This window comes from Agromyces sp. NPDC058110 (assembly GCF_042884735.1).
GTDB lineage: Bacteria > Actinomycetota > Actinomycetes > Actinomycetales > Microbacteriaceae > Agromyces.
In genome coordinates this window covers 288,358-344,697 of record NZ_JBHVTI010000004.1, presented here as the reverse complement: position 1 = coordinate 344,697, position 56,340 = coordinate 288,358, and the positions used below count along the sequence as shown (strand labels likewise).

The window sequence follows — 56,340 nt, the reverse complement described above, 5'->3', positions numbered from 1 at the left end:
CGGCCACGAGCTGCGGGTTCGGCCGCCCGCTCCACACCTGCTCCTCGCCCGAGTAGCGCTCGTCCCAGGCGTCGGGCTCGAACATCTCGGCGTGCCCCGACGGTTGGGCAGGTGCGTGCGCGGCCCCGTCTGCAGAGGTTCCGGATGCCGCGTGCTCGTGAGCGCTCATGGGTGGTGCGTCCTCTCGTCGACACGAGCGTACGGAACGGGGTGCCGCGAACGCACGCCGCGTTGCCGGAACGGCAAGCCCGCGGCATCCGATCGCGCGATCGTCGATGCCGCGGACGTCGGCGCCGCCACGGGCGCTGCTGCTACGAGACGGCGACGGTCGCCGCGAGCGCCTCGGCCGCGGCACGGTCGGGCTGCGCACCCACGCCGCCCGCCCCGCGGGTCGACGCGGTGCCGCACGCGACTGCGAGGGCCAGGGCGTCGGCGATGCCGGCATCCGCGAGCCGTGCGGCGAGGAAGCCCGCCGCGAGCGTGTCGCCCGCGCCGACGGTGTCGACGAGGTCGCCCTCGATCGTCGGCGTGGCGGCGCGCGTGCGGAGGGTCTCGCCGTCGGCGCGGCGTGCGGCGACCGCACCCTCGGCGCCGAGCTTGCAGACGACGATCGCGCCCTCGGGCATGACATCGAGCAGCGCCTCGACCGCCGCGGCGAGGTCGTCGACGCGCGTGATGCCGCAGATCTCCTGCTCGTTGCCGAAGAAGACGTCGACCGAGGCGAGCACGTCGAGCACGCCGCGGTCCCACTGCTCGGTCGGGTCGAAATTGCCGTCGAGCGAGGTCGTCAGCCCGGCAGCCCGGGCGCGGGCGAAGAGGTCGGCGGCATCCGCCCAGAGGTCCTCCTGCAGGAAGTAGCTGCCCACGTGCAGGTGGCCGAAGCGGTCGAGCACGACATCCGGAGCCTCGGATGCCGCGACGCGGCCGATCGAGCCCATCGAGGTGAGGATCGCGCGATCGCCGCTGGGCCTCGTCAGGTGGGTGGACGCCCCGGTCGGCAGCGAGGCGTCGATGCGCACGAGGTCGGTGCCCACGCCGCGGCGGGAGAGCTCGGCGTCGAGGAAGCTGCCGAACGTGTCGTCGCCGCGCACGCTGAGCAGGCTCGTCGGCACGCCGAGGGCGGCCGCGCCGCACGCGGTGATCGCCGACGAGCTGCCCATCGTGAGCGTGGTCGACGGCACGAGCTGCTCGTGCTGCTCGAAGCGCAGGTCGCCCTCGAGCTCGATGATGAGGTCGACGCAGAGCTCGCCGATGACGAGCAGCTCCCGCGAGGCGGGCAGCGCGCCAGACGTGGGGGTCAGCGAGGGGGACGAGGCGTGAGCCATTCGGTCCAGACTCCTTCGAGTTCGATGGCGTTGCGGTGAGCCCAGTCTCGTACAGCCTGCTCGGCCGCGGCACAGGCGGCGTCGACCGCCACGGGGCCGCGGTCGCCGCCGTGGAGCGAGACGATCGGCCAGGCGCCGGCCGGCGCGGCATCCGGGGCCGATCCCTCCGGCGCCCGTCGTTCCGGCGACGCCCCGCTGGCGACGACGGCGGATGCCGCGACCCACGTCGCGAGCACGTCGCCGTCGCCGAGGGCGAGCGCCTGCGCCACGGCATCCGCCACCGCGCTCAGCAGGCGGTACTGCGCGGGGTGCGTCGGGGCCGTGACGGTGACGAGCGGCATCAGCTGGTGGCCAGCACCGACCGGTTCAGGAACGGCGGGGTGTCGGGGTTGCGGCCGGCCTCGAGTGCGAGCGCGAGCGCCAGGCGGTGCACGAGCACGAGGTTCGCCTGCGGGTCGAGGTCGTTCGAGTAGACGGCGGCGCCGGTCGCGCGCACGTCGGCGACGACCGACTCGGGCACGTCGTCGAGGAACCAGACGAGCGAGTGCTCGCCGGCGCACGAGATCGGGCCGTGCTGGTATTCCCAGACCGGGTACGACTCGGTCCAGAACCCGGCGGACTCGCGCACCTTGAGGGCGGCCTCGTAGGCGATGCCGACGCCCCAGCGGTGGCCGAGGAACACGACGTGCTGCAGCGTGGCCGCGTCGGCGGGGAGGTCGAGCTCGAGGGCGGCGCGGCCGTCGGCGACGAGCGTCTCGGGGGCGGCGCCGATCGACGAGCGCAGCACGGTGAGGCCGGTCGTCGCGAAGCGGGTCTGCACGATCGACTGCTCGTCGGCGAAGCCGAGGTGCACGGTGCGGTCGGCGCAGAGGCGGCCGAGCGGGGTGTCGGTGTCGCCGAGGAGCGCGGTGATGCGGTGCGTGTCGCGGTAGCGCTCGACGACCTCGACGACGTCGGCCGTCGTGCCTGAGCGCGAGATGACGACGATGTGCTCGTCGTCGTCGACCCAGGTCATCTCGCTGGGGATCGCGGCGCGCGTGCGACCGAGGTCCGCGTCGTTGCGGAGGTACGCGTACGCGTCGCCCACGTAGTAGGAGGTGCCGCATCCGACGACGAGCACCTTCTCGCCGGCTGCGGGCAACAGTGCGAGCTGCTCGGCGGGGAGGTCGAGGGCCTGCGCCCAGATGTCGGGCTGGCTGGTCAGCTCGGCCCGGGTGATCGCACCCGGTCCGTCAATGCGGTCATTCATGGGAGTTCCTTGACGTCGGCACCGCCGGAGGGGCGATGGTCGGCACCGCCGGAGCGGTGATCTACGCAGATTCAATCAGAAATGAGCAGATTATGGAAGTTCTTGACGAATTGGGATGGATGTTGCAAACTACCTGAATCCAAGTGGCGCAGCGCAGCACCGCGACTCGCCGTTCCGATCACAAGAGGAGATCGCAGCGTGAAACTCAGCAGGAAGATGCTCGCCGCCGTCGGCATCGCGATGGCCAGCACGGTGGCACTCGCAGGGTGCGCCGGATTCGGCGGTGGTGGAAGCGATGAGGGCGACTCGGCTTCGGGCGACCTCACCTTCACCACGTGGGCGAGCGAGTCCGAAGAGGCCGCGTTCAAGGACCTCATCGGCCAGTTCGAGGCCGAGCACGAGGGTGCGAAGGTCAAGCTCAACGTCGTGCCGTACGACCAGATGTTCTCGAACATCGACGCCCAGCTCTCGTCGGGTGACGCGCCCGACGTGTTCCGCGTCGACTACGGCAACCTCGGCGTCTACTCGAGCCAGGACCAGCTGCTCGACCTGAGCTCGTCGTTCTCCGACGACGAGGTCTCGGAGTTCACGCCCGCGATGTGGGAGGCCGTCTCGTACGACGGCAAGCCCTACGGCGTGCCGCACCAGACGGATGTCTCGGCGCTGCTCGTGAACACCGACATGCTCACCGCCGCGGGCATCGACGTCTCGACGCTGCCCACCTCGCAGGACGACGCGTGGACGTGGGACCAGTTCGCCGACTTCGCCGCCGACCTCCGCACGAAGCTGCCCGCCGACAAGTACCCCTTCGTCTACAACTGGCAGCTGGGCGGCGCACCGCGCTGGCTGAGCTGGCTGTTCCAGGCCGACGGCGCGTTCCTCGGCGAAGACGGCAAGACCCCCGAGATCGACTCGGCCGCAGGCGAGAAGGCGCTCGACTTCACCAAGTCGTTCTTCACCGAGAACTGGGTGCCGCCGACCTCGTCGACCAAGTCGCCGACATACGCCGACTCGCTCTTCACCGAGGGCACCACGGCCATGGCGTTCCTCGGCTCGTTCCTCGTGCCCGACGTCGACAGCCTCGCGAAGTTCGAGTGGACCGCGATCCCCATGCCGAAGGACGAGCGCGGCGCGACCGACCTCGGCGGCAACGCCCTCGTCGCGACGAAGGCCACGAAGAACCCCGAGCTCGCAGCGGAGTTCCTCAAGTTCATGGTCTCGGCCGATGCGATGAGCGAGTTCTGCGCCGCGACCAACGAGCTGCCGACGCGCACCGACCTCGGCGGCGACGCGATCGACTTCGCCGTGCGTCCCGACGTGATGCCCGCGTTCGTCGACCAGGCTGCGACGATCGAACCGAGCGACGTCAAGCAGCTCACCTCGCCGGCCATGGCCGCGATCAACACCGCCCTGCAGGACCAGCTCGAGGCGGCCTTCATCGGCGGCCAGTCGACGAAGGACACGCTGTCCAACCTCAACGACGCCATCAAGGAAGCTGCAGAGTAATGACCACCACCACCGCCCGCGGCCGGGAGGGCGCCAAGGCGCCCGCCCGCCCGCGGGCGGCGCGCCGCGCCGCCCGCATCAAGGAATCCCTCGTCGGCTGGGGGTTCCTCACCCCGAACCTGCTGCTCATGGCGGTGTTCCTGTTCCTCCCGATCGTCTGGGCGGTGCAGCTGTCGTTCCAGGAGACCAAGGGCTTCGGCACCCCCGAGTGGGTCGGGCTCGACAACTACGTGAAGCTCGTCACCGACCCGGTGTTCTGGCAGAGCTTCGGCAACACCATCGTCTTCACCATCCTCACCGTGCCGGTCGTCATGATCGGCGGCCTGGGCCTCGCGGTGCTGCTCAACTCGGTGCTGCCCGCGCGAGGCGTGTTCCGCACGGCGATCGTGCTGCCCATGGTCATCTCGGGCGTCGCCTCCGCGATGGTCGCCGTCATCCTCTTCTACGAGTCGAACGGCCTCATCAACAAGGTGCTGACGGCGGTCGGCCTGAGCCCCGTCGCCTGGCAGTCGCAGGGCGTGCCCGCGATGATCTCGGTCGTCGTGGTGGCCATCTGGCTGCGCATCGGCTTCAACATGATCATCTACCTGGCCGGCCTGCAGGGCATCTCGCCCGAGGTCTACGAGGCCGCCCGCATCGACGGCGCCTCGCGCTGGCAGCAGTTCCGGTCGATCACGGTGCCCCTCGTCGGGCCGTCGTCGTTCTTCCTGCTCATCATGAACGTCATCGCGTCGTTCCAGGTCTTCGACCTCATCTTCGTGATGACCGGCGGCGGACCGGGCAACTCGACCTCGGTGCTCGTGACCTACGCCTACCGCAACGGCTTCCAGATCCGCGAGCAGGGCTACGGCGCCGCGATCGGCATCGTGATCCTCATCATCACCCTCATCTTCACCTTCATCCAGTGGAAGACGAGCCGCACCCGTGACCTGGTCGAGTAGGAGCACGCCATGACCCAGACCACAGCACTGCTCGAGATCTCCGAGGCGGAGCTCCTCGGCGACCGCAAGGCGGCGAGGCTCCAGCGCCGACGCGAGCGGAAGGGCAGCACCATCGGCGCCCGCCGCGGCATCGTGTGGCGCACCGCCATCGCCACGCTCGTGTCGATCATCGTGCTCTTCCCGCTCTACTGGATGGTCGTCGTGGCGTTCTCGCCGCGCGGCGAGGTGTTCGAGCCGGGCCTCCGCTTCTGGCCCAGCACCTGGACGCTCGAGAACTTCGCCAAGGTCTTCGACCAGTACCCGGTCGCGACCTGGTTCGGCAACTCGCTCGTGATCGGCGTCTTCGTGACCGCGTTCACGGTCGTCGTCAACCTGCTCGCGGGGTACGCGTTCGCGCGGCTCAAGTTCCGCGGCAGCAACGTCGTGTTCCTGCTCGCGCTCGCGACCATGATGATCCCGGTGCAGGCCATCATGGTCGCCCAGTTCAAGCTCGTCTCGGGCCTCGGCATCTACGGCACCTACTGGGGCGTGATCCTGCCGGGCGCGGCAGCCGCGTTCGGCATCTTCCTGGCACGGCAGTTCTTCATCGGCATCCCCGACGAGATCATCGAGGCCGCGAAGATCGACGGCGCCGGCCACCTGCGCATCTTCATCCAGGTCGTGCTGCCGCTCTGCAAGCCGCTCATCGCGGTGCTCACGCTGCTCACGCTCATGGGCAGCTGGAACGACTTCGCCTGGCCGCTCATCGCCCTGAAGGACAACGACCTCTTCACCCTGCCGATCGGCCTGCTCTACCTCAAGGGCCAGACCAGTCCCGACTACAACTCGATCATGGCGCTCGCGTTGATCTCGGTGCTGCCGATGGTGCTCCTGTTCCTCTTCTTCCAGCGCTACTTCGTCCAGGGCTTCGCTCGGGCGGGAATCAAATGACCCTCACCTATCTCTGCACCCTGCCCCTGCCCGACGCCTGGTTCGCCGAGCTGTCCGAGCGGCTGCCCGATGTCGACGTGCATCGCCTCGCCGCAGGCGAGACGCCCGACTCCGACCTGCTCGCACGCGTGGACCTGCTGCACACGAGCGAGTGGTTCCCCGAGGCATCCGCTGCTCCGTCCCTGAAGTGCGTGCAGCTCGACACCTCGGGCGTCGACCACGTGCGCCGCACGAGCCTGTGGCAGACCGGCGTGCCGATCGCCACGCTCGGCGGCATCGCCCCCGTGCCCATGGCCGAGTACGCGATGATGGCGACGCTCGAACTCGCGCACCGGATGCCGCTCATCGAACGCCATCGCGCAGAGCGCAGCTGGCCGACGAACGCCGACCGGCTCTCGTCGCTGACGCCTCGGCAACTGCCCGGCGCGACGGTCGGCATCATCGGCTACGGCCGCATCGGGCGCGAGATCTCGCGGCTGGCGACGGCGTTCGGCATGCACGTGCTCGGCCTCAGCCGCACGGGCGTGCCCGCGGCCGCCGACGCGAAGTTCGACACCGGGCGCCAGGCGCCGGGCGAGGACCGCGCCGAGATCCTCCCGATGGAGGCGCTGCCCGAGGTCATGCGCCGTAGCGACATCCTGATCGTCGTCGTGCCGCTCACCGAGCTCACCCGCGACATGATCGGCGCCGAGCAGCTGGACCTGCTGCCCGAGGGCGCGCTCGTCGTGAACATCGCGCGCGGCGGCATCGTCGACGAGCAGGCCCTGCTCGAACGGCTGCGCGACGGCCGCATCGGCGGCGTCGCCCTCGACGTCTTCGACGAGGAGCCGCTCGGCCCCGAGTCGGTCTGGTGGTCGGAACCCGGCGCGCTCATCACGCCGCACGTTGCCGGACTGGCCCCGCAGTATCATGCACAGACGCTCGACCTCGTGGTCGAGAACCTGACCCGACTGGCAGAGGGCCGGTCGATCGTGAATGAGGTTGATCGTGTCTCCGGTTACTGAACCCCTGCTCGGCCCGAAGCGCCAGCGCGAGCTGCTCAACTACATTCGCACCTACGGTGCGGGCTCGGTCACCGAGATGGCGCGCCTGCTCGGCGTCAGCACCTCGACCGTGCGCCGAGACCTCAACGACCTCCAGGACCGCGGGCTCATCGAGCGCGTGCACGGCGGAGCGGCTCAGGTCGAAGACGACGTCGAGCCGCTGCGGCCCATCCGCGAGGTCGCGTTCGCGGAGGAGAAGCAGCGCATCGGCCGCGCCGCGGCCGCGCACATCAGCCCGAACTCGACCGTGCTCATCACGGGCGGCACGACGACCGAGGCGATGCTGCCGTTCCTCGGCGGCATCCGCGGGCTCACGGTGCTGACGAACAGCCTCACGGTCGTGAACCGCCTCTCGCAGTACTCCGACATCGACATCATCGTGCTCGGCGGCCTGCTCCGCCGGCAGGAGATGAGCCTGCTCGGCCACCTCACGATCGCGGGCCTCGACGAGTTCGGCATCGACCAGGCCTTCACAGGCGCGTTCGGCGTCGACCCCGAGATGGGCCTCACCGGCACGAACCTCTCCGAGACGCAGACCGACCGCTCGCTCGCCTCCTCGGCGATGCGGCTGACGGTGCTCGCCGATCACTCGAAGCTCGCGCAGCGCGGGCCGGCGCGGCTCGTGCCGACGTCGGGCATCTCGCGCCTGATCGTCGACGACGGGGCGGATGCCGCGGTGCTGCAGCGCCTGCGCGACGCGGGGGTGACCGTCGAGACATGCTGACCGACACCGCTCGCCTGTTGGCGGGGGTGGGCGGGAGCCTGCCCGCCGTCGCCGCCTTCAACGTCATCACCCTCGAGTACGCCGAGGGCATCGTCGCCGGTGCCGAGCGCGCCGGACTGCCCGTGCTGCTCTCGATCAGCCACAACGCCGTGCGGTTCCACGGGGGTCTCGCACCCATCGCGGCCGCCTGCACGGCGCTCGCCGAACGCGCCTCGGTCGGCGTCGGCCTGCACCTCGACCATTGCGAGGATGCCGCGCTCGTGCTCGAGTCGGCCGACCTCGGCTTCGGCTCGGCCATGTTCGACGCGTCGCCCCTGCCGTACGAGCTGAACGTGTCCGAGACGGCCCGCGTGGCCGAACTCGGTCGGGAGCGCGGCCTCTGGATCGAGGCCGAGCTCGGCGAGATCGGCGGCAAGGACGGCGCCCACGCGCCCGGCGTGCGCACCGACCCCGCCGAGGCCGCCGCATTCGCACGTGCGACGGGCGTCGACGGGCTCGCCGTCGCCGTCGGCACCTCGCACGCGATGACCACGCGCACCGCCGTGCCCGACACCGAGCTGATCGCCCGCATCGCCGCGGCCGTGCCTGTGCCGCTCGTGCTGCACGGCTCGTCTGGCGTCGCCGACGACGCGATCCGCGCGACGGTCGCGGCCGGCATCCGCAAGATCAACGTCGGCACGCAGCTGTCGGCCGCGTACACCGACGCCCTGACCGCCCGTCTCGGCGGCGGGCCAGACCCGCGCGCCGCGCTGAAGCAGGCGCGCGAGGCGATCGCCGTCACCGTCGAGCACCTGCTGCAGGTCATCTCGACGCCCGCATCCGCCTCAGCGCCCGTCTCCGAAGCCGCGCGCTGAGCGCCGCACCACGAAAGGAACCACCCATGTCCGCAACCGTGTCCGGACCGAGCTCGCACGAGGGCGAGCCGAGCGCCGCGGCCCTCCTCGAAGCCGGCGACATCGTCGGCCTCATGCGCGCCTGCCACGACCGCCGCCTCGAGCGCGAGGGCATCCCCATGGTGCTCGGGTTCATCGACGAGCGCCGCGAGATCCCCGCATCGACGGATGCCGCGCAGCTCGCCGAGGGCAACGCCTTCGCCGACGTCTTCGACCGCTACACCGAGGCCCTCGTGCCCTTCGCGCGCGATGAGGACGAGGGCGCCGTCATCACCGCGATGCAGGTCGTCGCGTACACGCACTTCGCGCCCGGAGCGGCGCCCATCTCCGAGGAGGCCTCCGCATGACCCAGCCGTCGTTCACCGCCCAGCGCGAGCAGCTGCGACGCGGTCACTTCATCCGCGTCGTGAACTACCACTCGACGCCGAACGGGGCCCGCGACGAGCTCGCCCGTGAGCTCGCGGGGTTCGCCCGCGACTACGCGACCGTGACGCTCGACGACCTCGACCGCCTGTTCGAGACGGGCACCTGGCACAAGGACAAGCCCGGGCTGATCCCCGTGTTCTACGAGGGCTACCGCAACTCGGCCACGGTCGCCGCGCCGCTCTGCGACGAGCTCGGCCTCACGGGCTGGTTCCCGATCGCGACGTCGTTCGTCGACGCCGACGTCGAGCACCAGGAGGCGTTCGCCAGGGCGCACTGGATCTCGCTCGTCGAGGAGGACACCAAGGGCGGCCGCATCGCGATGAACTGGGACGAGGTCGCCGACCTGTCGAAGCGCCACGTCGTCTTCCCGCACACCGCGCACCACGAGGGCTTCGACACCGTGCTCTCCGACGCCGACATCCAGCGCGAGGTCGTCGACTCCAAGCGCGCCCTCGAGGCCGTCACCGGCCAGGAGGCGCCGGCGTTCGTGTGGCTGCACGGCTCGTCGTACGGGCAGAACCCGCGTCACGACGCCGCGGTGAAGGACGCCGGCTACCGGTACCAGTTCGCCAACACCATGATCCACCGCGTGAACTGAGCCGTTCCACGCGGGAACGAGCCTCGGGGCCGCCGTCGCCTGGCGGCGGCCCCGAGCACCATCAGGCGCTGAGCGGCACGCCCAGGTGGCGGATGCGTCCGGCGCCGTCGCGCCAGGTGAGCTCGGTCGTGCCGCCGTCGCGCGTCGAGGTCGCGCTTCGGGCGGTTCCGGGTGCGATGCCGTCGGTCGCCGCGCCGGCAGCCTCGATCGCGGCGCGGGCGGATGCCTCGTCGGGCAGACCGGCCCCGGTCGCCGTCGGCGCCCATGAGCGTTCGGGATAGCCCGCGGCCGTGGAGACGAGGTGGTGCGCGACGCCGTCGGCGCCCTCGACGGTGAGGCGCAGCACGCCGGCCGCATGGGCGGCCGCGAACCGCACGACACCCGTCGCGGCATCCGTCGCCCTCCGTTGGAAGCCGGGGCCGGGCGACCAGTACCAGCTCTGCAGCACGCCGTCGTCGTCGAGCGCGAGCACCTCGAGGTGGTCGGGGCCGAGCGTCGACTGGAGGATCTGCGCGTCGAGGTACCGGCAGCCGTCGGCGAAGTGCAGCCCGGCGCTCCATGTGCCCGGCGGCACGTCGGGCGTCTCGAGCGGGTCGGTCTCGAGGTCGGCGTTGAACCAGAACACCCAGAGCCCGTCGTCGGCGTCGCACGCGAGCAGTTCGAGGTTTCCGCGGGCGCCGTAGACGCCCTGCGCGAGGCTGACCGGTCCTGCCGTCGGTCGGTCGTCGCCGATGATCGCAGCTGAATCTGAATGCATCTGCTTATTCTTGCTCATTTCTGATTACTTGTGACAGTATGTTTCCTGATTCACCCCGAAGGAGAGCCATGAGAATCGCACGCACCGTCGTCGACGGACACGCCCGCATCGTCGTGAAGGACGGTTCGACCGTTCGCCTGGCGCCGATCGAGCACGCCGACGACGCGCTCGCCGCGATCGAGTCCGCACGCTCGGGCGCCATCGAGGCCTGGGCCGAGATCGACGAGGCCGACCTGCAGCTCGCCGCCCCCGTCGCCGGCGCGGGCAAGATCATCGCCGTCGGCCTCAACTACGTCGACCACACCGCCGAGACCGGGATCGCCCAGCCCGAGCGCCCGCTCACGTTCGCCAAGTACACGACCTCGATCACCGGGCCGACCGACGACGTCGTCGTGCCCGACCACGTGACGCAGGGCGTCGACTTCGAGGCCGAGCTCACGCTGCTCATCGGCCGCCGCTGCGGCGGCGACACGCCCGCGACGCTCGACGACGTCGCCGCCTACACGGTCGCCAACGACGTCTCGGCCCGCGACGTGCAGTTCGGCGACGTGCAGTGGACCCGCGGCAAGTCGTTCGACACGTTCACCCCGCTCGGCCCGTGGCTCGTCACGCCCGACGAGTTCGGCGACCCGCGCGGCCACCGCATCTACGCCGACGTCGACGGCGAACTGCTGCAGGAGGACGACACCGCCGAGATGATCTTCGACGTGCCGACCCTGCTCGCCTTCATCAGCGACGGCGTCACGCTCGAGCCCGGCGACCTCATCCTCACCGGCACGCCCGCCGGCGCCGGCGGCTTCCGCACGCCGCCGCGCTACCTCCAGCACGACCAGGTCGTGACCGTCGGGGTCGAGGGCATCGGCGAACTCCGCAACCGCTTCGTCTACCGCTCGCGCCTCGCCGCGTAGCACGCTGGAACCAACGCAAAGGAGCACCATGGCCCACGATCGCGTCCTCGTCCTCATCGGCGCCGGATCCGCCGTGTTCACCCGCGGCCTGCTGGCCGACCTCATCGGCGCCGACGACCTCGGCGGCTGGGAGATCCGGCTCGTCGACGTCGACCCCGTCGCGCTCGACGTCGCGGCCGACCTCGCCGAGCAGATGGTCGCCGCGCGCGGCGTCGGCGAGCAGATCCGGGTCGTGCGCTCGACCGATCGACGGGCCGTGCTGCCCGGCGCCGACTTCATCGTCACGTGCGTCGGCGTCGGCGGCCGGCCCGCGTGGCAGCTCGACCACGAGATCGTGCAGAAGCACGGCATCTTCCAGCCCGTCGGCGACTCGATCATGCCCGGCGGCATCTCGCGCCTGCTGCGCACGACCCCCGTGCTCGTCGAGATCGCGCACGACATCGCCGAGCTCGCGCCCGACGCGTTCTTCTTCAACTACTCCAACCCGATGACCGCGAACGTGCAGGCCATCCACCAGCAGACCGGGCTCGACGTCGTCGGCCTCTGCCACGGCATGCACCACATCCAGCGCGAGCTCGCGCAGCTCATCGACGCGCCGTTCGAGCGCACCTCGACGCTCTACGCGGGCATCAACCACCTCACGTTCATCTACGACTTCCGCCTCGACGGGCAGGACGCCTGGCCCGTGGTGCGCGAGCGCGTGCGACGCGAGCTCGCCGAGGCCCCCGACACCGCCGACATCGGCAACATCTTCTACGACACCCCCACCGCGTGGCACAACCCGTTCGCGTGGGAGCTGTTCGAGCGCTACGGCGCGTTCGCCGCGGCCGGCGACCGGCACGTCGTGGAGTTCTTCCCGGAGCGGTTCGCGAACGGCGACTACTACGGCAAGAAGCTCGGCGTCGACGCGTTCAGCCTGCCCGAGATCCTCGAGTGGGGCGAGAACCGCTACCAGGGCATGAAGCGCCAGGCCCTCGGCGAGGAGCCGCTCGACCAGACGATCTTCGATCGCTCGGGCGGCGAGCAGGAGCAGCTCATCGCGATCATCCGCTCGATCACGTTCGACTCGCGCGAGATGTTCAGCTGCAACGTCGTGAACAACGGCATGGTGCCAGGCCTGCCGGACTGGTCGGCCGTCGAGATCCCCGGCGTGGCGACCGCCCGCGGCATCCGCCCCGTCTCGGTTCCCGACCTCGGCAAGCCGCTCACCGCGATCCTCGCCCGCCGGCTCACGTCGGTCGACCTCGCCGTCGAGGCGGCGCTCACGGGCGACCGCGGGCTCGTCGTCGAGGCCATGATCGCCGACGGTGCGATCTTCGACGCGGATGCCGCGGCATCCCTCGCCGACGACCTGATCGCCGCCCAGGCGAAGCACCTGCCGAGGTTCGCATGAGCGCGCGCAACCTCGGCAAGGAGGAGCGCGAGGCGAGCGAGCGCGAGGCGAGCGAGCGCCACGCGGCTGCCGCCGGGGGAGCGACGGATGTCGCCGACGACACCGCCTTCGCGGGCCGCACGGGCGTGCCGACGCACGAGTGGGGCGAGGGTCTGCGCAGCCAGCAGTGGTTCGGCGCAGAGGGCAAGACCGGCTTCATGCACCGCTCGTGGCTGCGCAGCGAAGGCCTGCCCGACGACTCGTTCCGTGGGCGGCCGGTCATCGGCATCGCGAACTCGTGGAGCGAGCTGACGAGCTGCAACATCCACCTGCGGGCGCTCGCCGAGCACGTCAAGCGCGGCATCTGGCAGGCGGGCGGCGTGCCGTTCGAGTTCCCCACGACCTCGGCGGGCGAGCCGATCGTGCGCCCGACGGCGATGCTGCTGCGAAACCTCATGGCGATGGATCTCGAGGAGACGCTGCGCTCGAATCCGCTCGACGGCGTCGTGCTCCTCGCCGGCTGCGACAAGACCACTCCGGCGTACCTGATGGGCGCGGCATCCGTCGACCTGCCCTCCTTGCTGATCACCGGCGGCCCGATGCTGAACGGCAAGCACCGGGGCACCGACATCGGCTCGGGCACCTCGGTGTGGAAGTTCACCGAGGCCTACCGCGCCGGGCTCATGGACGACACCGCGATCACCGAGGCCGAGGGCTGCATGGCCCGCAGCCAGGGGCACTGCCAGACCATGGGCACCGCCTCGACCATGGCGTGCGTGTCGGAACTCATGGGCATGCAGCTGCCGGGCACCGCCTCGCTGCCGGCCAACGACTCCCGGCGCGCGACCGCGGCACACCTCGCCGGCCGTCGCATCGTGCAGATGGTCGAAGAAGACCTGCGGCCCTCGAAGATCCTCACGCGCGAGGCGTTCGAGAACGGCGTGCGCGCGAACGCGGCGCTCGGCGGCTCGACGAACGCCGTGATCCACCTGCTCGCGCTCGCGCGCCGCGTCGGCGTTGAGCTGACGCTCGACGACTTCGACACGCTCGTGCGCGACATCCCGGTGCTCGCCGACCTGATGCCGAGCGGCCGGTTCCTCATGGAGGACTTCGAGTACGCGGGCGGCACCGCGGGCTTCGCCGAGACGCTCGGCGACCTGCTGCACCGCGACGCGCTCACCGTCACCGGCGGCACGCTCGGCGAGAACTACGCCGGCGCCGAGGTCTACAATCGCGAGGTCATCCGCCCGCTCGAGAACCCGGTCAAGCCCGTGGGCTCGGGCATCGCGGTGCTCCGCGGCAACCTCGCGCCGCGCGGCGCGGTGATCAAGCAGTCGGCCGCCGATCCGAAGCTCATGCAGCACACCGGCCGTGCCCTGGTCTGGGACTCGCTGCAGGACTACCTGCGCGACGCCGACGACCCCGACCTCGACGTCGTGCCCGACGACATCCTCGTCGTGCGCAACGTGGGTCCGAAGGGCTACCCGGGCATGCCCGAAGTCGGCAACCTGGCGCTGCCGCGCAAGATCCTCGAGGCGGGCGTGACCGACATGGTGCGCATCTCCGACGCGCGCATGAGCGGCACGTCGTACGGCACCGTCGTGCTGCACGTGGTGCCAGAGGCCGCGGCCGGCGGCCCGCTCGCGTTCGTGCGCACGGGGGACACGATCACGGTCGACGTCGCGAACCGCTCGCTGCACATGCACGTCTCCGACGAGGAGCTCGAGGCCCGTCGCGCCGGGTGGACGCCCCGCACGGTGGCCGGCAGCGAGCGCGGCTGGACCCGCCTCTACATCGAGCACGTCACGCAGGCCGATGAGGGGCTCGACCTCGACTTCCTGCAGGGCCGCTCGGGGGCTGCCGTCGGCCCGCAGGCCTTCTAGGATGTCGCGCGTGCAGACGGTTCTGGTGGTGGGCGCCGGGGGAATCCTCGCGCCCGCCGCGGCCGCGCTCGTCGCCGGCGGCGCCGACGTGACCGGCATCGGCCGCAGCCGCACCATGCCCGAGGGCGTGCACGCGCTGTACGTCGACGCGACGGATGCCGCGGCCCTGCGCACTGCGCTCGCCGACCGTCGCTTCGACGAGGCGCTCGTCTACGGCCGAACGGTGACGGATGCCTCGTTGCAGGTGCTGCGCGAGACCGTGGCCGGCCGGGTGGCGTTCGTGCGCACGAGCGCCGGCGCCGATCCTGCCCACGGCGACCTCGACGTGCCCGACGACATGCTCCAGCTCGGCTGGCACGAGGAGCCCGACGGGTCGACGCGCTGGCACACGCCCGCCGAGGTCTCGGAGCTCGCGCTCGCCGTGCTCGGCGACGGCCGCCCGCGCATCCTCGGCACCGTGCGCCCCTGGAGCGCACGCCCGTGATCGTCGCGCTCGCCCTCTCGCCGAGTCTCGACGTGACGTACGAGGTCGATTCGCTCGCCGTCGGCGACATCACCAGGCCGACGGCCGTCACGCGCGTCGCGGGCGGCAAGGCGCTGAACGTCGCACGGTCCGCGGGCGCTCTCGGCGCCGACGTGCTCGCCGTCGCGGCGCTCGGCGGACCCACCGGCGACTGGGTCGGCGCCCTGCTCGCGGCCGAGGGCCTCGCGGTCGAACGCATCGAGCTCGCCGCGACGACCCGCACGTGCCTCGCGATCGTCGAGTCGCGGGCCTCGGCGACGAGCACCGACGTGTACGAGCAGGCGACGCCCTTCGGGCCGGCCGAGTGGTCGGCGTACGCGTCGGTCGTGCGGGCCGTCGGCGCCGCCCGGCCCGGCGCGTGGCTCGCGCTCTCGGGGTCGATCCCGCCCGGTGTGCCGCTCGACGAGCTCGCCGAGCTGCTCGGTGAGCTCCGCGCGGGCAGCGCTCATGTCGCCGTCGACGGGTCCGGCGAGGGGCTGCGGGCGACGGCCGCTCAGGCCGACCTGGTGAAGGTCAACCGGCGCGAGGCGGGAGAGTTGCTGGGCCGTGGCTTCGACGATGCACCCTCCGCTAGTCGGGCGCTGCACGCCCTGCACGGTGCCACGGCGATCGTGACCGACGGGGTGCGCGGTGCGTGGGCGTCGTCGGCCGAGTTCGACGGACCGGCTCCGGCACCGCGCTCGGTCGGGCGGTTCCCGGCCGGGAGCGGCGACAGCTTCCTCGGCGGGCTGCTCGCGGCGCTCGACCGCGGCGACGGGCTCGAACTCGCCGTCGCGCTCGCGGCCGATGCCGCCGAGCGCAACGCGAGGGTGCCCGGGCAGGCGCGGCTCGGGTAGGCCGGATTCTCGCCGGCGCTCGAGAAAATTGACACCTCATCGGCGTCATCGACCCGACCTCGGTCATGGACGTGCACCAGGTCGGCCTCATCGGAACCCAGAAGCGCGTGCAGGGCGTCTACATGGGCTCGACGACGGCGAAGCGCGACATCCCGATGTACGCGAAGCTCTACCTCGAGGGCCGCTTCGAGCTCGACGCGCTGCTCTCGAAGGAGATCTCGCTCGACGAGGTCAACGAGGGCTACGAGGCGCTCAAGGACTCGAGCATCACGCGCGTGGTCATCGCGAGCCTCTGACCGGCGGCGGGCCCGAGCGCCCGTGTCGGCTGAACGCGGAACGCCCGGCCTCCTCGCGGAGGCCGGGCGTTCGTGCTGCTCGAAGCGCGTCGCTACGGACAGGTCGTGCCCGGGTACCCGATCTCGAGGTCGCGCGTCACCTTCTCGCCGTCGATCTCCGCCGTCAGCTGCACGCCGACGACTCCGGAGCCTACGGTCGCGAGCCGGGTGGTGAGGGCTCGTGACGAGCTCTGGTCCACCGGGATCGTGCCGAAGGCCGCCTTGCCGAAGTCGCTCGTGAGCTGCGCCTCGACCCGCACGTCGTCGTCATTGCGAACCGAGACGGTCAGCACGGCCTTCCGCGCGACGCACCGCCACGCCGTCGAGACCGAGGCTTCGATCGTCGCTGCGGCCGCGACGGTGGTCGGTTCGCCCAGGGTGCGCGGGGCGATCACGATGCGGTCGACGTTGGGCGCCCAGGCCGTGGTGTTGCCGAAGCGCAGCGGCTGGTCGGCCGTCGCGAGCGTCACCGGGATGGTGCGCTGCCAGAAGCTGTTCCACGAGTACGTGTACCGGAAGTACGCGTCGCCCACGTGCTCGCCGCCCTCGCTCACGTCGATCCGGCGGTCGACCACCTGCGGGTTGTACGCATGGTCGCCAGAGGTCTCGGCGTTCGAGTAGTGCACGGTGAGGTCGTAGTCGCCTGCGGCATCGAAGCCCGCGGCGCGGTCGATCTCGATGGCGCCGGCGCCGTTGCCCACGTTGCCCGCGAAGGCGCGGCCCGAGGCGTTGGTGCCCGTGCTGTCGGCCAACGTCGTGGCCGAGGCCCCGCCCACGAGCCGCGCGTCCTCGGCCTCGATCGACACCGCTGCGCCATCGGCGTCGCGGGCGCGGACGGTGGTGAGGTTCGACACCGATGCCCCGTTCGGAGAGCGGAGCTCGATCTCGTTGATGCCCTCCACGAGGTGCACGCGGGTGGTCGAACGCCACGCGCCGGCCCCGTCGACCGCGATCGCCGGCGTGGACTCGCCGTTGACGTCGATCGTGAGGTCCGCGGCATCCGTCGACGACCAGTCGACGACGACGTCGTAGTACCCGGTCTCGAAGGCGCTCGCGTAGAGGTCGGCGCGGCCGTCGCCGGTGAGGTGCGCGGCACCGGGGTGCTCGCCCTCCCAGCCGAGGTGCGCCCCGTCGACCAGGCGGAAGCCCGATGCGGGGTACGACGTCGGCTCGCCCTCGCCGACGGAGGTCAGCGAGACCTTGTCGAGCGTGATGTCGGAGTTCGGCAGGCGGTCGGTCCCGTCGGCGCTCGCGCGGATCGAGAGCGTGTGGGAGCCGGCGGTGAGGTCGACCAGCAGTTCCGCGCTGCCGCGGTACTGCCACCGGCTCGTCGCGTTCAGCGCCAGGTCGGCCGTGTACTGGATGGTGCCGGCCGCGGCCCCGTCGACGAACAGCGCGTGACGACCGGGAACGCCGGGGGCACCCCCGATGACCTGCAGGCGGTAGGTGCCGTCGTGCGGCACCTCGAGCGTCCAGTCGGCCTTCGAGTTCGCCCGGTTGAACGATCCGACGTCGCGTCCGCCCGACGCCAGGAACTTCCAGCCGCCACCGGCCTTCGGGTCCTGCACGTAGGCCTGAGCCGCAGTGAGCTGCATCGACTCGGCCTCGATCGCGGCCGTCCAGGGCTGCGCTGCCTGAGCTGCCGCGACATCCCGCTCCTGCGCCGGCGTGATGACGATCTGGTAGCCGGCGTACCGGTCGTAGGTGGGCACGACGAGGTCGAGCGAGCCCGAGTCGAGGGCCGCACCGTCGACCGCGGCAACCACCCGCGGGGTGTCGGCCAGGCCCTCGGCGCCGGTCAGCGCGGTCTCGCGCACCTCGATGTCGACCGCATCGCCGAACACGGCGGGGTCGAGGCCGGTGAGGTCGAGCGCGACGTCGCGGTCGGTGCCGCCCCACAGCACGGTCGCCCGCCGGTTCTCGTCGTCGATCGCCCCGATGCCCTGCAGCGTGTCGACGCCGTTGGGGGTCGGTGGAGTCACACGCACGGTGTCGCTGCCGTTCAGGTCGCCGTACCACTTGAACATCCACCAGCCGGCGTTCGCGCCGTTCGGGCGCGCGCTGTTGTCGGAGAAGTTGCCCGCGTAGTTCCAGTAGGCCGTCTGCGCGTCGACCTTCGTGTCCTCGAACATCGTGAACCACTGGATGAGCTGACCGGGCACGCCCATGTCGCGCAGCATGCCGTACTCGGTGATGTTCACGTGGATCGGGTCGATGCCGAGCGACTGCTCGAGCGCCCGGTAGTCGGCGAAGTTCTGCCGGTAGTGGGCGAGGTTGTCGATGCCGAGCTCGTGCCAGATGAAGATATCGGGCAGCGAGCCGTTCGCCTTCGCGAACTCGAGGATGTCGCGGCTGCGCTCCGGCTGCCAGCGGGTGTCGCCCGGACCGCCGATGCGGGCGTGGCCGAGCCCGTGGCGCGCCCAGACCTCCTGCACCTGGTCGTAGGTGGCCTGCCAGTCGTCGAGGAACTGGGTCTTCTGCGTCGACCAGTTCGGGTACCAGTTGCCGCCGTCGGGCTCGTTGAACGTGATGAACACGTAGTCGTCGGGCCTGGCCGAGTCGGTGGCCACCGCCTCGGCGACGAACTCGACGACCTCCAGGTAGTCCCACACCCCGTTGGGCGTGTTCGTGTACGTGCCGTCGGCCTGGTCGTACGTGCGGTCGTCGCCCGGGCGACGACCGCCGTTGTACGACCAGTCGGGGTAGTAATCCTGCACGTAGATGTACATGTCCTCGCCGTGCTTGTCGAAGAAACCGTCCTCGACCTTGATCGCATCGCCCGACGGGTGCTGCGTGCCGTACGGCGCCTTCTGCGACGAGTTGGTGATGGCTGCGCCGTTGATGAGCGCCTGCGTCGGGGCGCCCTCGTCGCCGAATCCGTACAGCGTGCCGGTCGCACCGCCGCGGAACTCGCCGGTGCGGTCGGCGAAGTCGACGGACAGCGTGTCCGTCTCATCGGCGAATGCGGGTTGGGCCACCAGCCCCGTCACCGCCAGTGCCGCGACCGCGCATGCGGCCATGGTCGATCTCAATCTCATCGTCGTCGATTCCCCTCTTCATCGAGTGTCTGCGCGCGGACGGGGCCTCGCTCGTGGCGCCGATCACCGCACGGGGCCCGACGCTACCGAGTCTTGATAGCGATTTCAAGCAAAACTTGATAGCGGTTTCAGATTCGTCTATGGTCGCTCTTGAAACCGCTATCAAGCGACCGTCGAGGTCGCACAGTCCGCGAAGACGAGGAGTGTCGTGACCGTTCAGGTGAGCTGGGGGAGCAGCGCGTTCGCGCTCCGCTTCGCATGGGACGACGCCTCGCCCGTGAGCGTCGTCGAGCTCTCGGGCCACGGTCGCAGCCACCCCGTCTACGCCGTGCCGCTCGTCGAGATCCTCACCGCGGCGCAGGGCCGGCTCCCGGCATCCGACCGTCTCGCGCACACCGAGCTCGGCTCGCAGCTGCGCCACGTCTCGCACGAGGTCGGCGACGACCGTCTCGTCATCACGCAGGCGGGCGCGGGCGTCGAGGCCACGATCGAGCTGCGGATGCTCGCGGGGGCGCCGGGCGCGATCCGCTCGACCGTGACCGTCACGGCCGTCGGCTCCGAACCGGTCGTGCTGCGTTCGGTCGCCTCCTGGTCGTCGGGCTTCACCGCGGCCGACGGCACGAGCCTCGAGAAGCTCGACGGTTGGCAGCGCATCTCGGGCACGAGCGATTGGCTGGGCGAGGGCCGCTGGACCCGCGAGGCGCTGCGCGGCCCCGACTTCCCGCACCTCGCGGAGGGACTGACCGGCCACGACCCGCGCGGCGCATGGGCGGTCACGTCGGACGGCACCTGGTCGACCGGCCGCGACCTGCCCGTGGGGGGCGTCGAGTCCGACGAGGCCGGCCTCGCGCTGCTCTGGCAGATCGAGCACAACGGCGCCTGGCGCTGGGAGATCGGCGAGGACACCGACGGCGGCTACTTCAGCCTCTCGGGCCCGACCGACACGGACTCCGCGTGGACCAGGGTGCTCGCTCCCGGCGAGACGTTCACCACGGTGCCCGTCTCGATCGCCGTCGGCGCCGACCTCGAGCAGGCCGTCGCGGCGCTCACCGACCACCGTCGCGCCGCCCGACGCCCGCACCCAGACAACACGGCGATGCCGGTCGTGTTCAACGACTACATGAACACGCTCGACGGCGACCCCACCACCGACAAGCTGCTGCCGCTCATCGCCGCCGCCGCCGAGGTCGGCGCCGAGATCTTCTGCATCGACGCCGGATGGTACGACGACAGCGGGCACTGGTGGGACACCGTCGGCGAGTGGAAGCCGTCGACCACGCGGTTCCCCGGCGGACTCGGCGAGGTCATCGACGCGGTCCGAGCGGCCGGCATGACCCCCGGACTGTGGCTGGAGCCCGAGGTCATCGGCGTGCGCAGCCCGATCGCCGACGAGCTGCCGCGCGAGGCCTTCCTGCTGCGTCACGGACAGCGCGTCGTCGAGCACCACCGCTACCACCTCGACCTGCGCCATCCGGCGGCGGTGGCGCACCTCGACGAGGTCGTCGACCGGCTCGTGCGCGACTTCGGCGTGGGCTTCTTCAAGTTCGACTACAACATCAACCCGGGCCCGGGCACCGACCACGATGCCGACAGCGTGGGCGACGGGCTGCTCGCCCACAACCGGGCGCACCTCGCGTGGCTGGACCGCGTGCTCGACCGGCATCCCGGACTCGTGATCGAGAACTGCTCGTCGGGCGCGATGCGCATGGACTTCGCGGTGCTCTCGCGGCTCGCGATGCAGTCGACCTCCGACCAGCAGGACTTCACGAAGTTCCCGCCGATCGCCGCGGCGGCACCCATGTCGCTGCTGCCGGAGCAGGCCGCGAGCTGGGCCTACCCGCAGCCCGAGATGAGCGAGGAGGAGGTCGCGTTCTGCCTCGTCACCGGGCTGCTCGGCCGCTTCTACGTGTCGGGATACCTCAACCGCATGGACGCGCGTCGCCGGCATCTCGTGGCGGAGGCCGTCGCCGTCGCGAAGGGGCTCCGCACCGAACTGCTCGCCGGCCATCCGCACTGGCCCACCGGGCTCCCCGGCTGGAACGACGCCTGGGTGAGCCTCGGCCTGCGCGGCGACGACGGCGACCTGGTCTCGATCTGGCGCCGAGACGGCTCGGGTTCGGCAGAGCTCGCGTTCCCGCACCTCGCCGGCGCGGACGTGACCGTCGCGGCCGTCTTCCCGACCGACCTTCCCGCATGGCAGACCGAATGGGATGCCGCCACGGGAACCCTGACCGTGCACGCGAACGACGACGAGCTCGCCGCGCGCACCATCCGCCTCACCGCCGATTCCGAGAGTCGGACCGAGAGGACTGCATCACAGCCGGGCACCGGACCCACCGGGCGCATCGGATAATCACACAGTAAGGAGCGATTCAATGAAGAACAGGTTCCGCGGCGCTGCGGTCATCGCCGCCGTCGCCGCACTCACCCTCGCCGGATGTTCCGACCCCGGCTCCGGCGGCGGCGACTCCGCCCCCGCCGCGTGGCCGGCCCAGGACGCCGACCTCTCGGGCACGACCCTCACCATCTGGGCCGCCCAGAACTCCAACACCGTGCCCGACAGCGTCGTCGCAGGATTCGAGGAGCTCACGGGAGCGACCGTCGACGTGGTCACGATCCCCGACCCGTACGAGCAGAGCGTGCAGACCAAGGTCGCCACCGGCGACAAGCCCGATCTCGCCTTCTGGCAGCCGACCGCCTCGATGCTCACGGCGCTCAACGCGTCGACCAACCTGCAGCCGCTCGACGACGCGCCGTGGCTCGACTCGTACAAGCCCGAGCTGCGCGACATCACCGGCATCCTCGACGACACCCGGTACGCGGCGCTCATCACGACCCCCGCCGTTGAGGGCGTGTACTACAACAAGGAGGTGTTCGCCGCGAACGGCATCGCCGACGTGCCGGCGAACTGGGACGAGTTCGTGCAGACCGGCCGCGACCTCAAGGCGAAGGGCGTCACGCCGTTCTTCGACTTCGGCGGCGGCACGCCGTGGGCGACCCAGTGGTGGGTGCAGGTGCAGCTCGCCGACGCCGCGAAGGACGGTCTCTGGGACCGCGTGAACGCGAACGAGGAGACGTTCACCGACCCGACCATCCAGGGCGCGATCGACACGTACAACGACCTGATCGACGAGGGCCTCTTCAACGAGAACCTCAAGACGGCGACCTTCGAGGACCAGGGCCCCGCCCTCCTCGCGGGCGACGCGGCCATGGCCGTGCAGGTGAACTCGTTCTTCGGCCAGCTGCAGTCGCTGTCCGACACGGCCGAGCTCGACGAGAAGATCGGGTTCTTCCCGATCTCGCCGAGCGGCAACGTCGGCACCTTCATCCCCGACCAGTCGAACGCGCTCGTCGCCTTCAAGACCGGTGACGAGAAGCGCGAGGCGGGCGCCCGTCAGCTGCTGTCGTACTGGCTCGGCGACGGCTACGCCGACTTCGTCGAGGCGCAGTCGACCGTGTCGCTCCAGACCGACGTCGACTCGTCGGCCGAGGTGCCCGAGGCGCTCCTCGCCGTCAGCGACTCGCTCGCCGACTCGGTCGGGTCGATGCAGGCGCTCGCGATCGCGAACCCCGACCTGTACCTGAACCTCGGCGACATGATCCAGGGCACCATGACTCCGGCCGAAGTGGGAGAGGCGACGCAGAAGCAGTTCGCCGAACTCGCCAAGGCGATCGGCGCCACGGGCTTCTGATCCGCAGCCCGGGGGCCGGCTGTCGCGCCGGCCCCCGGGCAGCCCACCACCACCCTCGAAAGGCAGCACCCATGACCACCACTCTGGGACTCTCGAAGGGCGCGGCCCGCGCCCGGGGCATCCGAGAGTTCGCGGCGAGCCCTCGCGCCAAGCAGGACCACCCGCTCTGGTTCCTCATCCCGGCACTGGTCGTGCTGGTGGTGTTCTTCGTCGTCCCGACCGTCTTCAACTTCATCTACGCGTTCACCGACTGGTCGAGCTTCAAGTCGGAGATCAACTTCGTCGGCTGGGACAACTTCACCTCGCTGTTCTCGAGCGGCCAGCTGCTCGGCGCCCTGTGGGTGACCCTCGTCTACGCCGTGCTCGTCGCCGTGTTCCAGAACGTGTTCGGGCTCGCGCTCGCGCTGCTGCTCGAGCGCGACACCCCGCTGAACCGCGCGCTGCGCGTCGCGTTCTTCATCCCGGTGATCATGTCGGCCCTCGCCGTCGGCTACATCTTCCAGGCCATGCTGAAGCCCGACGGCGCGGTCAACTCGATCATCGGGTCGGTCATCGGCCAGCCGGTCGACATCGCGTGGCTCGGCAGCACCACCTGGACCATCGTGGTCGTCGCCCTCGTGCACGCCTGGAAGTGGATGGGCCTCTCGATGCTCATCTACCTCGCCGGCCTCAAGACCATCGACGGCGACATCCTCGAGGCCGCGCGCCTCGACGGCGCCGGCTGGTGGACGACGTTCCGCTCCATCCGGTTCCCGCTGCTGGCGCCCGCGGTGACGTTCAACGTCGCGACCGCGCTGCTCGGGTCGATGAACGGCTTCGACATCGTGCAGGCCACGACCGCCGGCGGGCCGGGCGGCACGACCGAGCTGCTCAACATCTTCATCTTCCGAACGTTCGGGCAGGGGCTCTTCGCCCAGGCCACCACGATGAGCCTCGTGCTGTTCCTGCTGGTCGCGATCCTCGCGTTCCCGGTGATCCGCACGCTCCGCAAGCGAGAGGACGTCCTCTGATGACCCTCACCACCGACTCCACGCGCGCCATCGTCACGCGCGACGCGAACCGACGCGGCAGCCGTCCGGCACCCGTCCACGAGCCGAGCGGTCGCGGCGCGCGCCGCGGCATCCGTCGCCTGATCCAGCCGGTCGCCGCGGTCGTGACCGCGGTGCTGCTGCTCGGCATCCCGTTCTGGCTCGTCATCGTGACCGCCTCGAAGAACCAGGCCGAGGCGCTGAACCCGAACCTGAGCCTGCCCACCGAGTGGCGGCTGTTCGAGAACTTCGCGACGGTGTTCACCGACGGCAAGATGCTGCCGGCGTTCTTCGGCAGCCTCCTCGTGATGGTGCCGTCGGTGCTCGGCGTGCTCATCATGGGCGCTATGGCGGCCTGGGTGCTCGCGCGTCGCTCGAGCCGAGCCCTCGCGATCGTCTACGCGCTCGCGATCAGCGGCATCGTGCTGCCGCCCGCCGTCGTCACGATCGTGCTCCTGCTGCGTCAGCTCGGGCTCGCCGGCACGCCCATCGGCATGATCTGCGTGTACATGGGCATGTACCTGTCGACCGTGATCTTCTTCGTCACCGGATTCGTGCGCACCATCCCGCCCGAGCTCGAGGAGGCCGCCCGCGTCGACGGCGCCTCGCCGGTGCGCGTGTTCGTCACGATCATCCTGCCGCTGCTCATGCCCGTGCTGGCGACCGCGACGATCCTGATCTGCCTGTACATCTGGAACGACGTGTTCTACGCGCTGTTCGTCGTGGGCGGCCGACTCGACACCTTGCCGTTGAACCTCTACCAGGTGGCGAGTTCGGGGCTCTATCTTCAGAACTGGCACCTGATCTTCGCCTACATCATCCTGATGAGCCTGCCGCTGCTGATCACCTTCATGCTCGCGCAGCGCAAGATCATCTCCGGCATCACCAGCGGTGCCGTGAAGTGACGCCGGTGCCTCGAACGAACGGGTCGCGCATGAACACCAAGAACGCCACCATCGCGGATGTCGCGGCGCTGGCCGGTGTCTCGGTGCCGACGGTCTCGCGCGTGCTCACGGGGGCGGCGCGCGTCAGCCCGGCGAAGGTCGAGCGCGTCGAGGCGGCGATCGCGGAGCTCAACTTCCGCCCGAGCGCGGCGGCACGCACGCTCGCGTCGCGCCGCTCGCAGGTCATCGCGGTCATCGCGGGCGACACGTCGCGCTACGGCTACGCCGAGACGATCCGCGGCGTCGAGGTCGCCGCGCGTGCCGCCGGGTACACCGTCATGATCACGGTCGTCGAGACGGCCGACGACGAAGAGGTCGACCGGGCGATCTCCGCCACCATGACGCAGTCCATCGCGGGCGTCGTCGTGCTGAAGTTCGACCCGCCCGGCGTCGCCGCGCTGAAGCGCCTGCCGAGCGACATCCCGGTCGTGGCCCTCTCGGGCGTGCGCGACGTCGGCGTGCCGCAGGCGGTGCTCGACGAGGCGCGCGCCGCCGAGGAGCTCACGGCGTTCCTGCTCGGCCTGGGCCACCGCACCGTGCACCACGTGCGCGTGCCGCCGTCGCGCCGCGAGGACGGCCGCACCACCGGGTGGCGTCGCGCGCTGCGCAAGGCCGGCGCCCCCGTTCCCGAGACCCACGACGCCGGGTGGGAGCCCCGCTCCGGCATCGAGATCGGGCGCCGGCTGGCCGCCGATCCGTCGGTCACCGCCGTCTTCTGCGGCAACGACGAGATCGCGATGGGCGTCATGCGCGGGCTCGTCGACGCGGGCCTCCGGGTGCCTGAGGACGTCTCGGTGGCCGGGTTCGACAACCACCCGCTCGCCGAACTCTGGTCGCCGCCGCTGACGACGGCGGAGCAGGACTTCAACGGCCTCGGCCGTCGCGGGTTCCAACTGCTGCTGCACGTCATCGACGACACGAGCGACCGGCTCTACTCGTCGGAGCGCCCGCAGCTCATCCTTCGGGAGAGCACGGCAGCACCGGGCCCCGAGCGGCTGCAGCAGGGCGCGGAGAGCAACGCCTCCTAGCCGACGGTGTCGGCGTGCCGGTGCACGACGCGCCAGCCGCCCTGCTCGCGCCGGTAGACCTGGGTCGCGCGGAGCGTGAACGTGCGCGGCTGCCCGTTGACCGACGTCGAGATGCGCTCGTAGCCCACGGTGTACGCCATGTCGCCCTGCACGTCGAAGGCGATCAGGTCGAACGCGTAGTCGGTGCAGTTCGAGAAGCTCGCCGCGAGCTCCTCGAACGCCTCGACCAGTTCGGCCCGGTCGGCGGCGTTGCGCCAGGCGCCGAGCACGCTCACGGGCTCGTGCTCGGACCAGGCCGCGCGACGCGGCCCGTCGTCTCCGTCGTACATGGCGCGCTCGGCTCGCACGAACTCGCTCTGCACCCACACCAGGAACTGCTCACGGTCGCTCATGAGTTCAGGATCCTCTCGTCGGGGGCGGTGCACAATCACCGCGCGCGGCGGCGCGCCGGCCCGTGGTGCGACGGCCTGCGGTGCGCCTACCCGCTGCGAACCGGCGAGGAGGCCGGCGCCGCGACCGCGAGCAGCTCGAGCACCTCGGACTCCCGGAGCTCGTCGTGCACCGCACGCGCGAGCTCGAGGGCCTCCAGCAGCAGGGTGCGACGCGCTGGCGCGGCGGGGGATCGCTCGGCCTGGAGCAGCAGCATCCGGATGCGGCAGCGGGCGTCGCCGAACCGCCGGAACTCGTGCACGAGCTCGTCGGGTTCGAGCGCGGCATCCGCTCGTCCGATGAGCTGCTGCACCATCGCGGCGTGGGCGAGCTCGTGCTCGTTGTGGGAGGCGCGGGCGTAGTCGACGCACTCGGCGGCGAGCTCTGCGGCGCGGTCGAGGTCGATGCCCGCCTCGGCGGCGGTGAGGGCGATCATGTAGCGGGCGTTGTTGACGTGCATGGCGTCGCCCGCGCGACCGTAGTCGTGCATGGCGGCGGCGAAGTCGGCCATGGCGCGCTCGGGCGAGGTGCGGCGCAGGGCGACGCCTCGCATCTGGCGGGTCGCCGCGAGCTCCCAGTGGTCGCCGAGCTGCTCGGCGAGCGCCTCGGCCTCGGCGAGGCGTTCGAGCGCGACCTGCTCGTGCTCGAGGTACGCCTCGGCCATGCCCGCGAGGTGCAGCGCCGCGAGCCGGTCGCGGTCGTCGACGGCGACGGCCAGCGCCCGCTCGGCGAGCTCGGCGACGGCGTCGAGGTCGAGGAACGTGAGCGCGATGCCGAGGGAGAGCAGCTGCTGCGGCGTGGCATCGGCGATCACGTCGGGGTCGCGCGCGACCGCCGCGAGGGTGCGCACGCTGTCGACGTCGGAGCCGTACTGGTCGATGCCCACGCCGAGCGACGATGCCAACGGCAGGGCGCTCGGATGCCGCGTCGCCCGCGCCCAGCGCACGGCGGCGTTCACCTCGGGGCAGAGGATCTCCGACGCGTGCATCGCCTCGAGGCTGTCGTCGAGGCGCGCGCGACGCGCGAACGGCACGACGATCGCCTCGAGGAACATCGCGTGGCGTTCGAGCACGTCGTGCGTGAGGTCGTCGTCGGTACGCGCCCGCACGAAGTCGCGCAGCACCTCGAGCAGTCGGAAGCGCCGCGGCGTGCCGCCGGTCGACACGATGAGCGACTGGTCGAGCAGGCGCATGACCGTGCCGCCCGCGCCGGGGTGGGTGACCGCGAGCGCCAGGTCCATGTCGAACGTGCGGGGCAGGGCGGCGAGGCGCCGGAGCACGAGCTGCTCGTCGGCGTCGAGCAGGTCCCAGCTCCACTCGAACGCGGTCTCGAGAGTGCGGTGCCGCCCGCCGGGGGCGGCGCGGTCGAGGGTCGCGAAGTCGTGCTCGAGGCGTTCGGCCAGTTCGGCGAGCGAGAGGTGCCTGGCCACGGATGCCGCGAGCTCGAGCGCGAGCGGCAGGCCGTCGAGCCGTGCGCAGATCCGTGCCGCCTGCGCGCGCTCCTCCGCGGTCGGCGGCGACGAGACGGCTCCGGGCCCGAGGCGTTCGAGGAACACGGCGACGGCGGGGGAGTCGGCGCCGTCGGCGGGCAGCGGGGCGAGGGCCACGACCGCCTCCGCCGGGTCGCCGATCGGCGTGCGGGAGGTGGTGAGCACGCGCAGCGCCGGCGCGTGCGCGGTCGCACGCGCGACGACCTCGCCGACCGCGGCGCCGACCCGGTCGACGTTGTCGAGCACGAGCAGGTAGGGGCGGCTGCCGAGCGAGGTCGCGACGGCCTCGAGGGCGTCGACCCCCGGGGCGGACTCCAGGTCGAGCGCCCGTGAGATGCGCGCGACGACGTCGACGGGCTCGGCGTGCTCGAGCTCGACGACGACGGGAGCGCCCGACGAGGCGCGGGCGAACTCGAGCGCGAGGCGCGTCTTGCCCACCCCGCCGGGGCCGGTCACGGTCGCCCAGTGCCGGGTGTCGACCGCCTCGGCGAGACGCCCGAGATCGGCTTCGCGCCCGACGAAGGTGTTGTCGGGCACGCGTACGGATGCCGCGCGCAGGCCGACCGACGCGGTCACGAGCTCGGCGCGCGTCTCGGCGTCGAGCTTGCGGCGCAGGCTCGCGACGTGGCTCTCGACGGTGCGCACCGAGATGAACATCTCGGAGGCGATCTCGGGATTGTTCAATCGCCGCTCGATGGCGGCGAGCACGGCGCGTTCGCGTGGTGTCAGTCGCGGGTTCGACACGGCGTCATTCTAGGACCGCGGCGGGCGGGCGGCACCAGTGCGATCCCTCGCACCCGTGCCGCCCGCCCGCCGGGCTCCGACGCATGCGTCAGATCGCCGGCCGAGGTCCGCCCGGGCCCGGCGGCCGCGTGGCGAGCCGGTGCACGAGACCCGCGAGCCGCGCGCGGACGCCCGTGCCGGCGGCGGGGTGCGCCGCGGCATCCGCTGCGCCGACCCGACGGGCCTCGGCGTGCTGCGCCTCGGCTGCGCGCTCGAGCGCGATGCGGCGGTGCTCGAGCGCGCGGTCCAGACCGGCCTCGTCGGCCAGGCGGATCTCGTGGACCCAGAAGTGTTCGCTGAGGTTCACGGGGGACTCCTCTTCTGTCGGGTGTTGCGTCGGCGCGTTGCGCCGGTGGTTGCGGTGCGGTGCGGTGCCGGTGCCCGGGTGGTCCGGTCAGCTCCTGTTGGCGGTGACGAGCAGGTACTCCCAGCGCATGGCGCCGGAACCGTCGGCCCGCAACTGCTCGTCGCCGTGGGCGGCGAGCGCGTCGTCGAGGGCGCGCACGGCCTCGGCGTCGTCGGCGATGCGGCGGTACACCGCGATCGTCGGCCCGTAGTGCGACTTGAAGTAGTCGCGGAACTCGGCGCCGCTCTCGAGCCGGCCGATCTCGACCGTCTGCCGCACCGCGACCACGTCGGTCGCGCCGTCGCCGAGCAGCGAGCGCACGTGCGCCTCGTCGCCCCAGCGAGGTGCGGGGGTCGCGCCCTCGGGCAGCGGCGGCGCGTACGGCTTCATGACCCCGAACATGCGGCCGATGAAGCCCTCGGGCGTCCAGCTCAGCAGGCCGATGCGGCCGCCGGGGCGCACGACGCGCAGCAGCTCCGCCGCCGCGGCCTCGTGGTGGGGCGCGAACATGATGCCGACGGTCGAGACCGCGGCGTCGAACGACGCATCCTCGAACGGCAGGTCCTCGGCGTCGGCCTCGCGCCACTCGATCCCGACGCCGGCTTCGGCGGCCTTGCGGCGCCCGACGGCGAAGAGCTCGGGGGCGAGGTCGCTCGCGACGACCTCTGCGCCGGCCTCGGCGGCCGGGATCGACGCGTTGCCGCTTCCGGCCGCGATGTCGAGCACGCGGTCGCCCGGGCGCACCCCGGTCGCCGCGACGACGCGCGGGCCGAGCTCCCAGATCAGGTCCGACGCGAGCGTCGGGTAGTCGCCAGACGCCCACATGCTGCGGTGCTTGGCCTTGAGTTCGCGATCCGCCTCGGTTGCGGTGATCGCCGTGGTGTCCGTCATGCGGTGCTCCTCGATCGGTGTCGTCCGGGCGTTGCGCCCGGTCGGTGATGACTGATGGAGCGAGTGTCGTGCGGGCGCGACGGCGCCGCATCCGTGCCGCACACGGAGATCTGCACGCAGGACTACGGATGCCGGGCGTCGCCGATCGAGGCGCTCGCCGGGCGGAACCCCGGCAGGCCGCGCCTGGCGATGAGCCACTCGGCGACGACGAGGTTCGGCAGCCAGCAGAGGAACGGCACCGCGGCGTACGCGTTCGCGAACACGGTGTCGAAGTCGACGTCGCCGCCCAGGAACGGCAGCTGCAGCACGATGAGCAGCGGGATCCAGATGCGCAGGGTGACCGCGGCGTAGGTGAGGGCGAAGTTGCGCATCATCCATGCGCGGTGGCTCGCGACATTCCCCCGCCTGATCGATCGGTAGGCGAGCGAGCCGGTCAGGAGCCACACCACGCCGAGGCCGCCGAAGCCGAAGAGGCCCACGAGGCCGGCGTCGTTCACGGGCGCGATCACGAGCGCGGCGAGCCCGCCGATGCCAACAGCGGCGAGGTAGGTGCGCCCGGTCCAGCGATGCACGCGCGGATGCCTCGTGCGCAGGCCGCGCCAGAACTGCAGCGGCCCGATGACGAGCGCGAGGCCGCCCGCGACGATGTGCGCGTAGAACGCGACCTGGATCGGCCACGGCTGCTCGGCGTAGTTCGCCGCGAGCCCGCCCGACGGCTGCTCGGCGAGCGAGCGCAGCGAGGCCGTGAGGTAGGGCACCACCGCGAACGCCGCGATACCGAGCGACGAGAGCAGCACCCACACCCAGGCGATGCGCGTGCCGGGCCGAGGGCCGGCGGCGGGGGTGGTGGTGCCGCTCGAGTCGGCGGGGACGGCGGCGTCGGTGGGGACGGCGGTGTCGGTGGGGTCGGATGCCGCGGGCGGCTGCCATGCGCCGGTGCTCGTGGTGGTCATGGTCGCACGGTACGAGCGACGGGCCGGTGCGGACATCGGGTCAACCCCCGCATCGGGGCGCGGGTCGGCCGCGCCGCGCGGGCCGGCGCAGCGGTCAGCCGAGCGAGCCCGGCCCGCGCACCGGCACGACGTCGTCGAGCTCGTGCCGCGCGCCGTCGGCGTCGACGAACGCCAGCTGCAGGGGAGCGCCGGTCGTGCGCGAGGTGTAGACAGCGGCCGGGCCGAACCCGGTGGGGCGGAACTCGTCGCCCCAGTCGACCATCGCCGCGAGCACGGGCAGGAGCGCGCGACCTGAATCGGTGAGCACGTACTCCTCGCGTTCGCGTTCGCCCTCGTCGCGGTAGGGGCGGCGTTCGAGCACGCCCGCCTCGACGAGCCGGCCGAGGCGGTCGGTGAGGATGTCGGGTGCGATGCCGAGCCGCTCGCGGAACTCCGCGAACCTCGTGCGGCCCCACATGGCCTCGCGCACGATGAGCAGCGACCACTTCTGGCCGAGCACGTCGAGGGTGCGGGCGATCGAGCAGCGCTGCAACGAGGGGGCGACGGCGGACATGGCACGAGTCTACCAGCCTGAGTAGGAGATTCGGAGTCAGCATGCTAGCTTGGGGTTTCCAATCCAGAGGAGGCCGGCATGAGCCTGGGCAGACGAGCGAGTTTCTTCACCGCGGCATCCGTCGCCGGCCTCGCCCTGTGGGCCAGCGGGGCGCCGACCGTGGTCTACCCCCTGTACGCCGCCGAGTGGACGGTGCCGCCGACCGTGACGACGGCGATCTTCGCCGTCTACCCGATCGTGCTCGTGCCGGTGCTCATCGTGTTCGGCAACCTCTCCGACGTCATCGGCCGACGTGCCGTGATCCTCATGGGCCTCGCCGCGGTCGGCGCCGGCGCGATCGCGTTCGCCGTCGCGCCCGATCTGACCTGGATCTTCGTGGGCCGGGTGCTCATGGGCGTCGGGGTCGGGCTCTCGCTCAGCCCGGCCACCGCGGCCATGGTCGAGTTCGGCGGCCTCGACGGCGCGACCCGCGCGAGCACGGCCACGACCGCGTCGACCGCGACCGGGCTCGCACTCTCGACGATCCTCGGCGGATTCCTGGTGCAGTACGCACCCGACCCGCTGCACCTGAGCTTCTGGGTGCTCGCGGCCGTCACCGTCGTCGTCGCCGCGTTCGTCGCCGCCCTGCCGCGACACACCCGCGACGAGGCATCCGGCCCATGGCGACCGCGGCTGCCCCGGATGCCCCGCGCAGAGCGCCGCCCGTTCATCGCCGGCACGCTCGGCATCTCGGCCGCCTACGCGATGGGGGCGATCTTCCTGGCGCTCGGCGCGCAGATCGCCCGCGACCTCGTGCGCACGACCGACGCGTTCGTCGACGGCGCGATCATCGCCCTGTCGGCCGCGAGCATCGGCGTCGTCGCGATCCTCGCCAGACGGATGCCGCCGCGCCTCGCCGTGACGATCGGGCCCGGGCTCGCGGTCGCGGGGCTCGGCCTGCTCGTGTTCGCGGGGGCCGCCCACTCGCTGCCCGCGTTCATCGCCGCCTCGCTCGTGGCTGGCGGCGGGTACAGCCTCATGTTCTCGGGCGGCCTCGGGCTCATCACGAGCACCGCCCCGGCGCACGAGCGGGCCGCCGTGATCTCGGCCGCCTACGTCGTCGGGTACCTGGTGCAGGCGCTCGCCGCGTTCGGCCTCGGCGCGCTCGCCACGGCCTCCGGCCTGCAGTTCGCCCTCGAGGCCGGGGTGCCGCTCATCCTCGCGATCGGCGTCGGCGCCCTCGTCGTCGCCAACCTCGGGCGCCGGCCCGCGGCATCCGTCGCCCCTTCGACTCCGCTCGCCGCTCCGGAGGGAACCCCGTCATGACGCTCATCGACGGCGGCAACGCGCCGAGGGCCGCGCACCCGGCGCAACTCGAGTTGTCGCCGCACTGCGAGCGTGCCGGAGCCGACCGCTGAGCCCGCATCTCAGGGCTCACCGCGCGAGGTTCAGGGCGGGCACTGACCCGTCGCCGCCGGCGCGGGTCCATGGTCGGGGCAGGCGGTATGGATCATGCGACACGCTCGGAAGTCACGGCGGGCGCGGATGCCGAAGGCGGCAGTCGCGTCGATCGTCGCGGTCGCCCCGGTGCTGCTGCTCGCCGGATGCTCGTCGGCCGGCGCTGGCGCCTCGGCTGGCATGGGCGGGTGGGCCTCGTCGGTCGGCACCCGGTGGGAGCGATTCGTCGACGGCAACCTCGCACCGCTGACCGACGCCGGCATCGCGATCGCGGCCTGGTGGATCGGGCTGGCGGTCGCCGCCCGCATCGTGACCCTGTTGCCGCCCGTGCGGAACCTCCGCCTCACGCGCGCGACCGGCCGCAACCTGCGGCTCGTCGGGTGGATGCTCGTCGCCGCGACTCCGATCGCGACCGTGCTCGTGACCGTGTTCGCACGCGACGCGCTGCTGATGTGGGTCATCGTGGGAGGGCTGCTCGCCACGCTGGCCATCGGCGTGCTCGCGCCAGGGCTCGCGACCCGGTCGAAGATCGACGCGCACGTCATCGGGCGCGACGGCTCGATGAACGGCGCCTGGTCGATCGACGCGCTCCTGCAGGTGCGCGACCTCAACACCGACGACCCGCGTCGACGCGTCGAGCGGCAGAACACCCCGGACTTCGGCGAGTTCATCACCATCGCCGACCGCAGCGGCAACGGGCTCGCCTCGATCGTGGCCTGGCTCGTGCAGGTGCTCTTCAACTCGTCGCCGTGGCTGCTGCAGGTCACGATGGTCGACGATGACTCCGCCATCACCACCCTGCGGCGCAACGGCCTCTCGCTCGGCGAGGTGCACCTGCGGCTCGACCCCGACGCGACCGCGCATCGGCCCGACGAGGCATCCGACCACCATCGGAAGCTGCTCGCGATGGCCGCGGCGTTCACGGCCGTGACGATGGCCGAGCGCTACCCCGACGTGCGCGGGTTCTACGGGGCGAGGAACTGGCGATCGCTCGGATGCCTCGGCGTGGCGCAGATGGCCGACGACCCGACCGAACGCGACGTCTACCTCGATCGCGCCGTCGAACTCGAGCCGCGCAGCCTGCTGGTCGAGTACAACCGGGTGCTGCCCGCCATCGACCGCGCCCACGACCGGGCCTCGCTCGAGGCGTTCATGGACCGACTCGAACCGGTCGTCAACCAGGCCGCGTGGGTGTGCGACACCGCGGTCGTGTTCGACGCCGACCCGCGCGACTGGCACGAGTACGAGCACGGCCGCCGCGCGAGCGAGGTGCTCGGGGCCCGGTGCGGCGAGCCGCACCTCATGCTGCTGCGCACGCTCATGCTGTACTCGTTCGCGGCCCGCAACTGGGCGGCCCTCGTAGACCTCGACGAGGCGACGGATGCCGCGGTCGAGGCCCGTCGTGCCCGCATCCGCCGTGCCGTCGAGCAGCTGGTGACGACCCTCGACCGCGAGACCGCCGACCAGTGCGCGCTCTCGCGGTGGCAGGCGCTGAGCCTTGGAGTCCGCACCTCGCTGCGGCACGACCGCGACGGGGCCCGACGCGTCTGGGAGCGGCGCGAACGCGATCGGCGCGACCCGGCGGGCACGCTGCTGCGCATGCGGGCGAGGGCGGCGCTCTGCTACGTGATCTTCCACGAGGGCGAGGCGCACGGCGACCTCGTCTCGGCCGCCGACCCGTCGGCGGAGCGCGTTCGACCGGATGCCACGACCCCGCGCCTGCGGCGCCCGCCGCGCCGGTCGGGCCCGACACGCGACCCGGTCGTCATCGTCGGCCCGTGGCTCGAGGAGACCAAGGCATCGGGCGAGATCGAGATCCGGTACTCGTACGCGTGCTACCTCGCCCGGCGATCGCGCACCGCCGAACCCGGGCAGGTCCGCGGGCGGGTCGTGTCGGAGGCGATCCAGCGCGTCGAGGCGGCGCAGCTCGTCGACCTCTACCGGGAGATGGCCGAGTGGGATCCCGAGCTGAAGCTGCTCGGCGCCGAGCAGCGCATGCGCGACCTCGTGCTGCGGCCGATCGGCTCGGCCTGGGACATCGAGCGCTTCTCCGGGGCGCGCGGGGCGCTCGCCGGACAGGGCGTGCTCGAGCCGGATGCGCTGGCCGCTGCGACGGGCCTCGACACCGTCGCCCAGGCGACCGGGCTGCGCGGCGACGAGTTCGGCATGCTGGTCGATGCGTCGACGCTCTTGCGCGTCATCGAGACGACCGAGGCCGGGGCGCTCGAGCATGCGCAGCGCCTGCGCGCCGCGCGGTCGCTCATCGACGACCCGGCGTTCTCGGTGCGGTGCCTGCTGGTGCGGCACGAGCAGGATCCGGCCGGGGTCGTCGCGAGGGTGGCCGCCGCGGTGTTCTGGGTGCCCACGCCGGCCGAGCGGCAGCAGGTCGAGGCCTTCGTCGCCTCGGTGGTCGAGCAGCTCGCCGCCGACCGCGCCGTGCCGACGGCACCGACGGCGCCGACGGCACCGACCGCACCGACCGCCGCCGAGGTCCTGCCGTTGCGGCGCTCGAAGTCGAGGGCAGACGCCCGGCGGAGCGCGCCGGTCACCTGATCCTGCCGGTCGGGGCGAATTCCGCAGGTCGACCACGTGCCGGACGCGGCATCGGGTGAAGACTGGCGTCATGGAACCGACTCCCGTGAACCCCGCCGAGCAGCACCGCGATGACGAGGCGCCCGGTGCGGCCGACGCCGTCGAGCCGGGCGCCTCGGTGCAGCGCGTGCGGCAACTGCGGCTCGTCGTGCACGCCGCGGACTTCGAGCGGGCGCTCGCGTTCTACCGCGACGCGCTCGGCATGGCCGAGCAGGAGGCGTACGACGGCGACGGCGGGGCGATGGTCCGGATCCTCGACGCGGGCCGGGCGACGCTCGAGCTGTCGAACCCAGCGCAGGTCGCGTTCATCGATCGCGTCGAGGCCGAGGGCCGGCCCAGCGACCGCCTGCGGGTCGCGCTCGAGGTCGACGACGGTCGGGCGGTGACGGCCGAGCTCGTCGCGGCCGGGGCCGAGCTCGAGGCCGAGTCGCGCGAGACGCCGTGGCGGTCGGTCAACTCGCGCCTGCGCGGGCCGGCGGGCCTGCAGCTCACCCTGTTCCAGGAACTCGACGCGGCGGAGCCGGCGCCGGTGCCCACCGGCCTCGACCCGACGGACGCTGACGACACCTCGCACGCGCGGAACGCTCCCGGCGCCGTCATCGTGGTCACCGGGCCGTCGGGCTCGGGTAAGTCGACCGTCGGAGCCCTGATCGCCGAGCGGTCCGGACGGCCCGCCGTGCATCTCGAGACCGACGGGTTCTACTCGGCGATCCGGTCGGGGGCGGTCGCTCCCCACCTGCCGGCGGCGCAGCGGCAGAACGAGGTCGTCATCGCGACGATCGCGGCCTCGGCGGCGAGCTGGGCCGCCGGCGGCTACGACGTCGTGGTCGACGGCGTCGTCGGGCCCTGGTTCCTCGCGCCGATCGTCGACGCGGCCCGCGGGGTCGGAGCGCCGCTGCACTACGTGGTGCTGCGCCCGTCGGCCGACGTCGCCGTCGAACGGGCGACGGCGCGCTCGGCCGACGCCCTGCGCGACGAGGCCGTCGTCCGCGACCTGCACGGCCAGTTCGCCGACCTCGGAGCACTCGAACCGCACGCCCTCGACACGACGCATCTCGACGTCGAGCGCACCGTCGAGGCGGTGCGGGCCGTGGTCGACGGCGGCGCGATGCGGCTCGCCTGACGCCGCGCCGGGGCTCGGGCGGAACGCCGAGCCGCCCTGCGGGTCGCCTAACGCCGCGCCGGGCCGCCGCGGGCCTCGGTCGCCCAGATCGCGAGCTCGACGCGATTGCGCACCCCGATCTTCGCCATGATGCTCGCGATGTGCGTCTTCACGGTGCTGAGCGAGATGTGCAGCTCACGGCCGATCTCGGTGTTGCCGAGCCCGCGTGCGACCGCCGCCGCGACCTCCTGCTCGCGGTCGGTGAGCGGCGTCGACGGGGTCGCCCGCGGGTCGGGCTCGGTGCCCGCGAACGCCTCGATGAGGCGCACGGTGACGTTCGGGTCGATCAGGGCGTCGCCCCTCGCCGCCGCGTGCACGGCCTCGCGCAGCAGCACCGGTCCGGCGTTCTTCAGCAGGAACCCGCGCGCACCGGCTCGCAGCGCCGCGTAGACGTACTCGTCGAGGTCGAACGTCGTGATGACGACGACGGGCATCGGGTCGGCCACACCCGGCCCGGCGAGCTCGCGCGTGGCGGCCAGGCCGTCGGCCACCGGCATCCGGATGTCGAAGAGGCACACGTCGGGCCGCAGCGCGCGGGCCATCGAGACCGCCTCGCGGCCGTCGGCCGCCTCGCCGACGACCTCGATGTCGGGCTGGGCGTCGAGGATCATGCGCAGGCCCGTGCGCACGAGCTCCTGGTCGTCGGCGATGAGCACCCGCACCGTCATGACGTTCCCCCTGGTCGTCCGTTCGCCGCCCACGCCGTGCGGGGCACATGGGCCGAGACCCGCCATCCGCCCTGCTTCGCCCCGGCCTCGTCGCCGCCCGAACCGTCGCCGTCGCCGACCGGTCCGACCTCGCACGTGCCGCCGAGCAGCGTCGCGCGCTCGATCATGCCCGTGATGCCGTACCCGGCACGGGCGGAGTGGGCGGATGCCGCGGGCGCGCCGTCGTCGCGCACCTCGAGGTGCACGCCGAGGTCGTCGACCCGGGCGAGCACGTCGACGCGGGTGGCGCCCGTCGCGTGCCGACGGGCGTTCGTGACGGCCTCCTGCGCGAGCCGGAACACGGCCCCGCCGATCGCGGGCGGGAGCCCGTCGAGGTCGTCGTCGACCACGACCGCCACCTCGAGCGCGCCCGGCGCTCCCGGAACCGGCGTCGCGAGCCCCCGCAGGTCCGCCGCGGCGGGTGCCGGCGCCAGCTCGCCCGGCTCGCCGTCGCGTCGCAGCACGCGAACCATCGCGCGCATCTCGTCGAGGGTTCGCGAGGCCTCCGACTCGATGGTGCGCAGCACGGCGGCCGCGGCATCCGGCTGCGCGTCGGCGACGGCGAGCCCCGCCTGCGCCTGGATCGCGATCGCCGACACGTGGTGGGCGACCGTGTCGTGCAGGTCGCGGGCGAGGGTCTCGCGTTCGAGCAGGCGCATGCGGTCGAGCTCCCGTGCCCTGGCGCCCGCGCGCCAGCGGAAGGCCAGCCCGAGCGAGGTGACCGTGACCACCACGGCGAGGCCGCCGATCGCGTCGGCGAGGGTCTGCGGGCCGGTCGCGAGCGACATGGCCCACCCGGCGAGCACGAGCGCGCCGCCGCCGAGCATCGAGCGGCCCGAACCCCAGCGCATGACCGCGTAGAGCGGCAGCAGGACGTACGCGGTCGTGTAGAGTTGCGGGTCGCCGCCGGTGACGAGCCCGAATGCGGTTCCTGTGCCGAAGGCGACCGCGAGCATCGTGAACGGGCGCGTGCGTCGCCAGAGCAGGGTCGGCAGGAGCAGCACCAGCACCGCGGCCCACGCCCAACGCCACGGCACCTCGGGCCGCAGTGCGGCCTCGACGAGCACGAGCGGAACCAGCACGCCGACGAGCACCCAGTCGCGCCAGACCCGGCGAGGCGGCGGCGGAACCGCGGCCGGCGCGTTCCACAGCGACCGCAACGGGCTCGTCATGCCCTCATGATAGGTGCGCGGCATCCGTCATCTAGGAGGTCCTGGCGGTGGCGGTCGCGGTCGTGCCCGGCCTCGGGCCGAACATGCCGCTGCGGTCGCGCCGCCGGATGACGACCTCGGCGACCGCGAGGTTGATCGCCCAGCCGAGCGCCATGAGCGCGGTGTACGCGAACTCGTCGGGCTCGCCCACGAGCAGCGCCCACGGCAGCACCGTGAGCACCTGCGTGCCCGCGCCGAGGCCGATCGCGTAGGCGCGGGTCATCCAGGCGCTGTGGGTGCGCACGTCGCCCCGCCTGATCGAGAGGAAAGCGAACACGATCGCGGCCGCCATCGCGGTGGCCAGCACGATGCGGATGAGCATGAGCGCGAGGCCGCTGTTCGACGGCAGGTCGTAGGCGACCGCCATCCAGAGTCCGGATGCCGCGGACACGAGCCCGGCCGGGGCGACCACGCGTCCGGCGAGCCGGTGCCAGCGACGTCGCCGGAGCGAGGGCGCGAACTGCAGCGCGCCGACCAGCAGGAACACCGTCGAACCGATGATGTGCGCGATCACCGGCACGGGGGAGTCGAAGAAGCGCGCGTTCTCGGCGGTGACCTGCGCACCCGATCCGAGCTGCGCGAGGCGGCTCGTGCCCGCGGCCATCGGCACGAGCGTGAGCGCGATGAGGCCGGCGGGTGCGAGCCACTCGGGGCGGCGGCTGCGACGACTCGGCGCGGCGGTCGGCTGCGGAGTTCGGAGGGAAGCGTCCATGCTCCGATGCTCGCGAGCGGATGCCGCGGCCGCATCGGACGGCAGGCTCGCGCGCCTCGGCCGATCGGCCGATGCCCGATGACGCCGTTCAGCCCTCGATCGCGACGAGCGGCAGGAACACCTCGTCGACGATGGACACGAGGTCCTCGTCGGCCAGCGGCCGCAGCGTCATGAACAACTGCATGCGGAACAGGTCGAACGGCACGGCCTCGATGCGGGGCGTCAGCCGATCGGCGTCGAGTTCGCGACGGTCGACGGCGCGCCGGTACACCGTGGCGAGCGCGCTCGGCGCGCCGCCGAGGAACTGGTCGCGCAGGAGCCCCGGCGTGAGGCCCGCGGCATCGTAGAACCCGCCGACCTGCGCGCTCAGCATGCCGAGGAACCGTTCCGGCCTGCGGTTCGCCTCGCGCAGCAACTCGAGCAGGTCCTCGCGCAGGCTGCCCGTGTCGGGCGCGACGAGTCGGTCGGTGGCGCCCCGCCATGCCAGCGTGGCCGCGAGCATAGCCTCGCGGGTCGGCCACCGGCGGTACAGCACCGGCTTGCTGGTCTGCGCGCGCTTCGCGATCGCGTCGTAGGTGAAGTTCGGGTACCCCGTCAGGAGTTGCTCCCACGCCGCCCCGAGGATCGCCGCCTCGAGTTCGTCGCCGCGTCGACGGGTCGCGGCCGTCGGCGCCGCATTCGTTTCAAGATCCACTTGCGTATCTTATCAGTTCACCGTATTTTAGATACTGCTGCGTATCTAATGCGGTGAACGACGTTGGGAGAACCACATGCAACCCGTGCAACTCGTCCTGCTCCTCGGCATGGTCGTCTACGCGATCTTCAAGCAGACCCGCGTGAGCGTCGCCGGCGGCTCGGCGCGATTCCGCCTCGCCTTCATCTACGCCGGTGTCGGCGTCGCGAGCCTCGTCGCGAGCGGGTGGGCGCCGCCAGTGGGTGCCGGGTGGTGGTTCCTGCTCGGCGGCATCTCGCTGAGCGCGGTCGTCGGCGTGCTGCGCGGCCGCCTCACCGAGGTCTGGGTCGCCGATGACGGCCGGGTGATGCGAAGAGGAACGTGGGTCACCGTGTCGCTCTTCGTCGGCGTCATCCTCGTGAAGGTCGCGCTCGGCGTGGTCGCCGGCTTCGCCGGCATCGCCGACGGGTCGAGCTTCGCGGAGGTGCTCGTGATCGTGGCGATCATGATCGCCGTGCAGGCCGAGATCGTGCATCGGCGCGCGCTCGGGCTCGCTGCTGGCCCGGTGCCCGCGCCCGTCACCGCGGAGGCGGCGCCCCTGTCCCGGCACTCCGGTCGGCCGCGGGTGCCCGACGCCCGAGGCTGACGACCAGTCCGGCCACGAGCAGCACGAGCGCCGGCACGAGCAGGGCCCCGACCGGGCTCCCGGTCGCGGGCAGGGTGGTCGTGCCGCTCGACCCGGTCGTGGCCGAGGGGGTGCCTCCGCCTCCCGGCGCGGTCGGAGGTGCCGTCGGGGGCCCGGTTGGCGGCGGCTCGGTCGGCGGAGGCTCGGTCGGCGGGGCGGGGGCGACGTCGACGAGGAGGCTCGAACGGGCGACGGTGCCGTTCGCGTCGAGCACCGTGTACGGCACGACGGGCGTCGGGCCGGAGAAGCCGGAGGCCGGCGTGAAGGTCACCGCACCGCTCGCGGGGTCGACGACGAATCGGCCGACGTCGTCGAGGTCGAGTGTTCGCCCGTCGGCCGAGAGGGCGTCGGGCGCGGCGCCCAGCGGCAACTCGAGTCGCACCGACCCCGGCACGAGCGGGGCGGGTGCGCCGCCGTCGGCCCCGTTGCCGCTCACGTCGTTCGCGAGCACGTCGATGGTCGCGGCCTCGCCGTACCGCACCGCCGCGTTGTCGACGCCCGCGACCGGCGTCACGGGCGAGACCGAGACCACGAGCACGCCCGCCGCCGTCGTGCCGTTCGCGTCGGCGACGTCGTACGGCACCGGGGTCGCCTCGCCGACGAACCCGCGTTCCGGCGCGAACGCGATCGAGCCGGTCGCCGGGTCCACCGTGTAGGCGCCCTCGCCCGGCACGACGAGCGACCGCCCGTCCACGCCCAGCAGGGTTCCGGCAGGCGCCTCATCCGGCAGGCGCAGCACCACGCTCGTCGGTGCCAGCGGCACGGCGTCGACCCCGGGCAGGTCGTTGGCGAGCACGTCGACCGTGATCGGGGTCGCTTGCGGGGTCGTCGCGGCATCCGGGAACGGCGCGGGCTCGACCGGGGTGACCGAGATCGAGATGACGGATGCCGCTGCCGTGCCGTTCTCGTCGACGACCGTGTACGGCACCGGCGTCGCGTCGCCGGTGAACGAGGGCAGGGGCGTGAATCGGATGCCGCCCGACGGTTCGGGCCGGTACACGCCCTCGCCGGCAATGGTGAGCACGCCGTCGGGCGAGAGCGACGACCCGTCGGGAGCGTCGGCGGGCACCTGCAGGGTCAGCGATGACGGCACGAGTGCGATCGCAGCGGTGCCGGGTTCGTCGTTCGCGAGTGGATCGACGACGATCGGGGTTCCCTGCGGCACGGTCTCGGCGTCCTCGACCGCCAGCGGCGTGACCGGCAGCACGGTGACCACGATCGTCGCCGAGGCGGTGAGCCCGGCGGAGTCCTGCACCGTGTACGGAGCGGGCGTCGCGACGCCGACGAATGTCGGCTCGGGAGTGAACGAGGCCTCGCCCGACGTGGGGTCGACCGTGTACGTCCCCTCGCCGCCGATGACCATGGTGCGGCCGTCGGCGGACACGCTCGAGCCCGCCGGAGGACTGTCGGGCAGCACGTACCGGATCGTGTCGGGCAGCAGCGACTCCGTCGCGCTCGAGGCCGCGTCGTTGGCGAGGATCGGTCCGGCGACCGGCACGCCCTGCAGGGTCGACGTCTGGTCGAGCGTGCCCACGGGCTGGGCCGTGGCGCTCACCGTCACGAGGATCTCGGCCGTCGCCATGGTGCCGTTCACGTCGGAGACCGTGTAGGGCACGGGCGTCGCAGCGCCGGCGAACGCGGCCTCCGGCGTGAAGGTCACCCAGGAGTCGTCGCCGATCGCGTACGTGCCCTCGCCTGCGATCACGAGCGTCCGACCGTCGTCGCTCAGCGTCGAGCCCGCGGGAGCGCCGACGGGCAGGACGAAGGCGAACGACTCCGGAACGAGCGGCACCGACGGGTCGCCCGGCACGTCGTTGTCGAGCACGGGGTTGCGCACCGGAGTGCCCATCGGGGTCGCGAAGGGATCGTCGCCCGCGGCCGGGACGACCGGCGCCGCGCGCGCCGACGCCGTCGCGGTCGCACGTCCGCCGCGGCTGTCGTCGACCGAATAGGGCACCGTGGTCGCATCGCCCGTGAACCCGGGCTCGGGGGCGAACGTCGCGACGCCGTCGGCGTCGACCGCCCAGACTCCCTCGCCGGGAACGGTCAGCTGCTTCGCGTCCGCCGAGAGCACCGTGCCCGCCGGCGCGTCCTGGGGGAGCTCGAATCGCACGCTCTCCGGAAGGAGCGGGAACTCGTCGGATCCGGCCGCGTCGTTCTCGAGCAGGGGCAGGTCGACGGGCGCCCCTTGCAGCGTCGCCGCCTCGTCGTCCGCCGCGACCGGCGGCGGCGGCGTGACGAAGGGGAAGTCGACGCCAGACGCGTCCGAGTCGACGAGCGAGAAGCTCCGGTCGGGAACGGGCGCGATGCCGGCGGGAGGCACGACGACCGCGCGGTACGGTCCGCTCGCGATCAGCGAGGGCACGACCCAGCTCCCGGACGCCCCGGACACGGCCGTCGCGATCACGGCGCCGGCATCGTCGAGCACGGTCACCGTCGCGCCGGCGAGCGGTGCGCCGTCGAGCGTCACCGTGCCGCCGGCGGCGAAGGTCTTCGCCACGAACCAGGTCTGGTAGATCGGGAAGCCGCTGCGCCACCGGAACGACATCGTGAGCGTCGCCAGCGGAACGGACGGCGCGAACCATGCGGTCGCCCCGTCGGTGTCGGCGGCCCCGGCGTTGCCCAGCAGGAGTCCGGTCGTGCCGTCGTCCGCCCACGCCGGTCGGTCGTTCAGGTTCGCGGCGTCGCACGACGGGCCGCCGCTGCGGTGGCACGAGTTGTACGACTCCTGGTAGCCGAGACCCTCGACGGGCACGGCGGCGCCGTCGGTCCCGGTCGCCGAGAGGGTGACCTGGTCGGCGTCGATGTCGCCGAGCACGAACGCCCAGCCCGATGTCGGCGTTGGCGACGCGAACGTGTAGGTCGTCACCGACGGGGAGGCTGCGTTGTTCGCGGCCGGTCGCTGGTTGAGGTAGGTGCGGTCGCGACTCGAACCGAAGACGGCTCCGACGGGGGTGCTGGCCGCCTGCCAGGTCGAGGCGCCGCTCACCACCGTCGCGGAGCTGGAGGTCGAGGTGAAGGTCGTCGACGGGAAGGTGCCCGGCATCGCGACCGCGCCCGTGAAGGGCGCCGCAGGCGAGACCGAGAACCCGCCCCAGGTGTCGACCTCGGCGGCGCTCGCCGCGGTCGCGCCTCCGAGCGCGAATGTCCCGACCCCGAGCACGGCAATGGCGACCGCGGCGAGCCACCGCGCGACGGACGGGTGTTTCCGTTGCGATCTCTGCATGGCGAGGAATCCTCAAGGAGCGTCGACATTATGCGTTCGCCGAGTATGCCGCAAGACCCCGTGCCGTGGGGCCGGAGTCGGGCTCAGTCCGGTCGGTCGCCGTGCAGTCCGACGACGAGCCGCGTGATGTCGCGCACGAGGTCGAGCGGCAGGGGCTTCGAGTACGGCAGGTTCACGGTGTCCTTCGCTGCGCGCCACGGCGCGATGCGCTCCTCGAGCTCGCCCTCGGTGTGCGGCACGGGGTAGAGGCCGATGTGCTTCTTCCATCCGGCGAAGTGCAGCCAGTACCGGCCGTGGATCGCGACCGCCGGGATGTCGTAGCGCAGCTTCTCCTCGGCGTCGGGCAGCACCTCGTGGATCGCTGCGCGCACCGCGGCGAGGCGCTCGGCCGGCTCGCCCTCGAACGTGGCGACGTACTCGTCGACGGTGGTGGGCTTGTCGCTCATCTCGGCTCCTTCGTCATGGTGGTTCTCGATCGGTCAGCGCACGTCCCTGACCCGCAGCCCGCCGCGCCAGCCGGTGCCGGCGGGAACGTGGTCGGCGGCGATGCGGCCGGTGCGCGCGAACTCGGCCCACGCCGCACGCAGCGGTGCCCCGGCCGACGTGAGCGAGGCCGCGCCGTCGGGGGCGACGAGCGCTGCACGGGACCATGCGCGCTCGTTCGGGAACAGCAGGGGCAGTTCGATCGCGTGCGCGGCGCCGAACGGGCCGCCCTCGGGTCGTGCGTCGAACACGCCGACCTGCACGGATGCGCCGCTCGAGGCGAGCAGTTCGGCGAACCGGCGGCCCTCGGTCGCGTAGACCCTGCGCGTCGTCGCGCCGACGAGCGCGCGCCGGGCGAGCCCGCCGACCAGCGGCACCCGGAAGAGCCGTTCGAGCTTCGGCACGGTGCCGAGGAAGAACATCGTCTCCTCGGTCGTCCAGGTGACGAGCACGTCCATGCCCGGCGCGCGTCGTCGCCAGACCTCGGGGATCTCGGCCTCGGCGGGCAGCGGCGCCTCGCCGGCCTCGGGGCCGAAGCTCATGCCCGAGCGCAGGCCGTAGCCCGAGCCCGCCTGCTTCGCCGCGAGCTGCAGGTCGCCGATCTCGTCGGTCGTGGCCTCGGCCGGGATCACGCCGATCGCCTCGCGCATCTTCGCCTGCATCTCGTCGCGATCGGTGCGGATGCCGAAGGGCGCGCTCTGCAGCACGACCCGCGTCATGAGCCCGTCGGCGCCGTCGGCGGCGAGCACGTGGGCGAGCGCGTCGGCCCCGGAGGACTGCCCGAACACGGTCACCTGCTCGGGGTCGCCGCCGAACCCCGCGACGTGCTCGCGCACCCAGCGCAGCGCCGTCATGACGTCGAGCAGGCCGAGGTTCGCGGGTCGGGCGGAATCGTCGCCCAGCCGGTCGCCCGCGAACCCGAGCAGGCCGAGGCGGAAGGTCGCCGCGACCACGAGCACGCCGTGCTCGCGCACGAGCGCCGAGGCGTCGAACCCGGGCAGGTCGCCCGCGTTCGACACGTGGGCCCCGCCGTGGATCCACACGAGCACCGGCACCGGGCCCGGGGCATCGACCGGGCGGGTGACCGTGACCCGCAGGCAGTCCTCGTCGAAGACGGCTCCCTCGAGCGGGTCGCCGAGCACCGCGGCGCTCGGGCTCGGCGGCTGCGGGCAGGCGATGGTCGTGAACTGCAGGTCGTCGGATGACGCGGGGTCGGGCTCGACGGGGTGCGGCACGCCGAACCGATCGGCCGTCGCATAGCGGATGTTGCGGATGCGCTGCACGCCGTCGTCCTCGACGCCGACGAAGGCCCCCCACGGCGTCTCGACGGCGGTGAGGTCGGGCAGCCGGTCGGCGGCATCGTCGCGGCGCTGCGCGGAGAGGTCGGTCATCGCACGATTCTGCCGCAGGAGGGCGTGCGTCGCCATGGCCGGGTGCGGCGCATCAGACCGCATCGCGGCCGCCACCGCCCGCCGACGCGCGGGGCGCGCCGCGCCGGGCCGCGACCCCGGCGAGCACGAGGGCGGCACCGAGCAGGCCGAACACGGCCAGCGGCAGCAGCGCGAGCCAGCCGCCCGCGGCATCGGCGGTGAGCGTCGCGAGCAGCAGGCTGCGCGCCGCAGCGGTGGGTGCGGCATCCGCGAGGCCCGTGATCGCACTCGGCGCCGTCGAGGTGAGCCCGGCGACCAGGGCGACGAGTCCGATCGCGAGCGCCGCGAAGCGCCCGACGCCGCCGAACGCCGCCGCGAGCCCCTGGTTCACGACGCCGAAGACCGCGCCGACGGCGAGGCCCGCGGCCGCGAACGCGACCCACTCCGCGGGTCCGAGGGGCACTGCGGCCAGCACCACGGCCGCGACGACGAGGCCCTGGGCGGCTCCGAGGGCGATCGTCGGGGCGAGGCCGCGCCACGCGATGCCGCTCGACGAAGCGCCCGTCAGCAGTCGGCTCGGGGGAACCGGTGCGCGCGCGAACGCCAGCACCATCGCGCCGAACCAGATCGCGACGACCGCGAACAGCGGTGCCGAGCCCACGCCGCGGGTCGGAGCGTCGTGGTCGGCGAGCACGGGCAGCGAGACGACCGACGACAGTGTCGCGATGTCGCTCGCGCTGTAGGTCGGGATCTGCTCGGTCGCGCTCGCGAGGCCCTCGGCCAGTTGTGCGGCCCCCGTGTCGAGCTGGCCGGCACCGGTCGCGAGCGACCGCGCCCCCTCGCTCAGCGAGGCGGCGCCCGCGTCGGCCTGGGCGGCACCGGCGGCCACCTGGTCGGCGCCCGCGGCCGTCTGGTCGAGGCCGTCGACGAGCGACGAGAGGCCGTCTGCGAGCTCGGCGGAGCCCGTCGCGACCTGGTCGGCGCCCGAGGCGAGCTGTCCGACGAGGGCGTCGGCGTCCTGCGCGCGGGTGAGCGCGTCCTGCGCCTGCGAGCAGAGGCGCCCCGGGGGGATGCGGCAGATCTCGGCGACGACCGCGGCGAGCCTGGCGGTCGCGTCGCTCACGGCGGACGAGGCCTGCGACGTGGCATCCGCGACCCCGGCGGCGCCCGCCGCGATCGCCGCCGAATCGCCGGGCAGCGACTGCGAGGCCGCGTCGAGCTCGCCGAGCCCCGCATCGAGCGCCGACGCTCCGGCGTCGAGCGACCCTAGCCCGGTCGCGAGTTGCGACGCCCCGCTCGCGAGCTGCTCGGCGCCCGAGCTCAGCGAGGCCGCGCCGTCGGCGACCTGGTCGGCGCCGTCGGCGGCACTGCCGATCTGCTCGCCGATCTCGTTGAACCCCGCGTAGACGTTGCCGAGGTACTGCGACGTGAGCTGCCGGTTGAGCGAGGCGACCGCGGTCTGCGTCACGACCTCGGTGAGCGCGGGGTCGAGGTACGCGGATGCCGGGGTGGTCGCGATCTCGACGACCGCCTGCCTGGCCTCGGCGGCCGGCCCGCCCATCGAGGTGGCCGCGGCCGAGAACGAGGCCGGGATCGTGACGACCGCCGCGTAGCGGCCGGAGCGCAGGCCTGCCGCCGCGTCGTCGTCGTTCGTGAGCACCCACGTGAAGTTCGCGTCCGACCCGTCGACCGGCGCGGTCGCGGCGTCGGTCGCCGGGGTCGCGGGGTCGGTGCTGCCGGTCGGGCCGGGCGTCGCGGTCGAGGGCGCGCTCGGGCTCGTGTTGGTGCCCGGGGTCGGGCTCGGGCTCGGGCTCGGACTCGGACTCGGAATCGCACTCGGGCTGCTCGCGGTCGTGCCGCCTGCGAGCAGTCCGGCCGCGAACTGCCGCCCGAGCGGAACGGTCGACCCGTTCACGGTGACGGGCACGTCGTCGTTCACGATCGCCGCCGTCACCCGGTCGAGCGAGGTCGTCGGCTCGGTGAGCGCCCAGGTCAGCACGCCGCCGATGAGGAGCGGGGCCACGAGAACGCCGACCACGCCGAGCCGCGAGAGCCGCTCGGCTCCCGCCGTCGCCGAGAACCGCCCGGCCATCAGCCGGCCCCCTCGGATCGCGCGGCGGCGACGGTCACGACCGCGCCGCTCGACCCGGTCACGGATGCCGCGTGCACGGCGCACGCGACGGGAAGCACGTCGCTCGCGCCACCGGGTTCGCCCGCCGAGACGACGACCGAGAGCGGGCGCTCGCCGTGACGACGCGCGTGCCCGTGCGCCTCGGCGAGCAGGGCGGCGAGACGCCGCCGCACCTCGGGATCGCCCACCTCGTCGAGCCCGTCCACGAGCACGAGGTCCCCGGTGTTCCAGAGCGCGGTGCGCACGATCCGCTCGGCGTCGAGCGAACCGGTGAGTCCGGCGAACGCGGTGCGCGAGCGCACGCCGGAGGCGCGTGAAGGCAGCACGAGGCCGCAGACCTTGAGCAGTCCGGCGGCGATGGGGCGCCTGGCGCCGAGCGCCAGCAGCAGCTCGCGGCGGTCGTGGGCATCGCCGCCGTACACGACGAGCGCGTCACCCGCCTCGAGACGTGCCGTGAAGCCGCGCGGTCGGCCCGCGGCATCCGTCGCCCCGGAGTGCTCGGGCGGAACGCCGCCCGCGGCCCCGAGGGCCCGACCCGCCGACTCCTCGTCGCCGATCTCGACCTCCTCGACCTCGTCGCCCGAGTCGTCGTCGCGCCCGGCGACGCGCACCCCCTCGGCGGCGAGCACGTACCGGTCGCCCGGCTCGGGCCAGTCGGCCAGCGCGAACTCCTCGGTGAGGCCCTCGCCCTCGATGTCGAACCCGGGCAGCGCGCGGTCGAGCCAGGCGGGCATCCACCAGGCGCGGTGCCCGAACAGCACGAGCACGGCCGGGATCAGCGTCATGCGCACGAGGAACGCGTCGATCGTGACGCCCACGGCCAGCCCGAACGCGATCGGCTGGATCGAGGCGTCGCCGCCCGGCACGAACGCGACGAAGACCGAGAACATGATGATCGCGGCCGCCGTGACCACCCGCGCCGAGGCGACGAAGCCGCGGTGCACGGCGCCGGTGGCGTCGCGTGCGGCGGCGTTCTGGTGCACGTAGTCCTCGCGCATGCGGCTCACGAGGAACACCTCGTAGTCCATCGCGAGCCCGAACAGCACGCCCATGAGGATGATCGGCATGAAGCTGATCACCTGGCCGACGTCGGCGACGCCGAGCAGGGCGGCGCCGACTCCCTCGACGAACACGAGGCTCGTGAGGCCGAACGCGGCCCCGATCGAGAGCACGTACCCGAGCGCGGCGGTCACGGGCACGACGATCGAGCGGAACACCATCGCGAGCAGCACGAGCGAGAGCCCGACCACGAGCAGGCCGAACGGCGCGAGCGCCCCCGCGAGACGGTCCGAGATGTCGATGCCCGCCGCGGTGTAGCCCGTCACCGAGAGGTCGACGCCGAACTCCGCCTCGAGGTCGTCGTGCATGGCGCGCAGCGTCGACACGAGCTCCTTCGTCTGCTCGGAGTCGGGCGAGCCCTCCGGGATCACCTGCACGATGCCCGTGTCGCCCGTCTCGTTCGGCGTGGTGAGCGGAACGGATGCCACGCCGGGCACCGCCGCGAGGGTCGCGCCGAGGTCGTCCATGAGGCCGACCGGGTCGGTCGACTCGATGATGAGGCCGGTGACGATGAGCGGGCCGTTGAACCCCGGGCCGAAATGCTCGGCGATGAGGTCGTAGGTGACGCGTCCGGGTTCGCCCTCGTCGAGCGAACCGGCGTCGGGCAGGGCCAGTCGGAGGTTCGCCGCAGGCACCGTCGCGAGCGCGAGCAGGCCCACCACGAGCACGACGGTCACGATCGGCCACCTCGTCACGCCGCGCACCCAGCCGCCGAAGAACCCGTGAGGGGCGGATGCCGCGGCCGCGGCGTCGTGCGGCGGTTCGCCCTGGTCGGCCGCAGCGTCCGATACGTCCGCCGCGCGGCCGTCATCGGCGGGCGGCGGCCCAGCGGCGGCGGCGGTGTCCGCCGAGGCGGTGTCTGCGGCCGTCCCATCGTCGTCGGTGCTCGCGGGGATCGGCCCGCCACCGGCATCCGTCCTCTCAGCAGCATCGGGATCGGGAGCGGCACCGCGGCGGTACCGCTTCGCCACCACATGCCATCCCGCGAACCCGAGCAGCGCGGGCGTGAGCGTCAGCGAGACCGCGACCGCCGTCGCCACCGCGAGCGCAGCGGCGACGCCCATCGTCGTGAGGAAGGGGATGCCCGCGACCGCCAGGCCGAGCAGCGCGATGATCACGGTCATGGCGGCGAAGACCACGGCGGATCCCGAGGTCGCGACCGCACGGGCGGCGGACTCCTCGACGTCCAGGCCCTCCTGCACCTGGTCGCGATGCCGCGACACGATGAACAGCCCGTAGTCGATGCCGACGGCGAGCCCGAGCATGAGCGCGAGCAGCGGCGTGGTCGAGGTGATCGTGAGGAACCCCGTGCCGGTCAGCACGACGGCGAGCGAGACCCCGACGCCGAGCAGCGCCGTGACGAGCGGGATGCCCGCAGCCGTGAACGAGGCGAAGGCGACGAGCAGCACGAGGTAGGCGACGATGATGCCGAGCAGCTCGGTGATGCTGATGCCCGTCGACGTCTGGGCGAACAACTGCCCGCCGACGGCCGCCTGCGAGCCGTCCGGCAGCGCCTGCTCGAGGTCGGCACCCGCAGCCTGCAGGGCATCGGCCGTCTCGGGAGCGACCGACGTCGTCGACACCGAGAGCTGGATCGGCACGAGCGCGGCCGAGCCGTCGGGCGCGAGGTTCGCCGATCCGGGGGTGTCGTAGGGGTTGCTCGCGCCCGCGACCTGGGGGATGGCCTCGATCTCGGCGACGGTCGCCTCGACGGCCTGCTCGAACGCCGCGTCCGTCACGTCGCCGCCGTCGGGCGCGACCGCGATGAGCTGCGCCGTGGCCCCGCTCACCTGGGGGAAGGTGCGGGCGAGCGCGTCGAGCGCGTCCTGCGACTCCGTGCCGGGAATGCTGTACGTGTTGTCGGTGCCCTGGCCGATCAGCGCGGCACCGGTGAAGCAGACCGCGAGCACGCCCAGCCAGAGCACGAGCATGCGCACCCGTGCCCGGAAGGCCCATCGACCCAGTGCGTACAACGCGGAGGACATCTGCCGGTCGCTCTCGTCCGCCGTGCGCGGGTCGGCCCGCGTGCGGCGATCGTGCTCAGGCTAGGGGTGTCGCGACCCGGCGGGCAACCACCGGTTCAGGGGGTTTCGACGGCGCGGTTCAGGCGACGTCGACGGCGCCGGCGGCGTCCGCCGGTTCGGCGACCGCGTCGACCGGGCGGTCGGCGGGCATCGAGTACTCGGTGTCGACGAGGATCGGCAGGTGGTCGCTCGCGCCGCGCGGCAGGGTCTCGACCTTGCGGATGTCGAACCCGGCGGAGGTCGCCAGGTCGAAGTGCCCGCGGAAGAACTTGTACCGCGTATAGGTGCGACTATCGCTCAAGGTGAGGTCGTAGCCGGCCTCTCGCACCTTCTCGGCCAGGTTGTCCTTGAAGATCGGGTAGTTGTAGTCGCCGACCATGAGCGTGGGCAGGTGCGGGCCCATGAGCTGCAGCTCGCCGAGCGCGGCCTTGATCTGGTGGCGGCGCAGCGAGTTCAGCGCCGTGAGCGGCGCCGCGTGGAACGACGCGACGATCGCCTCGCGCTCGTGCTCGACGTCGTATACGCGCGCGCCGAGCAGGCGCTCGTGCGCGGGGCGCAGCACGCGGTCGTGCATGGACTTCTTCAGCGCGACGGTGCGGAGGTCGCGCACCTCCATGCGGTCGGGCCGGTAGTACACGGCGAGCCCGAGCCTGCTGCCGACGGTCGAGTGGGCGAGGCGCAGCCGCCCCTCCTGCTCGGCGAGGTCGAGCGTGTCGGCCTCCTGGAGGCAGACGAGGTCGGGCGAGTAGCGCTCATCGAGCGCCGCGAGTTCGGAGATCGCGCGGTGCTTGCGGAGGTTGTAGCTGATCACCAGCATTCGATCAGGATATGCCGCCAGCCCATGAACGGGGTGGGGTTGCGCTGCGAGTTCCCCGCACGTTACCGCCGGAGTCTCAGGCGACGGATGCCGCGGCCGCCGACTGGGTGCGCGACTACCAGGAGAAGCACGGTCACGCCGGGGCTGCGGGCGGGGCCGTAGCGTGCGGGCAGGAGCAGACGGAGGGAGACCGCCATGGATCTCGGACTCGACGACCGGATCGCGGTCGTGACCGGGGCGGGGAGGGGCATCGGGCTCGCGACGACGCGCGCCCTGGCCGATGAGGGGGCGATCGTCGTCGCGGGATCGCGGTCGATCACGCCCGAGCTGCGCGAACTCGCCGTCGGCGGCCGGGTGCACCCCGTCGAGGTCGACCTCTCGACCGCGCACGGACCCGAGGAACTCGTCGCGAGGGCCGACGACCTCGGCGGTCTCGACGTCCTCGTGAACAACGTCGGAGCGGTGCACCTCCGCACCGACGGATTCCTCGCCGTCACCGACGACGAGTGGCGGGCGACGCTCGAGCTCGACTTCCTCGCGGCGGTGCGGGCGATCCGTGCCGCCGTGCCGCGCATGCAACGGCGAGGCGCCGGAACCGTCGTCACGATCGCCTCGGTGAACGCCTACCTGCCCGATCCGGGCGTCATCGACTACTCGGCGGCGAAGGCCGCGCTGTGGAACGTCTCGAAGTCGCTGTCGAAGGAGTTCGGCCCGAGCGGCATCCGCTTCAACACCGTGAGCCCCGGCCCCGTCGCCACCGACCTCTGGCTCGGCGAGCACGGGGTCGCCGAGACGATCGCGCGTGCGACGGGCACCGACGTCGACACCGCGCGCGAGAACGCCGTCGCGGCGCAGGGCGGGTTCTCGACCGGCCGCTTCACCCCGCCGTCGGAGGTCGCCGACCTCGTGCTGATCCTCGCCGGCGCCCGCGCCGGCAACGTCACCGGGGCCGACTTCATGATCGACGGCGGCCTCGTCAAGACCCTCTGACCTTCGCGCACCATCCACTTCGAGCAGAAACGAGCAGATCATGTCGCATGCACCCGTCGTGCTGATCCACGGCCTGTGGATCCACTCCAGCGCCTGGGCGCCCTGGATCGAGTACCTCGCCGTGCGCGGGTACGAGGCCACGGCCCCCGGCTGGCCCGGCGACCTCGACGACGTCGCCTCGACGCGCGCCGACCCGTCGGGGCTGAACGACGTCGGCATCAGCGAGATCTGCCGGCACTACGCCGACCTCATCGACCAGATGCCCGAGAAGCCGATCGTCATCGGGCACTCGTTCGGCGGCCTCATCGCGCAGGAGCTGCTGGCGCACGGCTACGCGGTCGCGGCCGTCGCCATCGACCCCGCCCCGATCAGGGGCGTCACCAAGCTGCCGTTCTCGCAGCTGCGCTCGGGCCTGCCGGTGCTCGGCAACCCCGCGAACCGCCACCGCACGGTCGCCCTGACCGCAAAGGAGTTCGCCTACAGCTTCGGCAACATGCTCTCGCGCGAGGACTCGGATGCGCTCTTCGAGCAGTGGACCATCCCCGGGCCGGGCAGGCCCCTGTTCGAGGACGCGACGGCGAACTTCACCAAGGACTCGCCCGCCGCGGTCGACACGCACCTCGCCGACCGCGGACCCCTGCTGCTCACGAGCGGCTCGGAGGACCACACCGTGCCGCTGTTGGTCACGACGGCGGTCGCGAAGCTCTACGCCGATTCGCCGTCGGTCACCGACCTGCACGTCTTCGAGGGCCGCGGTCACTCGCTCACGATCGACGCCGGCTGGCGCGACATCGCCGACGTCTGCGTCGACTGGCTGGAGGCCAAGGGCTTCTGACCGGATGCCGCGGCGACCGCGACTCCCGCGCGGAGCCGTTCGACCGCGGCCTCCGACGGGCTGCCCGGCTCCGGGTGGTAGATCAGGATGACCGGATCGTCGCTGCCCGCGAAGCAGAGCCGTTCGAACCTCAGCTCGAACGCGCCGACCTGCGGGTGCTGGAGCCGGTTGACCCCGGTCGAGGCCGGCTTCACCTCGATGCGCGCCCAGAGCGCACCGAATTCGGCGCTCGCCCTGGTCATCTCGTCGACCAGGGCGGGGAGCGCCGGATCGGCGGGCGGAGTCGCGGCCTGCGCCCGCAGGTAGGCGACCATGCGCTCGCGCATCTCGTCGCGGTTGAGGTAGAGCGCGGCGAGCGCCGGGTCGAGGAACGCGTCGCGCACCAGGTTCACCCCTGGAGTGAAGCTCGGCGACACGGCGCGGGCGAGCGGGTTCGAGGCGATCACCGTCAGCATCCGATCGTGCGCGAACGCCGGAGTCGACGAGAGCGCCTCGACGAATCCCGTCAGATCGGCGGTCGCGGTCGACGGCCTGACCGTGCGGTCGGGCGCGAGGCCCACGAGCAGGCGCAGGAAGTCCTCCGTCGAGCGGTCGAAGCGCAGGGCCCTCGCGATCGCCGCCACGACCTGGGCCGACGGATGCCGCTCGCGACCCTGCTCGAGGCGCAGGTAGTACTCGGAGCTGATGCCGGCGAGCACCGCGACCTCCTCGCGCCGGAGGCCCGGCACGCGCCTGGCCCGGTCGCCCTGCGGCAGGCCGACGTCCTGCGGGCGCAGCGACTCGCGCCGCGCACGCAGCAGCTCGCCGATCTGGTTGTCGCCCATCATGGCCACACAGTAGTGCTCCGCCCGCGCGAGGGGGAGGGGCGCCCGCGGCTCCGCCGTGCGGAATCATCCGCGACCGCCCTCCACCTGTCCGAGCGGTGGCAGGATGGCACTCATGCGTGGCGACGACGAGCGGTTCGAACCGGGGTCGCCCGATGCACGCGCCGAACTCCTCGCCCTGTGCGAGCGCGGCATCACGTGGTACTCCGACTCCCCGAGGTTCCGGCTGGAGCCCGCGCCCACGCGGCCTGCGGCGGTGCTCGTGCTGTTCGGGGCGCTCGACGACGTGCCGGCCGTGTCGGGTCGTCCGCCCGTCGCCCGCGACCTCGACGTGCTGCTGCTCCGCCGGGCCGCGACGCTCGGCAGCCACCCCGGGCAGATCGCGTTCCCGGGCGGGCGGCTCGAGGCCTCCGACGACGGGCCGATCGCCGCGGCGCTTCGCGAGGCCGCCGAGGAGACGGGCGTCGACCCCGACGGCGTCGAGCCGCTCGGCACGCTCGCCCCGATGCCGCTGCCCGTGAGCAACCACCTCGTGACGCCGGTGCCCGCGTGGTGGACCAGGCCGTCGCAGGTCGCCGCCGTCGACCACGACGAGTCGGTCGAGGTGTTCCGGGTGCCGGTCGCCGACCTGCTCGACCCCGCCAATCGCGGCACGACGGCGTTGACCTTCGAGGACCGCACGTTCCGGGGCCCGGCGTTCACCGTCGGCGGCCGCGTCGTCTGGGGGTTCACGGCGCTCGTGCTCGCGGGCATGTTCGACGAGCTCGGCTGGTCGGTGCCGTGGGATCAGGACCGCCTCGTGCAGCCCGACGACCTTCGGCGCTGAACCCGATCGGAGGGGCTCGTCAGTGCGGGGCGTCGGCGCGGTTCCAGAGGGCGAGCTTCTCGGGGTTGCGCATGATGCGCACGCCCACGATGCGCTCGCCCTCGACGTCGAGCACGGTGACCGAGTCGACGACCCCGCCCTCGGTCGCGGTCAGCACGAGTCCGTCGGCGGTCTCGTGCACGTCGGTGCGCATCGACTCGCCGCGGCGGCCGATGATGCCGAGCAGGAACCGCGCGACGCGGTCTGCGCCCACGACGGGCCTGCGGGCCGCGTTCACGAGTCCGCCGCCGTCGGAGATCGCCACGACCGACGGGTCGAGCACGCGCAGCAGGCGATCGAACTCGCCCGACGCGGCGGCCTCGAGGAACGCCCGAGTCGTCGCGGCGTGCTGCTCGCGCGTCGCCGCGCCGGCGCGGCGCTCGCGGATGTGCCGGCGGGCCGACGACGCGAGCTGACGGCACGCGTCGGGCGTGCGCCCGACGATCTCGGCGATCTCGGCGAACGACATCGCGAACACGTCGTGCAGCACGAACGCGACGCGCTCGGCCGGCGTGAGCGACTCGAGCACCACGAGCATCGCGGTGCTCACCGATTCGTCGAGCGCTACCCGGTCGAGCGGGTCGGCCGTCGCGGATGCCGCCGACAGGCCGATCGCACCGAGCCCGCTCGACGGCAGCGGTTCGGGCAGCCACTCGCCGACGTAGTGCTCGCGACGGGCCCGCGCCGACCCGAGCAGGTCGAGGCAGATGCGGCTCGCGGTGCGCATGAGCCACCCGCCCACGTTCTGCACGTCATCGCGCTGCTGCCGCGACATCCGGAACCACCTGGCGTACGTCTCCTGCACCGCGTCCTCGGCGTCGGCGACGGTGCCGAGCATGCGGTACGCGAGGCCCATGAGTGCCGGGCGCTCGGCGTCGAGGGTGGCGGCATCGGGGTCGACGCTGAAGCCCTGGCGAGGTTCCGACATGGCTCAACCCTGCCACGGGCCTTGCGTCCGGCGGTGCTGCGTCGTCGATGCAGTGAGCGCCCATCGCGCACCGAACAGGAGGACACATGAGAATCGCCGTCGCCGGAGGAACCGGAACCGTCGGAACCCACGTCGTCGAGGCCGTGCGCGAGCGCGGGCACGAGGTCGTCGTGCTCACGCGCTCGA

General features: G+C 72.4%; 51 protein-coding genes (2 of these 51 cut by a window edge). 27 read left to right on the top strand and 24 right to left on the bottom strand.

Going from position 1 to position 56,340, the window contains the following annotated elements:
- The 4 genes from ACFVS8_RS11775 to ACFVS8_RS11760 form a co-directional block, all read right to left on the bottom strand.
- Positions 1-169, bottom strand: the 5' end (the start) of a protein-coding gene (locus ACFVS8_RS11775; RefSeq protein WP_387062027.1) for a class I SAM-dependent methyltransferase. Its footprint begins 524 nt before the window's first position; only the first 169 of its 693 coding nucleotides appear in the window; its start codon is at positions 167-169; the stop codon falls past the left edge of the window.
- Positions 170-311: 142 nt separating this feature from the next.
- Complete coding sequence (locus ACFVS8_RS11770; RefSeq protein ID WP_387062024.1) at positions 312-1,325, bottom strand: carbohydrate kinase family protein; 1,014 nt, start codon at positions 1,323-1,325, stop codon at positions 312-314.
- Entirely contained in the window at positions 1,298-1,666 is a 369-nt protein-coding gene (locus ACFVS8_RS11765) for a hypothetical protein (protein ID WP_387062021.1), read from the bottom strand. Before ACFVS8_RS11765 ends, ACFVS8_RS11770 begins: the two co-directional genes overlap by 28 nt.
- A complete protein-coding gene (locus tag ACFVS8_RS11760; protein WP_387062018.1) occupies positions 1,666-2,574 on the bottom strand; it encodes an SIS domain-containing protein in 909 nt (302 codons plus the stop codon). Before ACFVS8_RS11760 ends, ACFVS8_RS11765 begins: the two co-directional genes overlap by 1 nt.
- A 198-nt stretch (positions 2,575-2,772) precedes the next feature.
- Here ACFVS8_RS11760 and ACFVS8_RS11755 point away from each other — a divergent pair, with 198 nt between their 5' ends.
- From ACFVS8_RS11755 to ACFVS8_RS11720, 8 genes are read left to right on the top strand one after another with little or no spacing between them, the layout of a single operon-like run.
- Complete coding sequence (locus ACFVS8_RS11755) at positions 2,773-4,080, top strand: ABC transporter substrate-binding protein (RefSeq protein WP_387062015.1); 1,308 nt, start codon at positions 2,773-2,775, stop codon at positions 4,078-4,080.
- A complete protein-coding gene (locus ACFVS8_RS11750; protein ID WP_387062012.1) occupies positions 4,080-5,021 on the top strand; it encodes a carbohydrate ABC transporter permease in 942 nt (313 codons plus the stop codon). Before ACFVS8_RS11755 ends, ACFVS8_RS11750 begins: the two co-directional genes overlap by 1 nt.
- Before the next feature lie 9 nt (positions 5,022-5,030).
- Positions 5,031-5,951, top strand: coding sequence for a carbohydrate ABC transporter permease (locus ACFVS8_RS11745; protein WP_387062009.1), 921 nt, complete (start codon positions 5,031-5,033; stop codon positions 5,949-5,951).
- On the top strand, positions 5,948-6,955 hold the full coding sequence (locus tag ACFVS8_RS11740) for a D-2-hydroxyacid dehydrogenase (protein ID WP_387062006.1): 1,008 nt from the start codon (positions 5,948-5,950) through the stop codon (positions 6,953-6,955). Before ACFVS8_RS11745 ends, ACFVS8_RS11740 begins: the two co-directional genes overlap by 4 nt.
- A complete protein-coding gene (locus tag ACFVS8_RS11735; protein WP_387062004.1) occupies positions 6,939-7,718 on the top strand; it encodes a DeoR/GlpR family DNA-binding transcription regulator in 780 nt (259 codons plus the stop codon). The genes ACFVS8_RS11740 and ACFVS8_RS11735 overlap by 17 nt, the downstream gene beginning before the upstream one ends.
- Positions 7,712-8,572 (top strand): class II fructose-bisphosphate aldolase, encoded by an 861-nt coding sequence (locus tag ACFVS8_RS11730; protein WP_387062001.1) that lies wholly within the window; start codon positions 7,712-7,714, stop codon positions 8,570-8,572. The genes ACFVS8_RS11735 and ACFVS8_RS11730 overlap by 7 nt, the downstream gene beginning before the upstream one ends.
- Positions 8,573-8,598: 26 nt before the next feature.
- Positions 8,599-8,958, top strand: coding sequence for a hypothetical protein (locus tag ACFVS8_RS11725; protein ID WP_387061998.1), 360 nt, complete (start codon positions 8,599-8,601; stop codon positions 8,956-8,958).
- Positions 8,955-9,635 carry a polysaccharide deacetylase family protein gene (locus ACFVS8_RS11720; RefSeq protein ID WP_387061995.1) on the top strand — a complete coding sequence of 227 codons (681 nt, stop codon included), beginning with the start codon at positions 8,955-8,957 and terminating at the stop codon, positions 9,633-9,635. Before ACFVS8_RS11725 ends, ACFVS8_RS11720 begins: the two co-directional genes overlap by 4 nt.
- A gap of 61 nt (positions 9,636-9,696) precedes the next feature.
- On the opposite strand, the gene ACFVS8_RS11715 is transcribed toward ACFVS8_RS11720, so the two are convergent.
- Positions 9,697-10,392 (bottom strand): hypothetical protein, encoded by a 696-nt coding sequence (locus ACFVS8_RS11715; RefSeq protein ID WP_387061992.1) that lies wholly within the window; start codon positions 10,390-10,392, stop codon positions 9,697-9,699.
- Between the two features lie 68 nt (positions 10,393-10,460).
- On the opposite strand from ACFVS8_RS11715, the gene ACFVS8_RS11710 reads away from it, so the two are divergent.
- The 6 genes from ACFVS8_RS11710 (at position 10,461) to ACFVS8_RS11685 (ending at position 16,210) form a co-directional block, all read left to right on the top strand.
- The gene (locus ACFVS8_RS11710) at positions 10,461-11,300 is read left to right on the top strand and encodes a fumarylacetoacetate hydrolase family protein (RefSeq protein WP_387061988.1); all 840 of its coding nucleotides are present in this window, start codon (positions 10,461-10,463) and stop codon (positions 11,298-11,300) included.
- Positions 11,301-11,328: 28 nt separating this feature from the next.
- Positions 11,329-12,693 (top strand): hypothetical protein, encoded by a 1,365-nt coding sequence (locus tag ACFVS8_RS11705; protein ID WP_387061985.1) that lies wholly within the window; start codon positions 11,329-11,331, stop codon positions 12,691-12,693.
- Positions 12,690-14,555: an IlvD/Edd family dehydratase gene (locus tag ACFVS8_RS11700; RefSeq protein WP_387061982.1), complete on the top strand. Its 1,866-nt coding sequence runs from the start codon at positions 12,690-12,692 to the stop codon at positions 14,553-14,555. Before ACFVS8_RS11705 ends, ACFVS8_RS11700 begins: the two co-directional genes overlap by 4 nt.
- A 10-nt stretch (positions 14,556-14,565) precedes the next feature.
- On the top strand, positions 14,566-15,039 hold the full coding sequence (locus tag ACFVS8_RS11695) for a hypothetical protein (RefSeq protein ID WP_387061979.1): 474 nt from the start codon (positions 14,566-14,568) through the stop codon (positions 15,037-15,039).
- Positions 15,036-15,914, top strand: coding sequence for a 1-phosphofructokinase family hexose kinase (locus ACFVS8_RS11690; protein ID WP_387061977.1), 879 nt, complete (start codon positions 15,036-15,038; stop codon positions 15,912-15,914). The genes ACFVS8_RS11695 and ACFVS8_RS11690 overlap by 4 nt, the downstream gene beginning before the upstream one ends.
- A gap of 65 nt (positions 15,915-15,979) precedes the next feature.
- A complete protein-coding gene (locus ACFVS8_RS11685; protein ID WP_387061975.1) occupies positions 15,980-16,210 on the top strand; it encodes a hypothetical protein in 231 nt (76 codons plus the stop codon).
- A gap of 92 nt (positions 16,211-16,302) precedes the next feature.
- Here the strand turns inward: ACFVS8_RS11685 and ACFVS8_RS11680 are convergent, their stop codons facing one another.
- Positions 16,303-19,269 (bottom strand): hypothetical protein, encoded by a 2,967-nt coding sequence (locus ACFVS8_RS11680; RefSeq protein WP_387061972.1) that lies wholly within the window; start codon positions 19,267-19,269, stop codon positions 16,303-16,305.
- A 226-nt stretch (positions 19,270-19,495) separates the two neighbouring features.
- On the opposite strand from ACFVS8_RS11680, the gene ACFVS8_RS11675 reads away from it, so the two are divergent.
- The 5 genes from ACFVS8_RS11675 to ACFVS8_RS11655 all read left to right on the top strand — a co-directional run bounded on the left by ACFVS8_RS11675 (position 19,496) and on the right by ACFVS8_RS11655 (position 25,979).
- Positions 19,496-21,640 (top strand): glycoside hydrolase family 36 protein, encoded by a 2,145-nt coding sequence (locus ACFVS8_RS11675; protein ID WP_387061969.1) that lies wholly within the window; start codon positions 19,496-19,498, stop codon positions 21,638-21,640.
- 22 nt (positions 21,641-21,662) lie between these two features.
- Positions 21,663-22,979 carry an ABC transporter substrate-binding protein gene (locus tag ACFVS8_RS11670; protein WP_387061966.1) on the top strand — a complete coding sequence of 439 codons (1,317 nt, stop codon included), beginning with the start codon at positions 21,663-21,665 and terminating at the stop codon, positions 22,977-22,979.
- A gap of 71 nt (positions 22,980-23,050) precedes the next feature.
- Positions 23,051-23,989 (top strand): carbohydrate ABC transporter permease, encoded by a 939-nt coding sequence (locus ACFVS8_RS11665; RefSeq protein ID WP_387061964.1) that lies wholly within the window; start codon positions 23,051-23,053, stop codon positions 23,987-23,989.
- Positions 23,989-24,912 (top strand): carbohydrate ABC transporter permease, encoded by a 924-nt coding sequence (locus ACFVS8_RS11660; RefSeq protein WP_387061961.1) that lies wholly within the window; start codon positions 23,989-23,991, stop codon positions 24,910-24,912. The genes ACFVS8_RS11665 and ACFVS8_RS11660 overlap by 1 nt, the downstream gene beginning before the upstream one ends.
- Before the next feature lie 29 nt (positions 24,913-24,941).
- The gene (locus ACFVS8_RS11655; RefSeq protein ID WP_387061958.1) at positions 24,942-25,979 is read left to right on the top strand and encodes a LacI family DNA-binding transcriptional regulator; all 1,038 of its coding nucleotides are present in this window, start codon (positions 24,942-24,944) and stop codon (positions 25,977-25,979) included.
- Here ACFVS8_RS11655 and ACFVS8_RS11650 read toward each other — a convergent pair.
- The 6 genes from ACFVS8_RS11650 to ACFVS8_RS11625 form a co-directional block, all read right to left on the bottom strand.
- On the bottom strand, positions 25,976-26,371 hold the full coding sequence (locus ACFVS8_RS11650; RefSeq protein ID WP_387061955.1) for a nuclear transport factor 2 family protein: 396 nt from the start codon (positions 26,369-26,371) through the stop codon (positions 25,976-25,978). The genes ACFVS8_RS11655 and ACFVS8_RS11650 overlap by 4 nt on opposite strands.
- Before the next feature lie 86 nt (positions 26,372-26,457).
- The gene (locus ACFVS8_RS11645) at positions 26,458-28,641 is read right to left on the bottom strand and encodes an ATP-binding protein (protein ID WP_387061952.1); all 2,184 of its coding nucleotides are present in this window, start codon (positions 28,639-28,641) and stop codon (positions 26,458-26,460) included.
- An 88-nt stretch (positions 28,642-28,729) separates the two neighbouring features.
- On the bottom strand, positions 28,730-28,987 hold the full coding sequence (locus ACFVS8_RS11640) for a hypothetical protein (RefSeq protein ID WP_387061949.1): 258 nt from the start codon (positions 28,985-28,987) through the stop codon (positions 28,730-28,732).
- Between the two features lie 87 nt (positions 28,988-29,074).
- Positions 29,075-29,917, bottom strand: coding sequence for a class I SAM-dependent methyltransferase (locus ACFVS8_RS11635; protein ID WP_387061946.1), 843 nt, complete (start codon positions 29,915-29,917; stop codon positions 29,075-29,077).
- A gap of 122 nt (positions 29,918-30,039) precedes the next feature.
- Complete coding sequence (locus tag ACFVS8_RS11630; protein ID WP_387061944.1) at positions 30,040-30,870, bottom strand: DUF2306 domain-containing protein; 831 nt, start codon at positions 30,868-30,870, stop codon at positions 30,040-30,042.
- Between the two features lie 94 nt (positions 30,871-30,964).
- Complete coding sequence (locus tag ACFVS8_RS11625) at positions 30,965-31,423, bottom strand: winged helix-turn-helix transcriptional regulator (RefSeq protein ID WP_387061941.1); 459 nt, start codon at positions 31,421-31,423, stop codon at positions 30,965-30,967.
- A gap of 78 nt (positions 31,424-31,501) precedes the next feature.
- On the opposite strand from ACFVS8_RS11625, the gene ACFVS8_RS11620 reads away from it, so the two are divergent.
- The 3 genes from ACFVS8_RS11620 (at position 31,502) to ACFVS8_RS11610 (ending at position 36,575) form a co-directional block, all read left to right on the top strand.
- Positions 31,502-32,728 (top strand): MFS transporter, encoded by a 1,227-nt coding sequence (locus ACFVS8_RS11620; protein WP_387061938.1) that lies wholly within the window; start codon positions 31,502-31,504, stop codon positions 32,726-32,728.
- A 219-nt stretch (positions 32,729-32,947) separates the two neighbouring features.
- Positions 32,948-35,413: a hypothetical protein gene (locus ACFVS8_RS11615; protein WP_387061935.1), complete on the top strand. Its 2,466-nt coding sequence runs from the start codon at positions 32,948-32,950 to the stop codon at positions 35,411-35,413.
- Between the two features lie 70 nt (positions 35,414-35,483).
- On the top strand, positions 35,484-36,575 hold the full coding sequence (locus ACFVS8_RS11610) for an AAA family ATPase (protein WP_387061932.1): 1,092 nt from the start codon (positions 35,484-35,486) through the stop codon (positions 36,573-36,575).
- 47 nt (positions 36,576-36,622) lie between these two features.
- On the opposite strand, the gene ACFVS8_RS11605 is transcribed toward ACFVS8_RS11610, so the two are convergent.
- From ACFVS8_RS11605 to ACFVS8_RS11590, 4 genes are all read right to left on the bottom strand, one after another.
- Positions 36,623-37,282 (bottom strand): response regulator, encoded by a 660-nt coding sequence (locus tag ACFVS8_RS11605; protein ID WP_387061929.1) that lies wholly within the window; start codon positions 37,280-37,282, stop codon positions 36,623-36,625.
- Positions 37,279-38,493, bottom strand: a complete 1,215-nt coding sequence (locus ACFVS8_RS11600; RefSeq protein ID WP_387061927.1) for a sensor histidine kinase — start codon at positions 38,491-38,493, stop codon at positions 37,279-37,281. The genes ACFVS8_RS11605 and ACFVS8_RS11600 overlap by 4 nt, the downstream gene beginning before the upstream one ends.
- A 31-nt stretch (positions 38,494-38,524) precedes the next feature.
- A complete protein-coding gene (locus tag ACFVS8_RS11595) occupies positions 38,525-39,244 on the bottom strand; it encodes a DUF2306 domain-containing protein (protein ID WP_387061924.1) in 720 nt (239 codons plus the stop codon).
- Between the two features lie 88 nt (positions 39,245-39,332).
- Entirely contained in the window at positions 39,333-39,938 is a 606-nt protein-coding gene (locus ACFVS8_RS11590) for a TetR/AcrR family transcriptional regulator (protein ID WP_387061921.1), read from the bottom strand.
- Positions 39,939-40,014: 76 nt separating this feature from the next.
- On the opposite strand from ACFVS8_RS11590, the gene ACFVS8_RS11585 reads away from it, so the two are divergent.
- Positions 40,015-40,563, top strand: coding sequence for a hypothetical protein (locus tag ACFVS8_RS11585; protein ID WP_387061918.1), 549 nt, complete (start codon positions 40,015-40,017; stop codon positions 40,561-40,563).
- On the opposite strand, the gene ACFVS8_RS11580 is transcribed toward ACFVS8_RS11585, so the two are convergent.
- The 6 genes from ACFVS8_RS11580 to ACFVS8_RS11555 form a co-directional block, all read right to left on the bottom strand.
- Positions 40,496-43,828, bottom strand: a complete 3,333-nt coding sequence (locus ACFVS8_RS11580) for an Ig-like domain-containing protein (RefSeq protein WP_387061915.1) — start codon at positions 43,826-43,828, stop codon at positions 40,496-40,498. The genes ACFVS8_RS11585 and ACFVS8_RS11580 overlap by 68 nt on opposite strands.
- Before the next feature lie 83 nt (positions 43,829-43,911).
- The gene (locus ACFVS8_RS11575; protein ID WP_387061912.1) at positions 43,912-44,274 is read right to left on the bottom strand and encodes an iron chaperone; all 363 of its coding nucleotides are present in this window, start codon (positions 44,272-44,274) and stop codon (positions 43,912-43,914) included.
- A gap of 33 nt (positions 44,275-44,307) precedes the next feature.
- On the bottom strand, positions 44,308-45,702 hold the full coding sequence (locus tag ACFVS8_RS11570) for a carboxylesterase family protein (protein WP_387061909.1): 1,395 nt from the start codon (positions 45,700-45,702) through the stop codon (positions 44,308-44,310).
- A 52-nt stretch (positions 45,703-45,754) separates the two neighbouring features.
- A complete protein-coding gene (locus ACFVS8_RS11565; protein ID WP_387061906.1) occupies positions 45,755-47,773 on the bottom strand; it encodes a hypothetical protein in 2,019 nt (672 codons plus the stop codon).
- Positions 47,773-50,856, bottom strand: coding sequence for an MMPL family transporter (locus ACFVS8_RS11560; protein ID WP_387061903.1), 3,084 nt, complete (start codon positions 50,854-50,856; stop codon positions 47,773-47,775). The genes ACFVS8_RS11565 and ACFVS8_RS11560 overlap by 1 nt, the downstream gene beginning before the upstream one ends.
- 118 nt (positions 50,857-50,974) lie before the next feature.
- Complete coding sequence (locus tag ACFVS8_RS11555; protein WP_387061900.1) at positions 50,975-51,712, bottom strand: endonuclease/exonuclease/phosphatase family protein; 738 nt, start codon at positions 51,710-51,712, stop codon at positions 50,975-50,977.
- 195 nt (positions 51,713-51,907) lie between these two features.
- Here ACFVS8_RS11555 and ACFVS8_RS11550 point away from each other — a divergent pair, with 195 nt between their 5' ends.
- Both ACFVS8_RS11550 and ACFVS8_RS11545 read left to right on the top strand, forming a co-directional pair.
- On the top strand, positions 51,908-52,702 hold the full coding sequence (locus tag ACFVS8_RS11550) for an oxidoreductase (protein WP_387061898.1): 795 nt from the start codon (positions 51,908-51,910) through the stop codon (positions 52,700-52,702).
- A 40-nt stretch (positions 52,703-52,742) separates the two neighbouring features.
- Positions 52,743-53,537 (top strand): alpha/beta hydrolase, encoded by a 795-nt coding sequence (locus tag ACFVS8_RS11545; protein ID WP_387061895.1) that lies wholly within the window; start codon positions 52,743-52,745, stop codon positions 53,535-53,537.
- Here ACFVS8_RS11545 and ACFVS8_RS11540 read toward each other — a convergent pair.
- The gene (locus ACFVS8_RS11540; RefSeq protein WP_387061892.1) at positions 53,459-54,364 is read right to left on the bottom strand and encodes a helix-turn-helix transcriptional regulator; all 906 of its coding nucleotides are present in this window, start codon (positions 54,362-54,364) and stop codon (positions 53,459-53,461) included. The two genes, ACFVS8_RS11545 and ACFVS8_RS11540, sit on opposite strands and share 79 nt — an antisense overlap.
- 112 nt (positions 54,365-54,476) lie before the next feature.
- Here ACFVS8_RS11540 and ACFVS8_RS11535 point away from each other — a divergent pair, with 112 nt between their 5' ends.
- On the top strand, positions 54,477-55,187 hold the full coding sequence (locus ACFVS8_RS11535; RefSeq protein ID WP_387061890.1) for an NUDIX hydrolase: 711 nt from the start codon (positions 54,477-54,479) through the stop codon (positions 55,185-55,187).
- Positions 55,188-55,206: 19 nt separating this feature from the next.
- On the opposite strand, the gene sigJ is transcribed toward ACFVS8_RS11535, so the two are convergent.
- Positions 55,207-56,154, bottom strand: coding sequence for an RNA polymerase sigma factor SigJ (sigJ, locus tag ACFVS8_RS11530; RefSeq protein WP_387061887.1), 948 nt, complete (start codon positions 56,152-56,154; stop codon positions 55,207-55,209).
- An 86-nt stretch (positions 56,155-56,240) separates the two neighbouring features.
- Between sigJ and ACFVS8_RS11525 the strand changes: the two genes are divergently transcribed.
- A protein-coding gene (locus tag ACFVS8_RS11525; RefSeq protein ID WP_387061884.1) for an SDR family oxidoreductase crosses the window boundary here: on the top strand, positions 56,241-56,340 show its 5' end (the start). It continues 668 nt past the right edge of the window; only the first 100 of its 768 coding nucleotides appear in the window; the start codon lies at positions 56,241-56,243; its stop codon lies off the right edge, out of view.

Coding starts and splice junctions, on each gene's coding strand:
- ACFVS8_RS11660 (WP_387061961.1), top strand. CDS start 23,989: ATGACCCTCACCACCGACTCCACGCGCGCCATCGTCACGCGCGACGCG.
- ACFVS8_RS11750 (WP_387062012.1), top strand. CDS start 4,080: ATGACCACCACCACCGCCCGCGGCCGGGAGGGCGCCAAGGCGCCCGCC.
- ACFVS8_RS11635 (WP_387061946.1), bottom strand. CDS start 29,917: ATGACGGACACCACGGCGATCACCGCAACCGAGGCGGATCGCGAACTC.
- ACFVS8_RS11760 (WP_387062018.1), bottom strand. CDS start 2,574: ATGAATGACCGCATTGACGGACCGGGTGCGATCACCCGGGCCGAGCTG.
- ACFVS8_RS11670 (WP_387061966.1), top strand. CDS start 21,663: ATGAAGAACAGGTTCCGCGGCGCTGCGGTCATCGCCGCCGTCGCCGCA.
- ACFVS8_RS11730 (WP_387062001.1), top strand. CDS start 7,712: ATGCTGACCGACACCGCTCGCCTGTTGGCGGGGGTGGGCGGGAGCCTG.
- ACFVS8_RS11560 (WP_387061903.1), bottom strand. CDS start 50,856: ATGTCCTCCGCGTTGTACGCACTGGGTCGATGGGCCTTCCGGGCACGG.
- ACFVS8_RS11740 (WP_387062006.1), top strand. CDS start 5,948: ATGACCCTCACCTATCTCTGCACCCTGCCCCTGCCCGACGCCTGGTTC.
- sigJ (WP_387061887.1), bottom strand. CDS start 56,154: ATGTCGGAACCTCGCCAGGGCTTCAGCGTCGACCCCGATGCCGCCACC.
- ACFVS8_RS11655 (WP_387061958.1), top strand. CDS start 24,942: ATGAACACCAAGAACGCCACCATCGCGGATGTCGCGGCGCTGGCCGGT.
- ACFVS8_RS11630 (WP_387061944.1), bottom strand. CDS start 30,870: ATGACCACCACGAGCACCGGCGCATGGCAGCCGCCCGCGGCATCCGAC.
- ACFVS8_RS11665 (WP_387061964.1), top strand. CDS start 23,051: ATGACCACCACTCTGGGACTCTCGAAGGGCGCGGCCCGCGCCCGGGGC.
- ACFVS8_RS11565 (WP_387061906.1), bottom strand. CDS start 47,773: ATGGCCGGGCGGTTCTCGGCGACGGCGGGAGCCGAGCGGCTCTCGCGG.
- ACFVS8_RS11710 (WP_387061988.1), top strand. CDS start 10,461: ATGAGAATCGCACGCACCGTCGTCGACGGACACGCCCGCATCGTCGTG.
- ACFVS8_RS11610 (WP_387061932.1), top strand. CDS start 35,484: ATGGAACCGACTCCCGTGAACCCCGCCGAGCAGCACCGCGATGACGAG.
- ACFVS8_RS11535 (WP_387061890.1), top strand. CDS start 54,477: ATGCGTGGCGACGACGAGCGGTTCGAACCGGGGTCGCCCGATGCACGC.
- ACFVS8_RS11580 (WP_387061915.1), bottom strand. CDS start 43,828: ATGCAGAGATCGCAACGGAAACACCCGTCCGTCGCGCGGTGGCTCGCC.
- ACFVS8_RS11575 (WP_387061912.1), bottom strand. CDS start 44,274: ATGAGCGACAAGCCCACCACCGTCGACGAGTACGTCGCCACGTTCGAG.
- ACFVS8_RS11555 (WP_387061900.1), bottom strand. CDS start 51,712: ATGCTGGTGATCAGCTACAACCTCCGCAAGCACCGCGCGATCTCCGAA.
- ACFVS8_RS11705 (WP_387061985.1), top strand. CDS start 11,329: ATGGCCCACGATCGCGTCCTCGTCCTCATCGGCGCCGGATCCGCCGTG.
- ACFVS8_RS11620 (WP_387061938.1), top strand. CDS start 31,502: ATGAGCCTGGGCAGACGAGCGAGTTTCTTCACCGCGGCATCCGTCGCC.
- ACFVS8_RS11715 (WP_387061992.1), bottom strand. CDS start 10,392: ATGCATTCAGATTCAGCTGCGATCATCGGCGACGACCGACCGACGGCA.
- ACFVS8_RS11570 (WP_387061909.1), bottom strand. CDS start 45,702: ATGACCGACCTCTCCGCGCAGCGCCGCGACGATGCCGCCGACCGGCTG.
- ACFVS8_RS11685 (WP_387061975.1), top strand. CDS start 15,980: ATGGACGTGCACCAGGTCGGCCTCATCGGAACCCAGAAGCGCGTGCAG.
- ACFVS8_RS11550 (WP_387061898.1), top strand. CDS start 51,908: ATGGATCTCGGACTCGACGACCGGATCGCGGTCGTGACCGGGGCGGGG.
- ACFVS8_RS11625 (WP_387061941.1), bottom strand. CDS start 31,423: ATGTCCGCCGTCGCCCCCTCGTTGCAGCGCTGCTCGATCGCCCGCACC.
- ACFVS8_RS11765 (WP_387062021.1), bottom strand. CDS start 1,666: ATGCCGCTCGTCACCGTCACGGCCCCGACGCACCCCGCGCAGTACCGC.
- ACFVS8_RS11600 (WP_387061927.1), bottom strand. CDS start 38,493: ATGACGAGCCCGTTGCGGTCGCTGTGGAACGCGCCGGCCGCGGTTCCG.
- ACFVS8_RS11745 (WP_387062009.1), top strand. CDS start 5,031: ATGACCCAGACCACAGCACTGCTCGAGATCTCCGAGGCGGAGCTCCTC.
- ACFVS8_RS11540 (WP_387061892.1), bottom strand. CDS start 54,364: ATGATGGGCGACAACCAGATCGGCGAGCTGCTGCGTGCGCGGCGCGAG.
- ACFVS8_RS11650 (WP_387061955.1), bottom strand. CDS start 26,371: ATGAGCGACCGTGAGCAGTTCCTGGTGTGGGTGCAGAGCGAGTTCGTG.
- ACFVS8_RS11680 (WP_387061972.1), bottom strand. CDS start 19,269: ATGGCCGCATGCGCGGTCGCGGCACTGGCGGTGACGGGGCTGGTGGCC.
- ACFVS8_RS11605 (WP_387061929.1), bottom strand. CDS start 37,282: ATGACGGTGCGGGTGCTCATCGCCGACGACCAGGAGCTCGTGCGCACG.
- ACFVS8_RS11595 (WP_387061924.1), bottom strand. CDS start 39,244: ATGGACGCTTCCCTCCGAACTCCGCAGCCGACCGCCGCGCCGAGTCGT.
- ACFVS8_RS11770 (WP_387062024.1), bottom strand. CDS start 1,325: ATGGCTCACGCCTCGTCCCCCTCGCTGACCCCCACGTCTGGCGCGCTG.
- ACFVS8_RS11545 (WP_387061895.1), top strand. CDS start 52,743: ATGTCGCATGCACCCGTCGTGCTGATCCACGGCCTGTGGATCCACTCC.
- ACFVS8_RS11725 (WP_387061998.1), top strand. CDS start 8,599: ATGTCCGCAACCGTGTCCGGACCGAGCTCGCACGAGGGCGAGCCGAGC.
- ACFVS8_RS11585 (WP_387061918.1), top strand. CDS start 40,015: ATGCAACCCGTGCAACTCGTCCTGCTCCTCGGCATGGTCGTCTACGCG.
- ACFVS8_RS11615 (WP_387061935.1), top strand. CDS start 32,948: ATGCCGAAGGCGGCAGTCGCGTCGATCGTCGCGGTCGCCCCGGTGCTG.
- ACFVS8_RS11700 (WP_387061982.1), top strand. CDS start 12,690: ATGAGCGCGCGCAACCTCGGCAAGGAGGAGCGCGAGGCGAGCGAGCGC.
- ACFVS8_RS11720 (WP_387061995.1), top strand. CDS start 8,955: ATGACCCAGCCGTCGTTCACCGCCCAGCGCGAGCAGCTGCGACGCGGT.